Origin of the sequence: Paenibacillus sp. 2RAB27, assembly GCF_052115445.1 — a bacterium.
In the GTDB taxonomy this organism is placed as follows: Bacteria; Bacillota; Bacilli; order Paenibacillales; family NBRC-103111; genus Paenibacillus_E.
Genome location: NZ_JBFRGR010000036.1, coordinates 1 through 56,038, shown reverse-complemented (window position 1 = coordinate 56,038; position 56,038 = coordinate 1). Strand labels below are relative to the sequence as shown.

The window sequence follows — 56,038 nt, the reverse complement described above, 5'->3', positions numbered from 1 at the left end:
TAAACCCGCTCGACTTGCATGTATTAGGCACGCCGCCAGCGTTCGTCCTGAGCCAGGATCAAACTCTCCATAATAGTGGACGATTGCTCGTCCTATTTGAAAAAGCTTAATTGCTCATTTGAAGCTAGCGAGATTTTGCAATCTCTTTTATAGTCGATTACTCGACTGTGCTTACTCACTCGTTGTTCAGTTTTCAAAGATCAATTTCTTTCATTCGCTACCGTGTTACCGAAGCAGCGAGATGTAATATACCACAGATCGTTTCTCAATTGCAAGCACTTTTTTCTTGTCAATTTATGTCGGCGTCTGTCGGAAAGTCATCTTACCATACCTCATTGCTTGAAAGCAAGTCCACTTCGGTTTCGCTTGTCGTGGTTATTTGCTTCAGAACAACGAGGACTAATGTACCATGCCTAGAAATCAATTACAACCCCTTTGGAAAAGTTCCACTATTGCAATTGTTTCGAATTGTTCCTACAAGTGCACGCAAAAAAAAGAATGCATCCTGCACCCTTTTCCCCGGTTTAGTATTCCATTGTAATAATCGGTGTTCCAATCGTTAAGCGCCAGAGGCCCGAAGTCGTATCTTGATGAAGTGCGATTTGGACATTCACCTTTTGACTGCCGCTTCGTATTGAAGCTTCGAATTCAGATGATACCACTGATGCACTGAAGGTAGTGCCATCTTCGTAGCGCTCAACAACCTTTCCTTTATAAGCTTGAACTAACTCAGCTAGGAACTCCTTAGGGTCATTCGATATGCTAATGGCTTCAGCAGCATTCCCTTGTATCATCACGTTCCACATGCCTTGAATGCCCTGTTCGATTAATTGCGCGGTCATTTGCTCCTGCCACTTCAGAAGCTGGGATTGGTCTGCACTACCTGGCGCATCTAATCGTACTACAGCATAACAAGCCGACTGTCCCACTGGACTAGCAACGGTTAATGTCAAGACGGCGCTTCCAGCAACTTGTGACTTTACCGTATAGATACCGCTTTTTAAAGATATGGACTCATTCGCCGTGTGAGATTGCAAGCCAAGCTTGTTGGATAAACGTTCACCCGCATCCATCACTTTGACATCCACACCGTCGCATGTACCGAAATAGCCTGTATATTTGAAGGTAATATGTTCATTCGATTGCATATAGGGCTTTGCCACACTGAGTAATAACTGTGCATCTTGTTCTGCCTGTGCATCCACATGACGTATCCAGCCGAAGAATAAACCTAGTATAGTGATGCCTATTATTATTTGTGTCCAACGCTTTGACATGAAAAAAGCACCTCTTTACTAGAATCTATCACTCTAGTAAAAGGATGCCCGTATCTATTAAATGTTAAACCTATCCACGTGTCGATTGAAAGAATTCAATTCGCTCGCCATCTAGTCCATTAAAGAAGAAATACTTAGAACCGTTCGGAAGTGTTGTAATTTCCGTATCCAATTGCTCAACTTCTAAAGCTTGAATTCTTGTGAATTCAGCATAGATATCATCTACGGTAAAAGCCAAGTGATGCACTTTGCCTTCCTGTGGCAAGTTCGCATTATAGCCTTCGATTAATTCAACTTCTGTTTCATTTGAGGCTTCAAAGCCAAGAAAACCTAGCCGGATAACGCCATTCGTATGGAGTAACGTTCCTTTGTGCTTAAGTCCGATTACAGTAACATAAAATGCTATAGACGCTTCTAAGTTTGCTACCATGACGCCTACGTGCTCTAATTTCATAACGGTCATATGTATCTGCCTCCTTGTTCTAATCCCTTCATTTTAGCTAAAAATAAAGAAAAGGGCTAGACCGCGATCAATACATCGGAATTGTCTCCATCTCTCCATTTAACGAGAAGAGCGTTACTTCTGTATTGGTTGTATGAACTAATCCGAGGTTATCAAATACTTCTCTTATCTGAGCATTATTTAAATGTTTTGTTATCGCTTCAACGGCTCGGTATGAATATTCTTGGTACATGGATTCGAAAAAAATAAGCACTTCTTTTTCCCCAATGATCACTTTCGTGTGCAGCACTCGCAACACCCCCGGTTCAGATAGAACAATTGTATATTTTGGAAGCTAGGAAAGTATGAAGACTTCTTTAGGTTTATGTTAGGTTTGTAGACTTCGCCAAATATGAGGCGTCCGTGTATAATGAAAACGAATGCCAGGGACGGGAGGGGCCATAATGAGGTTGTTAAAGCTGCTGCAAATCTATGAGGTGGATGGGATTACGCCGAAACATCGGTCAGATCGATTCAATTTCGATGAGATTCAAGGGCAAACATTTCGTGAAGTGAACCCCACCGAGGTAGGATGTCCAATGACGTTATCAGGGGTTCGGCAACATACACCATTCAAAACAACACGTGTTCAAGCGATTGATCAAGACGGACTGGATTTCCGTGTATTGACGCGCAACACGATTTATCATTTTGAAGTATCTACTGAACGAGATGTCCATTAACACAAAAGACCTTTGACTACTTCCATCATCGGGAGGTAGTTAAAGGTCTTTCTGTTTTATTTACTAAGCCAAACATGCATAAGCGAAAGAAGTTGGCTCATATGCAGCGGCTTGCTAATATAGTCAGATGCACCGGCCTGCAAGCAGATTTCTCTGTCCTGTTTCATGGCTTTGGCCGTAAGTGCAATGATCGGAACATCAGCATATTGATTATTTTTCCTAATGAGCCGCATCGCCTCATAGCCATCCATCACCGGCATCATAATATCCATGAGAATAAGCTCAATACTAGGATCCTTCCCCAATAGCTCTAAGCATTCTTGTCCATTCTGAGCAACACTCACGATGATTCCTTCTTGTTCAAATGCATTACAAAGGGCAAATACGTTACGCACGTCATCATCAACAACCAGAACTTTTCTACCCTTAAATCGATTGCCATTGCCATCCTCGCGTGCAGAAATGGTTTTACCGTTTTCTCGAATTAAATAGTCACTGATCGTGTTAGCAGTTGCTGCCGCTACTTCCTTATGCGTGGCGTTAGTTACCCCTATTAAAGGTGGCAGCGAAGGCACATATAACGTAAATGTACTTCCTTCGCCTTCCACGCTCTGCATCTGGATACAACCTCCAAGAAGTCTGGCTAATTCCCGACTAATCGATAACCCTAGCCCTGTCCCTCCATACTTCCGATTCGTTGTGCCATCGGCCTGAAGGAAGGGCTCGAAGATGACTTCTTGCTTGTCAGTTGGAATACCTATACCCGTATCTTTAACGGAAACTGCCATAACCTGCCTGTGCATGGCCGAAGGCAGCAGTTCCACAATTTGTTCCACGCTGCACATGCGAAATTCCACTTGAATAGAGCCTTCATGCGTGAATTTAAATGCATTAGAAAGCAAATTTTTGAGAATTTGGCTGAGCCTCTGTTCATCCGTATTGAAGATCTTCGGCACTTGAGCATCCATCTCGATCCGGAATGTAAGTTTGCGTTGTTCTGCGACCTTCTCAAACTGACTTAGCAAGAGCTCGGGGAGCCAGTCCACACGCAACTCACCGATATGAATATCCAATTTACCCGCTTCAACTTTGGATAAATCCAAGATATCATTAATAAGGAGCAGTAGGTCATTTCCCGAAGAATGAATAACCCGGGCATACTCTTGCTCATCATGCGTTAAGGTTTTACTATTGTTTTCCTGAAGCATCTGAGAAAGAATCAATATACTATTAAGCGGCGTTCGCAGCTCGTGAGACATGTTCGCCAAGAATTCCGATTTATACCGCGAGCTCAGTTCCAGCTGAATGGCATGCTCTTCAAAGGAGACTTTCATGTACTCAAGCTCCCTCGACCTTTCATCCGCGTAGCGATTCCTTTCCTCTAGCTGTTCATTGGTCCGATACAATTCTTCTTGTTGACTTTGAAGTTCCTCGGTCATCGCCTGATACTCTCGAAGAAGACGCTCTACCTCAACACGCGTTTGCACGCTGTGTACGATTGTTCCCAACACCTCTAAGATGTCATCCATCAAACTCAGTTGAAGCGACGTAAATTCATCAAAAGAAGCCAGCTCCATAATGGCGATGACTTCTTGATTATGGATAATCGGAACGATGAGAACACTTTGCGCACTCGCTGACCCCAGTCCTGACTTTAAACGGATATACGTTTCGGGGACATGTGTGAGATGTACAATTCGCTTCTCAATCGCACATTGACCAATCAAGCCTTCCCCAATATGAAAAAAAGGTTTACCTGCTTCAGCACTTTCCTCCATCGCCGCATAGGCCGCCAGCCTCATCATGCCATCCTTAGCTTCATGTACGCTTCGAATGTAGAAAACGCCGAAGGAAGCTCCAAATAATTCTGCAGATTTACGAATAAAGCACGTCCCCAGCGTTTCCAAATCGGAAATACCTTGCAGCATATGGACAACCTCTGTCAACTTCCGCTGCTGCCACTCGATTTCTTCTTGGCTCTCTAGCAACGCATTGGTTGCGTCCGCCAGATCCTTCACTTCATCATTCATTGTGACATGAATACGCTTGGAACGATCCCGCTTCATGGAGCTCAGCTTGATGATGCTCTTGGTAACCTGTTTGATCGTCCCGACAATGGATCTCGAAATAACTACCGCTGCTAGGAGCGAAAAGATGAGCACCAATCCCAACATGACGAATAAGGAGTTGGTCAACATTTTATTTTGCGCATCAAGGTGTGCCGCTCGCTCCTTCACGAATCCCATTTCAAGACTGCGAAATCGACTCAATTGCGAACGAATATCTAGAATATTTTGATGAGTAATAAAGAAGGTGAAATTAAAATAACTCTCATTCTCAAGACCATTTCTCATGGTCGGCATGGTCCCGCCTGTTTGTATAAGCCAATTTTCGATAGTTTCCTTGAGCGCGATTAAATTTTTCTCCTGGACTGGTGTATCACTCGTTAGTTCTTTCAGTTGATTAAAGGAATCTCTCCACTTGGTCTGCCCGGTCGTATAAGGTTCTAAATATTTAACTTCCCCTGTGAGTAAGTAGCCTCTTTGCCCATTTTCCATATCCATGACATATTTCTCAAGAAGGTTCGACTCTCTATTGACGGCGAAATCATGCTCAATCACATAATTGCGATCTCGCTGCATGGCAGCTAACTGTTGATTAACAAGCACAAAAGAAAGGGTTAAGCAGAAAATGATGAACGCATATCCAATCATAATTTTGGCACGAATACCGAATCTCATTTTCCTCAATCCACTGCCACCCCTTCTACCAGATCAACGCCTAATAGATGTATCATATACCAAACAACCATTAACTGGTATGCAAACTTTTTTACTTTACTACTTTACCAAGTTAATGTATTATCTAAATAAAGTAAATACAATAATAAGGAGTGTTTTATATGGAAGGTCCTGGTGTTGAAAATATCAATCCACGCAGCATTTTAACACGAATGAAGCCATACACGCCCGGCAAACCCATCTGGGAGGTTCAACGTGAATTCGGGCTAACATCCGTTACCAAATTAGCATCCAATGAAAACCCATTAGGCCCCTCCCCTCTCGCTCTTGAGGCAATACAAGCTTATTTACCTGACATTCATCGCTATCCCGATGCAGAGACCGTAAATCTTAGAGAAGCTATTGCAGAAAAACGCGGGTTCTCGCCTGATCAAGTCCTTGTTACTAACGGTGGTGATGAACTGATTACGCTACTCTCTGAAACTTACTTGGAGCCTGGCGATGAAGTCATCGTGCCCTCACCAACATTTAGCGAGTACGAATTCGGAGCCAACTTGCTTGGAGCCAGCATCATTAGCGTACCGCTTGGGGAGAACTACCGCTATGAAGTAGAAGCTATTCTCGAGGCTGTCACTGAACGCACGAAAATGCTCTATATTTGTTCACCGAACAATCCGACGGGCACTTATATGACCAAAACGGACCTGCACCGACTTGTGAAGAGCTTACCTTCACATGTGCTAGTCATCTTCGATGGTGCGTATAGCCATTTCGTTACAGCTGATGATTACTGCGATGGTCTTGCGCTAGTGCGAGAAGGCTATCCTGTTGTTGTGTTGCAAACATTTTCTAAAATCTACGGCTTAGCGGGCATACGTGTGGGATATGGCATCGCAGATGGGGGTATTCTGCAGCGGATTCGCCAGGTCAAAGAACCTTTCAACGTGAACACGCTCGCACAAGTTGGCGCTGTAGCGGCACTCAAGGATGATCAGCATCTTGAAGCAACACGCACGAATAATGTGAAGGTGCGGGAGGAGCTTTACACTGAATTGCGTACGCTAGCTATCCCTTTCACGCCAAGCATGAGTAATTTCGTACTCGTCGATCTAGGAACACAAGCTAAATCCATCTATGATAATTTGATGAGTCGCGGGGTTATCGTTCGGTATGGCGGAGGTTGGAATCTTCCTAATCATGTTCGAATTTCGATTGGAACTCCCGAAGAGAATGCCGTACTTGTTCAGGTTTTGAAAGAGATTGTCGCAGTGAAGGCCTAGAAATCTGGTAGATGAAGCTCCCCTGCCTATAGATAAAATATCCCCTTAGCTGATGGGGAGCGTATTTGTTTGGTCTCTATTAACTATGTTACAATGCTATCAATCATAGTCTTATGGGGGTACATCATGCTAAAAGAATTCAAGGATTTTGCATTCAAAGGAAACATGCTCGATCTTGCAGTCGGGGTTATTATCGGAGGGGCTTTTGGTAAAGTCATTACGTCCATTGTGAATGATTTGGTCATGCCGCTCGTGGGTTTGCTCATTGGAAAAGTAAATTTCAATGATTTGTATGTTGCTTTGGATGGGAAACATTACGAAACATTTGCTGAGGCTGCCCAGAGCACCGCTGTCTTTCGATACGGACAATTCCTATCAACTTTCTTAGATTTCTTGATTGTGGCATTCGTTATCTTCATGGTTGTTCGTCAAATCGGCAAGTTCCGCAAGAAGGAAGCACCGAAGGAAAAAGCAGTTACAACCAAAGATTGTCCTCATTGCTTATCTGAAATTCCCGCGCAAGCATCACGCTGTAAGTTCTGTACTTCGGAACTTTCGTCTGGTGGCAAGGTTAGCGGCAGCATTCAATAGATCGCCTTGATAGAGAGAGCCCGTGTCGGATTACGACACGGGCTCTTTCGTACGCAAGTCGGCGACCTCGCCTTGTTCGAACGCATTCGCTTGCAGCAGGTGCAACAGCTGCTTCGCGGTATCTTCAGGGGTGCGCAGCTCCCCCTGCTCTTGGAGCTGGACGAACCGCCCCACCTGCGGGAAGTCCTCTTCCGAGGCAGCGCGGATCTCCCGCTGCATATCGGTGTCCACCACACCCGGAGCTACGCTGCAGATCAGCACCGGGTGTGGCTGTTTCAACTGCTCGACGCCGACGCAGCGCGTCAGCATGTCCAACCCGGCCTTGGCGGTGCAGTAGGCACCCCAGCCAGGGTAGGGCTTGCGCCCCGCGCCCGAGGAGATCCCGACGACCCGCTTCACCACCGGCCACGCCTGCGTGAGCCGAATGAAGCTGTTCGTCAGCACCGCGGGTGCGACGAGATTGACCTGCAGGCTGCGCTGCAGGTCTTCCGGGGCTGCTCGGCCGATCGAGACAATCGGCTCGATCATGCCCGCATTATTGATGAGCGTGACGGAAGCCACGCCATCTGGTTTCGCGAGGATTCGCTCCATGAGCGAATCAATGCCTTCGGTTTGCGCCAAGTCGTAAGCGTGGAAGGTCAGCTGACCTTCCATGCGCAGCGCCTCTTGGCGCAAGGTCTCGTTCTCGCTGCGGGAAATGCAGTGAACCGCAGCGCCTTGCTCTAGCAGCTGCCGGATGATAGCAGCGCCGAGGCCTTTGGACCCGCCCGTAATGATGTAAGTATCCATATGGTAAGCCTTCCTTTTATCCAGTCTAGCCCGACTAGGTTCATAGCCTTGCTATTCCATTGTCTTAGAACTTTGCACGGCAGCCAAGAGGAACGAGGATCCGCTATTTTATGAAAATAGTCTATTTTCATTGCCGAAGGGAACGTGGTTCCTCTATTCCTACGATTTCCCGTAATAATCCACGTTCGGGGTAACATAGCGTACTGACGTTCCCTTTCGATCTGAAAAACGGCTGATTTAGCCGAAATAGCTGAACCACGTTCCGTTTGCGGCCATCCATGCTTATGGTCCCCTAATTTTTGAAAATCTTAGGTTCCATTTCCACCTTGTATTCAGCCGTTTTGGTCCTGATGCTACCCTATGGACTTCCATTCTGCCAACATTTCTTCTAACGGTCTTTTTAATTTCCGCTTATTAACTGTAATATTTACTACGTCTAACTTGCCTCTAACAAAAATATCGAATTGATTGACCTTTCCTTCGACCATATAGTAATGCAGGATATCCTCTTTAGGAATGTATTCATCGTGTAGCTTAATGCCTCTATCTCCAATATACGCTCGATCCAGCACGGCAGATAGGAGAATAAGGAGGAATAGCACCCCGTACTTCCCATTATTATCTAACGTGACAATAAAGGGTAAGAAAAACAAATTCAGCAGCGTAATGAATATTTTTTTGTAGTCACTATAGCCAACAAGCGTAACGGTCCCAATCTGTTTCTTAGCTTTACTAGATCTGTAACTCTTAAATACCATGTACAAAACATAGACAAGAACGATCACATACGAAATCATTACGATGTTCGCCTCCTATCTTTTTAATGCAATTTGTAGATAAGCCATTATGCTATCCCTATATACTTGACCCATCGCCTCCGGTAGATCGTGCAATTCAAAGTATTGCAAATCTCGGGTTTCAGCTGTTTCCATGGCTATCTCACCTGTAGCTTCGCTCGCCACATAAGCCGTCGTTACTGCGTAAAATTCATCTCCATTGGAAAGCGTGTAATGATACTGAGCGCCAGAAAACACGCCTACTAATGCTAAGTCCCCCACTGTCAAACCTGTTTCTTCAAAAAATTCGCGGCGCGCTGTATCTTCTAAAGACTCACCCAAGTCCATAAGTCCTCCTGGCAGCCCCCATGTCCCATTCGGTCTTTGTTGCAGAAGAACTTGTCCCAGATCATTAACCAAGATCACGACGGCTCCGGGCAAAATGATCGGATGATGCCCTACGAACTGTCTAAGTTGCTTATAATACTCCATGACAATTACACCTCCGACCGCAAGGATTTGAAAATATCCCTTATTTTAACATAACAAACATCCCCTTGAACAAAAAAAATCTGCTGCATAATCGCAACAGACCCTCTTCCACCTTCATTTAATTATATACACCTAAGCTGGTAAGCTCTGCTTCCATCTCTTGTCTGAATATCCCTTTATCGTGTTCTTCCATAAAAGCAGCCTCTACACCATTCATAATCAACTTCACTAGCTCTGGTGTTGTAAAAGCAAATCGATCAGCGATCGTGCGATACTCTTTCGTAATATCTGTTCCCGATACACTAGGATTATCGGTGTTGATCGTCACGATCAAACCTTGATCCAAGTACTCTCGGATGGGATAAGCCTCCCACGAAGCCACAGCTTTCGTTTGGATATTGGAGATCGGACACATTTCCAATGGGATGCGGCGATCTTTGATCAATGCAAGAATAGCGGCATTCTCCCGAAGTCTTACCCCATGCCCGATTCGAGTGGCACCTAAATGTGTAACTGCCTCGTAGACGTTAACCGCACCCGCCGCCTCGCCGGCATGAATGGTAACAGGAATGCCTAGCTTCTGTGATCTAGCGAACACTTCTCGGAAAAACTCAGGCGGATAATTCGCCTCGTCACCTGCCAAATCAACAGCAACAACGCCCTTCCCTATGAACTTGGCGGCTGCTTCGATGACTTCCAAATTATCTGCACAAGGGTGATTCCGCATACAAATGGCAATAACACCGAATCTCGTTCCAAAATCGCGCCCCGCACGCTTTAATCCTTGCGTGACGTAGTGGAACGTCTCTTCCAGGGTTAATCCCATGTTGCGATGCAGTTGAGGCGCGAAGCGCACTTCCACATAACGACAGTTATGCTCCACGGATTGCTCAACGACTTCATAGGCTACACGCTCTAAGGCTGCACCTGTTTGTAGGAAACGTGTCGTAAAATCAAATTTCCCTAAGTATTCAATCAGACTGCCGCAAGTGTCCGTCACTCGCATATGCGGGATCAGCCCATCCTTGTCGTAAACAGGGAGTGATATACCTTGTTCGAGAGCGAGCTCCAAAATCGTCTCGGGCTTCACACTTCCATCCAAATGTAAATGAAGATCCACTTTCGGTAATCTCGCTAACAAATCATTTGTTCGCATGTGAGCCATCTCCCATCTCTCCCTTTGCCTCTCGTAAGCACCAGCGCACTAGAGAAGAATTTTAATTACTTTAAACGAATGTAATGTATATGTCAATATATATGACAAATATTTATTTTATTAGTATATGCGTTATTCAGTGTAATATTTCCTGTCATATATGTAAAATGAAAAAAATCCACAACAGGCTACTCAGCCTACTGTGGATTTCTATGTTTGTCCTCTTACGAAGCTCTTGTTCGAACTAATAAGTACAGAAAATATGGCGCCCCAATAACAGCGGCTACAATCCCCGTCGGAACCTCCGTTGGCTGAAACATCCCCCGTGCTATCGTATCCGCGACGATAAGTATCAGCCCGCCAGTGAGTGCCGAGGCTGGAATCAAGTATTGATGCTTAGGTCCAACTAACCTTCGTGCCAAATGTGGCCCTATCAACCCTACGAAGCCAATTCCACCACCGACCGCGACACATGCGCCTGCAAGCGCAACAGCTGCGGCCAGTAATCCAAGTCGTTCACGTTCCATTCGTATCCCGAGTCCAATGGACGTCATCTCCCCCAGATTCAGCACATTCAGCACATTCGCTTTGAACATGACGTAAGGAATGAGAACGACGATCCACGGTAATAGGGCCAGAACAAACTTCCAGTTGGTTCCCCAAATACTACCCGCTAACCAGATCTGAACGAACTGAAAATCGGTCGGATCCAAGCGAATGCTCATTACAACCATCAGAGAAGCAATACCCGCGGAAACCGCGATCCCCACAAGAAGCAGGCGGGATGACGAGATTCCCTTGCCTTTGACATACGAAAGTGTATAGATCAGAAAAGCGGCCAAGCCGGCGCCAAGCATAGCGATCATCGGCATGAAGAACAATGGTGCTCCAACATTATTGGGATAAAAGGATACGACCAGAATGATCGCAAGTCCTGCTCCTGCATTAATGCCCAGAATACCTGGGTCAGCTAGCATATTTCGTGAAATCCCCTGCAAGATAGCTCCAGAAACCGCTAACCCCGCACCAACTAGGATCGAAATCACAATTCGTGGAAGTCGAAAATCCCATAGAATGATGCCTTGTTTCGCAGTCCCGCCTCCAAAGAATGTGCGAAGCACTTCAAGAGGACTCAAACGGATTACGCCAGTGTTCATACTTATTATAAAAACGATAATAATAAGGACCATTAAAATCGACATCACCGTGATCGCTTTAGTCAATCTCGGTTTTTTGATGCTTCCAGATTGCATGGATGTCATGACCTAATCCCTCCCCTTTTTACGCGCCAGATAGAGGAAGAATGGCACACCAATCAGAGCAATAATGGAACCTATCGGCGTCTCAAAGGGCGGATTGACCATGCGGGCTCCGATATCTGCCAGCACGACCAACAACCCGCCTAATACCGCTGAGGTTGGAATGATCCAACGATAGTCAACGCCAACAAGATAGCGGACAATATGAGGAATAATGAGACCAATAAACCCAATAGCTCCCACCGTTGCCACAGCTGCACCTGCAAGGACAAGAACCAGCACGAAGGCCGCCAGCTTCACAAGCCCTGTCCGTAAACCGAGGCCTGTTGCCACATCTTCCCCCATGCTTAACAGCGTAATCCAAGGTGAGATGAAAAACGCGCCTAGTAAGGCAACGATAATCCAAGGTGCCATAATATCAACTTGCAACCACTTCGTACCTGCAACCCCACCTGCAAACCAAAAGGCGAGATCCTGACCAATATGGTAGGAAATCGCAATCCCTTCGCTGAGTGCCAGAAGTAAAGCACTGACAGCAGCCCCTGCTAGAACGATTCGAACAGGTGTTACGCCACCCTTCGCCAGTGCACTAATGCCATAGACAAGCCCCGTTCCTATTGCAGCACCGAGGAATGAAAATAGAATGACATAGTGAAAGGGCAGTTGCGGTAAAAAGGCAAAACACAGGGCAAGCATAAAGCCTGCACCTGCGTTGATACCGAGTATACCCGGGTCCGATAACGGATTGCGTGTAACACCTTGCATAATCGCCCCTGCCACAGCAAAAGCAGCCCCAACTAAAGCTCCAGCGATTGCTCGCGGAAGCCTTAATTGTTGGATGATCAAATGCTGAGTCGAATCAGCATTAAATTGAAAGATGGCTTGCCATACCTCGCCGAAGGAGATATCTGCTGCCCCAACCGAAATAGAAGCAATCAGGCTGACCAGCAACAAAGCCAGTCCACCAAAAATAATGGCTGATGCAGCTAATGGACGGGATTTCAATGGAGGTTTGACAGAGGGAACTTGCTTAACTGAACCCGTCATACCCTAGCCCCCCATTATTTAATGACTTTAACGATATCATCCATCACGCGCTCACCAGCAATTACACCGTTGTACAACCAGCTGCTCTTCGTGTCCATCTCGAATACTTTGCCTGATTTAACAGCCGGAACGTTCTTCCATAGTGGATCTTCCAGGTTCCCGGCTTGACCTTTATCGCTGTTAACCAAGAAAATGTAGTCTGCATCCAATTGCGCAAGCTTTTCTAGGGAAATTGGTGTCCAGTTCGCTGTAGCATCTGGCAAGACAGCTAGAATATTAGGCATTTTCAAACCAAGATCACCATAAGCAACCGCGCCACTTGCTACTTTACCGTTAACAACAAAGAAGGATTTGTTCGTTAACCAAAGGATCGCAACCTTTTTATCACCAACAGTTGCTGCAAGTTTCGCTTTTGTATCTGTTACTTTTTGATCATATTTCTTCAACGCGGCATACGCTGCATCTGACTTATTAAGAATTTCGCCCATTTTCAAAAGCGTCTTGCGGAAGTCAGCTGTTACTTCGCTGCCTAATACGAAGATCGGTACGACCTTGGAGTACTGATCGTAAAGGCCTTTTTCAACAGCAGACTCGTTTCCTACGATCATGAAATCTGGAGCAGCTTTCAAAACCGATTCAACTGGCAGATCATAACCAATCGTTGGTACGCCAGCAAGTTGAGTTTGTAGGTAATCTTGAACAGTTGAACCTTTTACAGACCACTGAACAACTGGTTTAACACCAAGTGCTAGAAGCGGATCTTCCAAGTAGGACGCGATAACCGCTTTCGGGTTCGCAGGAACCTTAACATCATGGCCCATGCTATCTTTTAAAACTTTATCAACAGAAGGCGCAGGTGTTGCTGTCGCTGCTGCAGTAGCTGCCGGAGCAGTTGAAGTTGATGGTGTTGTTGTGCCTGCTGCATCCTTGTCACTTCCACAAGCTGTTGCAAGTAGAGCTGCCATGCACACTGAAAGGACAGTAAATGTAACTTTAGTAGTTTTTTGTTTATTGAAATGTATCACGGTGGACCCTCCTGGGTAGCTATTTATGTATGATATTGATTCTCAATATATACTAATGAAAATGATTATCAATGTCAATACATTCGGCTATATCCCAGTATTTTCTTATTTCTTGTGAATTACCTTCAGTGCCTCACGTACACTTAGGGGTGATAAATCATGACTAGCGACGAAGGATTGTACGGCTGTAGCATCCGTCTTGGAATACTCACGCAGCGCCCATCCGATCGCTTTGCGGATGAAAAACTCTTTCGAATGGGCCATCGTCGTAATGCAATGAAATAGCAGCGGGACATCGGTCTTCTTTTTATACTTCAACTGAAATAAGACTGCTGTTCGTTGGAGCCACATATGATTGGAAGCTAACCATTTTTCCACATAAGCAGGAATTAGCTCGGGAAATCGCTGAAGATGAAAACCGATTAAGTGATCCGCAATCGTATCTACCGTGTCCCACCAGGATTGGGTTACGATGAAATACTCCAGTATTTCGATGTGTTCCGCTGGTACGGTCTTTCGAACTTGCAAAAGCATTATAATTGCCGTGTAGGCAAATTCACGCTCGGGCAACTGCCACAGTTCCTGGGCTACGCGAACGGCTTCCTCCCCTTTCGGAAAGCCATGCTCCTTTGTGAATTGTTTGGTCAGCGCAACGCGTTCCGGATTACGAATACCGAGGAATGGAAAATGATTCTTCATATAAGCTTCCATACTAGATGCATTTTCCTTGTTCGCATGCGATCTGAGCCATTTCTCCAAGTCATTCGTGTATGGGGATGTCATCGTAAATGTGCCTCCTTTTAGCTAAATCCTATGCGCTTATTGTAGCAATTCGCTAGCAATTCGGGTATGCTATTAGCAGAATTTTAATAGAGATGATGAATAGGATCGGTGAGAAACATGACGTATAAATTAGTTGCTGCTGACTTGGATGATACGCTGCTGCGTGATGATTTGACGATTTCACAAGAGACGGTTGAGGCCATGCATCAAGCTGTTGCCAAAGGGGTAACGGTCACCATCGCCACAGGAAGAAGCTTCCCTTCTGCTGCCAAAATTGCCAATCGCATCGGACTCAACGTCCCCATCATTACGTATCAAGGGGCTTTGATCAAAAATTTGCTAGACGAAGAAGTCCTCTACGAACGCACTGTCCCTGTCGAGAGTGCCCGCTTCCTGCTTGATTACTGTGAGAAGAACAACTATCATCTTCAGCTTTACCATGGGGATGAGCTTTATGCAGCTGAGGATAACGATAAGATCAAAAAATACGTAAGCTTGTCCAAGACACCTTATATTATTGGTGATTTGCGTCAATGGATCGATATTCCACAGCCGAAAATGCTGATTGTTGATAAACCTGAAGTTTGTGACCAAATCCGTGAGGAACTGCTGCCCCTACTGGGTGACAAGCTGCATATCACGAAATCCAAGCCGCACTATTTGGAATTCATGCATAAGGAAGGTACGAAGGGACATGCGATTACGTTCCTTGCTGAGCACATCGGATGCTCATTAGATGAAGTAATTGCATTAGGCGATGCATGGAATGATCGGGAGATGCTTGAAGTCGCTGGTCTCGGCGTTGCCATGGAGAATGCGCTGCCTGAGCTGAAAGCGTTGGCGAACTTCGTGACGAAGAGCAATAACGAGGATGGCGTGAGGCATGTGTTGGAGAAGTTTGTTTTGGCGGAGTAATTGTGGAAAATGCAAAATAAGAAAAAGAGGTCCTTGGGGACCTCTTTTTTGTGTGGATAGAACGTCTATTTTTGAAAAGTTTAATTTATAATTCCAACGTCATAAATGAACTTAGCGGGTCATCCGTATAATTCGCGAACGGTTTGCAGTAGTGAAACCCAAAATTTTCATATAACTTTCTAGCTGGCTCGAAAGCTTCCATGGAGCCCGTTTCCAAGCTTATTCGCGTATAGCCGCGTTGCTTCGCTTCATTAATAATGTGTTCAAGAATTCGCTTCGCAACGCCTTTCCTATGATGGGCGGAAGATGTTCGCATTGATTTTAACTCACCGTGCTGAGGATCCAGTTCTTTGAGTGCCCCGCAACCGACGATTTCCCCTTGTTCCCATCCACTCCAAAAAGTTACATCTGGCTTTTTTAATCCATCCAGATTTAAGGCATGTGTACTCTCAGGCGGGGATAATGATTGCATATGTAGAAGGTGCTCCATAATGAGCGCTCTTACTTCAGGACCGGATAAATCGTCTACTTTAATCTCCACTCTTGCCACTCCTCTATCTATAATTTTTATTGATTAGAATACAACATTACATCGGTCAATTCAACTGTTATTGGTTTTTTGCACAACTTGAAGTGCAGGGATTGTGTACGGTGACAAAGCATCTATTGGTACTAGACAGTAAGGTTACTGGTATGAGAACATGAGTTATCCGCATTAATGTAAGCGTTATCTATAACCATGAGGTAAAATAACCGACTCCCCCGTCCATCAAGGACTTCTCACAATGTTTATGGAAAAATATAGCCTACTTATTAAGTGAAACATATAAACTCTATATTTCAAAAAGGAGCGTGAATCCTATGTTCGATGGCGCATTACTCCAAGATAAAGTAGTACTTATTACTGGCGGCGGCACAGGGCTTGGCCGCGCGATGGGTGAGAAATTCCTCTCGCTCGGAGCTAAGCTGGCTATCACGAGTAGACGTGAAGAAGTGCTCGCGAAAGCTGCGGCAGAAATGAGCACTAACGGCGGGGATGTGTTCTATCATCCCTGCGATGTGCGTGATCCGCAGCAGGTTGCTGCCATGATCACGGCCGTGGAGCAGCACTTCGGTCGCATCGACGTGCTGATTAATAATGCGGCGGGCAACTTTGCCAGCCCGACCGAGCACTTATCACCGCGAGCAGTCGATGCGGTGCTGAACATTGTGCTCCACGGGACGTTCTACACCACGTTGGAGTTAGGTAAAAGGTGGATCGAGCAAGGCGTAGGCGGTACGATGCTGAACATCGTCACCTCCTACGCCTCCACTGGATCCGCCTTTGTTGTACCTTCCGCCGCCGCCAAGGCCGGCGTGCTTGCCCTTACCCGCTCACTCGCCGTCGAGTGGGCGCGGTACGGGATCCGGCAAGTGGCTATCGCGCCGGGGTTGTTCCCGACCGACGGCGCGTGGAGCCGACTGGCTCCCACACCCGAGCTGTCGCAGAAGCTCTTGCACCGCGTCCCGCTGGGGCGCGTCGGGGAAAAAGATGAGCTGGCGAACCTCGCCGCTTATCTGATTTCGGACTTCGCCGGGTATATTAACGGCGAAGTGATCACGATTGACGGCGGCGAGTGGCTGCAAGGCGCCGGGCAGTTCAACGACCTGCTCGAGGTGACCGACGAGCAGTGGGTTTCACTTGCGGAGATGACCCGCAAGGGGAAATCGTAGGGCAAATTAGCAGTAAGCAGCTCCGTATGGTGATGCGACTCACGCTTTGGTGGATTAACTGGAAAAACTACAGGTAATTCCATTCATTTTGGCTCTGAAAATGAAATAAATGGAAAATGTACATCTAATTTAGTGGATTATGAGCGTTTCATTGAAAATAGTTAAAAATAGATGGAGAAAATCCAGTTATCTTCCTTTTTCGATGGAATTGGGTGGATTTAACTGGACATTTTCCATCTAATACGCGCGATAGGCGCTGTCCCTGGGGTAGCTACTATACTTGCTACCTTCTACCTTACTCTAACCGCACTTACCGCTCTTTAGCACTTTCGCTATTGCTCCACTGCCATTCTAATCTACTCTTCTACCTTCCACAATTCTGCTACTCTTCTCCACTCATGCTACTTGTTCTTTTTTTGCACACTTCTTCAAAAAAAAATAGACATACAGATGCAAACTTGCATCTGTATGTCTATTTCACATCACTACAATGTGATTGGTCAGACTGCCGCCGGGGTGGCCAGAGGTGCTGGAGCATCTCCTACCCCTTCACAGCTCCAGCCGTCATACCCTTCATAATCTGCTCCTGGAACAGCAAGAACACGATAATTGTTGGAAGCACGGCAATCGCAAGCGCCGCCATCGTCAATTCGTAATCCGTCATATATCCCGTGGCGAAGGCGGATAGGCTGAGCGGTACGGTTTTGAGTGCAGGCTTACTAATGAAAACAAGAGCAAAAGCGAAGTCGTTCCAGAACCGTAGAAAGCCAAGTATGGCAACGGTTGATAGCGCAGGTACACTTAGCGGAAGCATCATACGGAAGAAAATGCCCCAGTAGCCCGTACCATCAATGAGTGCGGCTTCTTCGATTTCTTTTGGAATACTGACTAAGTAAGCAGCTACGATGAAGATCGCTAAGGGTAACTCAAATGCGACATAGGGCAAAATAAGTGCGCCGTACGTGTTCAACAGCCCTATTTTTTTCATGATAATAAATAGCGGTACTAATGTGCTGTGAATCGGAATGAGCATGCCTAGCAGGAACAATCCTGTGAAGAATGCCTTCAATTTAAACTCAAACCGCGCAATAACAAATGCCGCCAATGCGCCTAGAATCAGCGTAAGTACTAAGGAAGCCACCGTTACAACTGTGGAGTTCCACAAGGAGAGTCCCATTCCCGAAACTTTCCATGCGCGGACTAGGTTATCCCACTTCCAGACTGTCGGCAGCAGAAACGGCCGGGAATAAAACTCTTCATTTGATTTAACGGCACTAATAAATAACCATATTAATGGATACAACGTGACCAGTGCATATAAGGAAAGAACGGCATTGATGGCGCCGCGCGTCCACACTTTACGTTGCTTAGCTCCAGCGGGAAAACCCGTCTGCATCGCTACAACCTGCTTCATAGATGTCCCTCCTGACGAATTAGAATGATCGGTGTTAGCGATAATCTCGCTTCATTAGATACTGACTGCCCACAATCAAGAGCAGACTAAGAATAATAATCGCAGTGGAAAGTGCACTACCGAATCCGAAGCGATACACATTGAAGGTACTGTTATACATATAGGAAGCCAGCAATTCCGTGGAATGCGCAGGCCCGCCGCCTGTCATGACGTAAATCAGATCGAACGCCTTCAAGGAGCCCGAAATACAAAGCACGATCGCCACTTTCACCGTATCCCAAATCATAGGCAGTGTGACAGTAAATAGCTTACGTACCGGTCCGACGCCATCCAGCTGAGCAGCATCTTCAATTTCGGGAGAAATATTTTGTAACGCAGCAATAAACATAATCATATAAGGACCAATATAATTCCAGATGATCGGCACCATCAGTGCGAACATCGATACTTTCGGATCGGAGAGCCAAGCTTTCTTCCAACTATCAAGGCCAACACCATCAAGCAAGAAGTTCAGAATACCGATTTGTGGGTGATAGATGTATCCCCAAATAATCCCGACAACGACAGATGACAATACCATGGGCATAAAAACGGAAGCACGAATGATTCGTTGAAAAGGCGTGCTGCGCATCAAGAGAAGCGCTAGGATCATCGCGATCGGAACCTGTCCGAAGACGGAAGCAGCAACGATAAGCATGTTATTTTTAAAAGCTTTCCAGAAGATCGGATCTGTAAATACTTCGATATAATTGTCCATTCCAATAAACTTCGCTGCGCCAATGCCTTTCCAGTCAAAAAAGCCATAGTACGCCGACCAAAACAGGGGAACGATAACAAAAAACAAATAGATGATTAAGGCTGGAAGGAGCCCTATGGTGATGAATCCTCTCATTCTTGCGGACACGTTCATGATGCCCCTCCTTGTAAGCTTTTTTTGGAAAAAAGGCTCCAGCCGAGCTGAGGCTGGAGTCCTTTGGCCTAACCTTATTTACCGATAGCTTTCGCTTGCGCATCTTGCACTTTCTTCGCAATATCCTCTGGCTTGCCGCCCATCAGAAGCTCTTGAAGTCCATTGTTTACCACATCTGCGCTGGATGAGCTCAGTCTGCCGTCATAAACAGGCGTCATTTTCACGGTGCCCATCATTTTGTAAACCTCTGCAAATAGAGATGTTACTTTGCTTGTATCCAAAGCTACCTTGTAACTAACAAGCTGATTGCCTTCTAAGATGGCTTTCTGTGCTTCTGGACCAGACAATGCATAGATCAATTCGTAAGCAGCTGCTTTCTGTGCACCAGTTACTTTTTTGCTCATACCTAACCCTGTTCCAACAACACCGGATAGTGTGTTCGGATCTCCCTTACCATTCGGTACGGAAGGTAACACGGTAACAGCCATGTTCGCCAATGCTTCTTTGGAAGCGCTAGCTGCTAGGTTCGGCAATGCCCAGCCACCATCGATCATCATCGCCGCTTTTCCTTGTGCAAACATTTGTTCCATTTGTGTGTTATCAATGCTGTTGAATCCTTCTTGGAAAGCCCCGGCTTTACCAAGCTGTTGTAAGTACGTCAAGGATTGAACAAATTCAGGATCCGTAAACTTCGCACCATTTTGATCAACAGCCTTCAAGAACCATTCTGTTCCTGTCACGCGGTCAGCTAATGAGCTTAGGATACTCGATTGTGCAACCCAAGCTGCTTTGTTACCAAGCGCGATTGGTGTTACGTTATTCTTTTTGAACGTATCTACTAGCTTCATCATGTCGTCCCACGTTTTCGGTGGCTGTACGTTATATTTGTTGAAGATTTCTTTGTTGTAATAAAGAATGGATGTTGGCGATAAGGCCATAGGTGCTGCGTATGTTTTGCCAGAAATGGTGAAATCATCGAAGGAACCTGGCATAAAGTTGCCTTTCCACTCTGCCTTGCTATCCAGAAGCTCATTGATCGGTTGGATCAAATCGCCGCCGACGAACTCCTTCGTCATGACACCTGGCCACATCACGAACAGATCCGGCATTTCATTCGCTGCTGCTACGGTTTTCAGGCGAGGACGATAGCCATCGGGTGGTATCCCCTGAATATCCAACTCCACGTTCGGATGGTCCTTCTTGAATTTTTCCATATATTCACGCATCGTTTTGGCACGTGTATCTTCGCCTGTATAGTTGTGCCAGATCGATAGCTTCACTTTCTCACCAGGCTTCGCTGTCTCTGTTTTAGCTGGTGCCGTGCTTTCCTTCGCCCCATCTGTAGTTCCATTCGACCCACAACCTGCTATCAACGAAAGTGACATCGCAGCCGCCAGTGTAACGATAAATGACTTTTTCATTCGTTCGGACCTCCTAAAAGTTTCGTAGCAACTAGCTCCATTACTTGCGAGCGCTCTTCGTTACTCCTTTAGTATAGGGGACATTTCTCTGCCCTGGTACGGGAGAGACTTCGGCCCGAAGGGGGACATTTTTCAGTCTTTGCCACTTTGTCGAAATTCGGATGGTGTTCTTCCCGTATACTTTTTGAACTGTTGCGTAAAGTATTTGATATCCTCATAACCCACTCGTCTAGCAATATCACTCACTTTCATTTGCGTACTTTGCACAATATCTGTGGCTAATTTCATCCGTTCCCGTGTAACAAACTCGATATAGGTGCAGCCGGTCTCCCGCTTAAACACCTCACTGAAATGATTGGGATTGATATGAACAAAACCTGCAACTTGCTGGAGCGAAATAGGCTGATGCAAATTGTCCCGAATGTACGCAATCGCCTTATGGATGTACGCATACTTATTCTGATCGAGTCCCTGATGGAAGATATTCATGAGCGCTGACAACACCTTGAATACTTCCTCTTCAGGACGGCCTCCCCCCTCTAGCTTAGATAGCGCGCTTAGTGCCGTCAGATCTTGCTCTGCCGTACTAGCTCTCTCTAACCAGCGATGACCAGCTACTACAAGAGACTGTATGTACCCTTGAACAGAAAGCGGTGTAGCCGCGGTATCCTCCAGTTGTGTGCGAACCTTGTGATTGACCCAGTGTCTGAGGTCCGTCGCATTATCATTCATGAGAATAGCTGCAAGCTCCGACTCCTCTTTCTCCGTGCACACCGTGCGGCTCCCGCTTCGATCCCGAATATCTTGGGGCGTGTAAAGGCCAGTTGAGCCCAACAGACCCTGATAGTCGAAAACTTCCTTGGCAGCGCGATAGGACTCACGCAGTCCCTCATCATCGTGCGCAACGGGTCCAAGCGCAGCGAAAACGGCACATTTCAGTGTTTCAGTGACACGTTGGAGCGCCTTACGCAGCCCCGCGGCATCCGTTAAACCAACTTCATATCGGACGACAAGTACGAAATGATCCTTATTCATCAGCGTCACACAAGGGAGAAGCTCGTACAACATATTCTCTGCGGCTCCTTGCAGCAGATCAGCAAACGTTACCCAACCCGAACAGGAAACGAGAAGCACTTGCCTTGCAATCCCCGCGCCATCATCCACTGCGGTATCGACACTATTTTTGAGAAACCACTGGTGAAGCTGAGCTCGCGCCTCATCATCATCGTGCAAGCCACGATTCAGAGCTCTTTCTAGCAATTGTGAGCGCAGCGCGGCCTGTCTACGATTGTCCTGCTTCATCGACTCCCATTTATCCATGATGTTCTGCTTCGCTTTCAGCGCCGCTTTGATGATTTCCTCCGGCCGGCTGGTTTTCAGCAAATAATCCGTTACCCCGCCACGCAAAGCCTGCTGCGCATAGTTGAAATCATCATATCCCGTGAGAATAACAATCTCCGTATCCGGTAGAATTAGCTTTATTTCCCGGGCAAGTTCAATACCGTCCATCCCTGACATCCGAATATCCGTCAAAACAATATGCGGCTTCTCCTGCGGAATGCGCTCCAGAGCCTCTTCCGCTGACGAAGCCGCAGGCAGCAGCTCCAACCCAAGCTCTTTCCAATCAATCACGGTACATAAACCGGTCCGAATAATAACTTCGTCATCCACGATCAAAATTCTCATACCGACGACTCCCCTCTCTCGCGCGGAATTAGGAATGTAATTCGAGTACCTGATCCCGGTGTACTTTCCAGAACAAGGCCTGCCCCTGCCCCATAATGCAACAGCAACCTGCGATGCACATTAATGAGCCCATAACTGGTCACAACCTTTTTCCTCTCTTCATCCGCTTCACTGCGAATCCCGAGCTTCTGATTGGCCAAAGCCAGTTGACCATGAATATCTCTCAGCTTCGCTTCATCCATCCCAATTCCCGTATCCTCCACCACAAATTTCATATCATGCTCACGCAGCTCGCCGTGCACATAAATGTGTCCTTTGGTTTTTTTCTTCTGAATGCCGTGAATCAGGCTATTTTCAATCAAGGGTTGCAGCAGCAGCTTCAACATCACTTTTTGCGTCATAGCGGGGTCGATAAAAAACTCAATCTCGAATTGCTCCGGGAACCGAATCGCCTGAATATAGGCGTAGTTCTGTGCATGAGAAACCTCTTGCTGAACAACACAGAATTCCTCCCCTTTATTTAAGCTAAAACGCAAGAAATCACTGAGCGCACCGACCATCTCAGCAATTTGTCGATCCTTGTTCATCAAGGCAATCCAGTGAATAGACGACAAGGTGTTATATAAAAAATGCGGATTAATCTGTGCTTGCAGCGCCATAATATCCGCCTCCTTCTTCATCGCTTCGTTGAGCTGAACTTGAATCTTCAGACGGCTAATTCGGTCGCTGAGCTTATTGTAGCTATGAACGAGCAACCCAACCTCATCTACGCTTTTCACTTCAAACGTAGGAATCGTCTCATCTGGATTCAGATCCTTTAAATATTTGGTCAACTTCATCAGCGGATTCGTTACCCAGCGCAAGAAATAAATAACTAGCGCCATCGCCAGTAAGAGCGCAATGATAATGGTTACGGCTGTTACCGTCAGAACGAAGCCATTTTGCTTTTGATAAATATTGGTCGGAATGAACCCTACTAATTTCCAACCCACGCGTGGAAGTCCATTATAGAGAACCGTATAAGGATGCATCCCTTGCAGCACATTCGACACGCCGCTTGTTTCTGTAAGTCCATGCAGATTGGGGAATACGTCGGACATATCCCTCATCAACCACTTCGGATCATTGCCAGCAATAATACGATTATTCGCATCTACCAGCACAACAAATCCACTTGATTCCCAGCCCGCTTCCGTCAAATAATGTTCAATCTCTGATTGATCTAAGGAAAAGGATAAAGTCCCCAATGTTTTGAACAGACTGAAATCCCGAATCGGTCTGACCAGTGAAATAACCTTGCGTAAACCGTCGGAGGTTTGAATGTCATAGAGCGGTGACCACCATTTGGGAGCCGATTTATTCGTTGTTTCGTACTGTTGCAAAAGTGGTGCCAAGCCTGAATTCGTTATCGTCGTCGTAAATAACGCAGGATTGCTGTTTTTCGGAATAATCGTAATGTTGGCAATATACTTTTTGGAATAGGATAAGTTCCATAAGGTCCCGACAAGCTGCGAATAAAGATTGATATCGCTTTCTTCCTTGCCTAAATAGGATTGGACATCCCGCTGACCGATCAGAAAGATCGACATGTTCTCGACGTCCTGAATAACAAAATCAAGCTTATCGGTCATCTGCTTCAGGGTATTCATCCCTGCTTGCTTCGCTTTATCCTCCGTCACCGAGGTTGCAATCCGATAGGAGACCGTTCCCATCGTAAGTAAAGGCAGTACAACAGCAAATAAAATAAGCAATGAGAGCTTGCGATTGAGTGATTTAGCAAACCACCGCTTCATAGGAGACCTCCATTCATCTAGCGATCCATCTTCTGGCAACACTTAGCATTCCACATACCTTGATCTTTTTACCATAGTATCACGAGCAACACTGGAAAATCATACTTTTTTTTAGTCTAACAAACTTTTTGTTTGACATTCGAAAAGTTTGTGTTACCATTTTGCTCAGAATAACCTACAAGCTGTTAGGGGGATAACCGGTATGGAATCCATTCAGGATGAATTCGTTTTTTTGACCGATTTGGTGACAGGCCTTGCCGCTCAATTCGGTGAGAATTGCGAGGTTGTGCTGCATGATTTGACGGGGTCATACGAAAGCTCCATCGTTGCCATTGCAAACGGTCACATCACAGGACGCAAAGTCGGGGATCCCGGCACGAATCTTGGTCTTGAGCTGTTGCGAGGCAATCATGTAAACGGCAACAAATTTAACTATTTGACCCAAACGAAGGACGGCCGCATTCTGCGCTCGAGCTCGATGTATATGAAGAATAAAGGGGGCAAAATCATCGGTTCCCTCTGCATTAACATGGACATCACGGATCTCATGGTCGCTGAGAAAACACTGAAAAACCTCATAAACCCCGCTGGTGAGCAATCCGAGGTGAGGGAATCGTTCGTCACGAGTGTTAGTGATCTGCTGGATGCACTCATTCAAGAAGCGCAGGAAGTCATCGACAAGCCTGTTGCCGTTATGACCAAAGAAGATAAGATGCGAATGATTCAACTTCTCGATGCCAAAGGTGCTTTCCTGATTAAAAAAGGCGGCGAGAAAATTTGCACCTATCTCAACATCTCCAAATACACCCTATACAGCCATCTGGAAGAGGGCAAAAGTAATGCCAAAGAGAGTGAGAGTGCATCCCTATGACGATCTCCTTAGAAACGCCTTGCTTGATCATTGATACGGACATCTTGGCACGAAATATTGCGATCATGGCTGACCAAGTCGAGCAACATCGCAGTGTGAAATTACGACCGCATGCCAAGACGCACAAGCTCCCATCGGTCGCTCAGCTTCAAATTGATGCTGGCGCCGTAGGCATTACCGTCGCCAAAGTCTCTGAAGCCGAAGTGATGGCGGCGCATGGGATTCGCAATATTTTCATCGCCTATCCCCTCGTGACGGTGAGCAAGATTGAACGAGCTATTCGCATCAGCGAGCAGATCGAGCTTATTGTTGGGGTCGACAGCTTGGCTGGTGCCCAGCTGATGGAGCAGACCGCGGCCAAACTGGGACATACGCTGCAGGTTCGGTTAGAGATTGACACCGGGCTGCGCAGAACCGGTGTGCCTTACGAGGCAGCCGCCGCGCTAGCAGCGGAGATTGCGGGCATGCCGCATTTGCGGTTGACCGGCATCTACACTTTCCGCGGCGCCTTGCTGGGCGGCAAGCCCACGCTCGATGTGGCGGCCGCCGGCCTAGAAGAAGGCCAGCTGATGGTACAGCTGGCTGAACGCCTTAGAGCCGCGGGCATCGCCATCGCGGATGTCAGCGTGGGCTCGACGCCGACGGCTTTGTATGCCGCGGCTGTCGAAGGGGTGACGGAGGTCCGTCCCGGCACCTACGTCTATCAAGACCGGATGCAGGCGCAGCTTGGCGTCTGCGAGCTTGAAGACTGCGCCGGCAGCGTGCTGGTCACCGTCGTGAGCCGGCCTTCGGCTGATCTGGCGATCGTCGACGGCGGCAGCAAAACCTTCGCAACCGATGTGCAGCCAGGCACGCATCCCTTGCAGCTGCGCGGTTTCGGCCATATTCATGGCTTGGAAGATGCGCTTCTCGTTCGGATGACCGAAGAGCATGGCATGGTCGAGCTTGGCCCTCTGGCACAAGCCGCTGACCTGAAAGTCGGCGACCAGCTGCGCATTATTCCGAATCATATTTGCAGTACGGTTAACCTGCACAATCATGTTGTGATGCAACGCGGTGACACATTTGAACGCGTGCCTGTGCTTGCACGAGGCATGCTGGAATAGCTGAAATTGCTGGAATACATTTGGGAGGTGCCCCATCATGTTGGATCTTATTTTGAAAAACGGACGCATTGTCGACGGAACTGGTAATCCTTGGTTTGCTGGCGATGTTGGCATCCAAGGCAACAAAATCGTCGCTGTTGGTCAGCTTCATGAGGATGCTTTGAAGGTCATCGATGTCAATAAGCAAGTCATCTCACCTGGCTTTATTGATGGCCATTGCCACTCCGATCTGATGATCTTCGATTATCCACATAGTGAAATCAAAATGCGTCAAGGCGTTACGGCCGAAGTCGTCGGCAACTGCGGGCTCGCTCCCGCTCCCTTCGTCCCTTCCCAAGCTGAGCTTCTCCAAAGCTATGTGCAGCCGGTGTTAGGTCAAACCAAATGGCAATGGCCATGGGAAACGGTTGCCGAATATATGGACGCCGTCGCGAACTCGCGTCCATCTGAGCATATGGCTACCTATGTGGCGCATGGCGCACTGCGTATCGCGGTGATGGGCTTCGCCAATCGGCCAGCAACCCAGCCAGAAATCGCACAGATGAAGGCTATGCTCGAAGATGGCCTGCGGGCCGGCGCAATTGGCTTCTCCATCGGGCTGCTCTATGCGCCAGGCAGCTACACGAGTAAAGAAGAAATTGCCGAGTTATGCTCCGTATTACCGAAGTATAACGGTCTTTTTTCCACACATATTCGTGGTGAAGGCAACAATTTGTTGCCTTCTGTGAAGGAAGTCATCTGGATTGCCGAGAAAGCTGGCGTTTCCCTGCACATCTCTCACCTCAAAGCAGCCGGCAAACGCAATTGGGGGCAAATTACCGATGCGCTGGAGCTCATTGAAGATGCACGCTCTCGTGGCATGGACGTCACTTGTGATGTGTATCCGTATAATGCTGGCTCGACTTCATTAACGACGATTCTTCCCCCTTGGGTTCTCGAAGGCGGCATCGAAAGTGCGCTTGAAGTGCTGCGTGATCCTTCGCTTCGTGCTCATATTCGCGAAGAATTGAGTCACGAACAGACGACGTGGGACAACTTGGTTTGTTCCACAGGCTGGCAAAGTGTGTTCCTTTCCGCCATGCACACGGAACGCAATCGCCACCTCGAAGGCAAGCACCTTGCCGAGATCAGCGAAATCCGCGGGCAGGAGCCAGCGGATTGTATGATGGATCTTCTTTTGGAAGAAGAAGGCCGAATCTCTATCGTCTACTTCCATATGTCTGACGAAGATGTGAAGCAAGTTGTTGCTTACGATAAATCGCTCATCGCATCCGATAGTCTCACTTGTGATACCGGGAAGCCGCATCCACGCTTATATGGGACGTTCCCTCGGGTATTTGCGAAGTATGTCCGCGAGAATCGTATTTTGACCCTGGAGCAGGCGGTGCGCAAAGTGACATCGTTCCCTGTTCAGCGCTTCAAGCTGGGCAAGCGGGGGCTGATTGTTCCTGGCTACATCGCCGATGTAGCGGTGTTCAATCCGGATACCATTCAGGATCATGCGACGTTCGAGAATCCGAGGCAGTATCCGGATGGTATCACGCATGTTGTCGTGAATGGCGCATTATCGTTGACCGGCGGTCAACACACGCATGCGCGAGAAGGCAGCTTCATTCGCGCACAGCATTGCTGCAAGCACTAATTTTCTTATATAACCTAAACCTAACTTTGACTTGGAGGTCATTCACATGTCCGTTATTGAACAACGTTTGCAAGAGCTTGGTATCACGCTTCCCCCTTCCCCAGAACCGCGTTTCACATATATTCCATGCAATCAAACAGGTAACTTAATCTACTTGTCCGGCCAAGATTGTCGGATTAACGGTGAGCTCATGTATGAAGGAAAACTCGGCCGTGAAGTCACGATTGAGCAAGGCCAAGAGGCAGCTCGTCAGACGATTATCAACTGCTTAGCGGTTATGAAAGGCTATTTAGGCGATTTGGATCGTGTCGTCAAAATCGTCAAAATGCTCGGCTTCGTCAACAGCGAGTCCGGCTTTGGCGACCAGCCGTATGTGATCAACGGTGCATCCAACCTGCTTGTTGAGATCTTTGGTGAAAACGGCAAACATGCCCGTTCCGCGATCGGCACGAGCGATCTTCCTTTCCACACGCCTGTGGAAATTGAGTTGATTGTGGAGATTCGCGACTAGGAATCGAGCGGTTGACGAATAATCCCAATTAACTGGAAAACGTACAGCTATTCTGGAGGCAACTCCCCAAAATCTCAGTTTAAATGGAAAATAGGTAGTTAATTTATCCCTGTTTGCCCGAATTCGATAAATTCCTTATATTTAGCTGCAGGAAATCCAGTTATTTAGTATTTAAAGTCGATTATTAAAGATTTAACTACATGAAATCCAGTTATCCATTACCAGCACCCAAAATAAACGGCTACGCCGTCCTTCAAGGACGGAAGCGTTTATGGAGAAATATAGCCAAATTATGATGTGAAACTTATAAATTCTATATTTGAACGACAAAAAAGGAACCTCAGACTAACAAGTCCAAGGTTCCTTTCCCTTATAACCCCACAGCCGCGCCTCTTTCCAGCCGCAGAATCTGCTTCTCTCCCGTTTCAGCCAGCTCACGGAATTGGGTAATTGTTTCACGCATTTTCGGAAGCGCTTCTTGCTTATAGGTACTGATCGCCTGCAGGGCTTCAAAGCTGTCAGCGAATGCTTTTTTGAGCGAATCTGCTGAAATACTTGCCTCAATGGCGCCTTTTTGAATATCCACACCTTGCTGCTTCAACATTTGCCCCGTATGTTCAATGAACGTATTCGTTGTATTGTACAAAGCATTAAGTTGTTTCAGTACCACTCGCTGATTGGCTAGCGCACTTGCCGCCGTAACCGCGACGCGCAAAGCCGCTACCGTGACCGTACTTGCACGATCTACCCCACGGATAAGCTCCTTATTATTCCGAATAACAACCTCGAAGGTAATAAATCCTTGTTGATTGACCGCCATCATCGCTTGCATATCGAGCGTTCTCTGACGAAGTGGAAAAAGCACCTCTTCGGTTATGAACTGAATCTTCTCTGGTTCATCATTTCGGGCTTTAGCTAGCGCGATTTGAGCTTCAATCGTTTCATCCATATAGGAAACTAGCTGGATCTCTTTACGAAGTTTTTTGGTAAGATCACGCAGTGCATGCTGTTCGAGAAGAAGTGTCGTATTGTCATCCTTCAACCCTAATTTCCCTTTATTCAGCGTTTCGATAATTTCGGCAATGACCATGTCCGCTTTATCAAACTGATGGAAGTAGGAGCGCAGTGGGTTAAAAAACTTCCCCAGAAACCCGCGTTTGACGAAGTCGATCCCACTAGGATCGAGGTCCTTCATTTGGAGTTGCAGCTCCCCTAATCCTTTGGCAACGATTCCTCCCTCGTCACCGGCCCTCGAAAGCTGCCCTATCGTTACTTGGAGTAAAGCATTTTTCTGTGAGGATGCTCGCATCGTCTCAATACCGAAGTTTTCTACCGCTGCCAAAATATTTTTTCTCTTCTCCAATGAATCGAGATCGATCTCCATGATCGTCTGCACATTCTGTTCTGCTTGTGCTTTCAGCTTCACAACTTCCTCAGGAACAGGCTTCACTTGTTCCTCTACAACGGCTTTAAGCACCTCGTCGCCAGCAATTTCCATCGAAAATGACATCGTAGCTCCCCCTTTGAACGGTAAGTTAACCCTACATCTGGACGTTAAGCAAATTACTTATTTTATAAACAACATCATCCGTGTCCGCATTAATGCTCGCCGCTTCATTGATACTCGAGATACTCTGAAGCGCCTGAATATCCGCGTTATAACCAATCGTATAGATGGGAATCTGCAACGTCTCGATCAATCCTCGAATGTCCTTCAAGGAATGTCCTGCATTGGTTTCCCCATCACTCAATACGAAGATGATCGGTTTCACATTCGGATCCCCTGCCATATAGTCTTGCAGCATTTTCATGGCAACGGCAATGGCATCAAACGTCGCTGTTCCTCCCCCTGCTTGGAGCGTACCTACGGTACCGACAAACAGCGATTGCTGATTTGTATCGTACTTGGCAATGGGGAGATTGATCGTCACCCCGTTCGAATAGGACACAAGACCAATTCTATTTTCTTTACCCAGGTATTTTTGGCCTTTGAGCAGAGACTCTTTCAATCGACTAATGGGTTTACCGTCCATGCTGCCAGACACATCCGTCACAAAAACAGCTGCTAGAGGCTTGCTGCCATTCTTCTTTTCTTTCCAAACCTTTTGTGCAGTAGAAAGTGTATTTCCATCTATCGCAGGGAGCTCACTCTTGTAATTTTCTAGCCCATTAAACCCTTTCTCCTTGGCTGTTTGTTGATATTTCGCCTGTGTAACAAATTCAGCAAATCGCTTAAGCACATCAAGCTTCACGATCGGCAGATCACCAAGCGCATAGAGTGGGCTATCGTGTCTATATCCAAAAGGTGTAAACACATAGTCATTCGTAAGCTCCGGCGCATTCTGGAATGTCTGGTATTCCAGAACGAAGCCATCCAGCATCCCTGACTTCGCAGCATCTCGCATTTGAATCGTTGTCGATGCGATAAAGGGCACGTTCGTTTGGAATTTCTCAAATTCTTGAACGGCCTTCTCACTGATTGGGTTTTTATTATCCCAAGTACTTAAAGCTGTTACGAGAAAATTGAGGCCGGTTGAACTCGCGAAAGGATCCGTGTAACCCATAGCAAATTCATTATTAGAGATCGCTTGTGTTACTGTATTTACATTGATGGAGCCGTATTTGGCAACGAGGGCATCATATTTTTTCTTCGAAATCACAATGCCAGGGACATTGCCTACCAGACTTTTGGTGACTAGTTGTATTTTCGGACCGCCGGATTTGATCATCTCCCCCCATAACTCATTCGAAGGTGTGAAAGCATCTGGCACATACTTCCCTGACTTGATATAGTCCGTCGCCGTACCAGAAGCAATATTGCGAATTTTCACAGAGGCCGTCTTCCCGTTCACCACAATCTGTGCTTTATTAAATTCATTCGCTACATCCGTTAACCAACCATCCACACCACTGCCGGATTTCTCAGTCGAGGAGAATATTTCTACGAAATAATCGGTCGTATTATTCACCGTAATTGGAAATTTCGAGATCTCAGGCAAAGAGGAAGCGACATCGGCCGGATTAATATCAATCTGTCCTTTCACTGGCGTTCCGTTCACCACTGAAATCTTCTCGTACATCTTATTCAATTGCTTTGTGGCATTCTCCGCTGTCACTTGATTTGTGGATTTGCCTAAATTTTCCGTGAAGGAAACGCCCGCATAGACACCGATAAATACAATCATCACAATAAGAAGCGATATAAAAAAGAACTTCGTTTTATTCATGTTTTGAGCACCACCTCTACTGTTTGTAGAATTGTGTTTGCTTGATCAAAGCATCAATCTCTTGCATACCCGGCATTTGCCCGATATCACCAATCTCCAGGCTATCTAGTCGAGAAATTTCTAACAGCAACCTATCCAATTTGAGCAAAATTTCTTCATTTATATGTAAAGAGGATTTAACAAACGACATATGTGCTTTATACACGGTTCTTTTTTCTTGCAAAAGCTCGGGAGATAACTGGCTGGTATTCTGTTTAGAGATACTTTGAAACTCCTCTTCATCGAACACATGGAGACGGTTTATCATACTCCGTATATTGTGAAAAAATAACTTCTCCACCTCTTGCGTCGTAGAAGCAAATTTCTGGAAGCTAAGTCCGCTCGGTTCAAACCTTTGGATGAGGACACTTCGTATGGTCTCTTGTTTTTTACGCATTCGCTCCAATTGGTGCAAGCCAAGCGCAATTTCTTGTGCAAGGGATTTGGCACCTTTACATTGTTTCAAAGCTCCCTCTAAATCTTCTGGGCTCTTCATCTGTTTGACGGGAAGTCGAACGTTCGGCTTCATGACTACGTTGTAGATGCCAAATAGCAATACTAGGGTGCTTGCGAGCAGAATGGATACGGCGAATGCCGTTTGCAACGCGCTGTGTCCGATTCCAATGCCTAGAAATCCTGGTGATAGCATGACAATATCAAACAAGGCGACCCCACTCGTTATCACAAATAACTTCATTATTTTGCTTGCGGCTTCCATCAAAGGGAATAACTCCTCTCTTCGCAATCTCAACTCCCCGAATTCACAAGAAAACATATGTAAGTTTGTTATCGTACGAAAAATGCTGATATTGGATTATATGCAGGACATTTAGGACATATCTGCTTTCTGTTGTTCAATCACTGTATTTCCTCTCCATACCAAAGTTGCGGAACGTAAATCGCTTTTGTAGCACTATAGTGCTCGTTAGAGCGCTCCCCTTACTACTTGCCAAAAATAAACGATGTTCTCCCATAAGTCCTCCACGAAGAGGGAACGAGGATGCTCTATTGGCGGAAAAGTAGGTGAAATCATCATCCAAAGGGAACTACAGTTTCTTATTTCTTTGAAAAACACTATATCTCACGAAATTTGACACAATAGTGACTTTACGTTCCCCTTGGGTCTTGTTTTATCAGATATCAGCCAAATAAGGTATCTACGTTCCCTTTCAAATCCTTGTAAAGGCTAGTGAATGCAAAAACCCCAGAATGGCAGGCGTATGAACTACGCTTGTCATTCTGGGGTGATCTTCATTGCCATTAAACTACTCCTATAACACCACAAATGTAAAAATATAGATAAACTTTCACCTCAAACCCGAAACCGCCCAATCAACCCCTGCAGCTCCGCAGCCATGCTGCTCAGCACCGTCGCGGAGGAGACAATCTCCTCCATGCTCGCGTACTGCCCCTCGATGTTCGCGGAGACGTTCTTCGCGCCCGCGGCGGTCTGCCCCGCCACCTCGTCGATGGCGCGAATAACGCGGGCAGCGACGAGCGTCTTCTCGGAGATAGCCTCCGAGCAGCCTGCTACTTCCTCGATCTGACGAGCGACCTCGTCCATCGCCGAACGAATGCGCCCAAACGTCGCTCCCGCTTCGCCGACGACCTCAAGCCCCGTCTCCACCTCACGGCTGCCCGCCTCGGTGGAGCGCATTACGTCCCTCGTCTCCTCCTGAATACTCGTGACGAGAGCAGCCACTTCCTCCGCCGCTGCGCCGGTCTGCATGGACAGCTTGCGGACTTCCTCCGCAACCACAGCAAACCCCTTGCCCGCGGCGCCTGCCCGTGCCGCTTCAATCGAAGCATTGAGCGCCAGCATATTCGTCTGCCGCGCAATACCCGCGATCATCGCGTTCGCATTGACGATTTTCTCGGAACGGGCGCTTAAACGATCCACCGAAACGGCCAACTCACCCATCTTCAGATGGATAGCCTTCATTTGCAGCATCGCAGTCTCAATCGCCGCAGTACCTTCCCCCGCCTCCTGCTGCGCAAACACAGATTGCTTATTCGCTGTTTGCGTCACACTAGCAATCTGCGTAACCGCCGCTGACATTTCCTCCATGATCGCAACACCTTGATGCACACTGCCTACCTGTGCATTCGTGCCCTGCGAAATGAGTTGTATCGTTCCCGTGATCCGCTCCGATAACTCACTAACCTGATTGGAATTCGCACTAAGCTCTTCCGAAGCCGCAGCAACCTGTTCGCTACTACTGCCCACTTGGCGAATCAAGCCCTGTAGATTGCCTTTCATCTGATTGAAAGCTGTCGCCAAATCCTGCAGCTCGTCGCGGCTTTTCACCCCAATATCGCCCACAGATAAATCGCAATTCGCGATTCGCTCTGCCGCTCTCACCATGGAGCGCACTGGTACCACAATTGAACGCGAGACCAAGAAACCTATAACTAGTGCGAATACTAAAGCCGCTCCACTCACCCAAATCAATGTCTTGATCGTCGCAGAGACGGTCTGATGATTTTGAATAGAAGCATCTGCCTGAATAACGGCTTCCAGTTCTTCGATTTTAGCCGCTGCTTGCGTCAATGTTTCCGTTGTTGGAATCGCCCACTGCATAGCTTCCGCTTTTGCCAAGGAGGCGTCACCCTTTTCACCGTACGCAACCACCTTTTGAACCAACCTAGCGAAAGTTTGATTCGCCTCCAGCATGGACCCAACTGCGGATTGTTCCTCCTCGTTCCCGTCCGTATCTTGCATTTTCGTAATGATCGAGGAAAGCTTCCCATTCATATCTGTTAAAAGCTTTTCCCTGTCCTTCGTGGGATCCAGCACATAACCAAACAATAAACTCGTTTGCATCTGTGTTTTTTCTTTTATTTCTGCAACGTCCTGGAGTAATCTCACATTCGTATCGAGCAGCTCCGTATAGGAGTTGTCCACTTTTTTGATATACATGTAAGATAATCCGCTCGTGATCCMTACCAGCAAGGAAACGAGAACAAAAGCCCCCACTAGTTTCGTTTGTAATGAAATAAATAAAAGGCGTTTTTTCCAATCCTGCCTGTTGTGATTATTACTCATTTTTTATCCCTCCGACAATTCGTAAACGCTTACATATAACTGGATTATAAAAGACTGCCGAGAATATCGACAGCCTCCATTACTTACTTCGAATTCATATATTTGCGCATATCAAACGCTACTGCAGCAACGATGATCACACCTTTGATAATTAACTGCCAGTATGGGCTAATACCGATAAACGTCAAACCGTAGTTGATAACGCTGAAAATCAATACCCCTGCAAGCACGCCTGGTACCGTACCGATACCACCTGAAGTTGATACACCGCCGACAACGCAAGCCGCGATCGCATCAAGCTCGTACATGTTGCCATAGTTATTCGTTGCGCCACCCGTCCTTGCTGCTTCCAATACCCCTGCAAGTCCGTATAGCGCACCCGCAATCGCATAAATATAGATCAAGTAGCGATTTACGTTAATCCCAGAAACGACAGCGGCGTGAATGTTGCCACCAATTGCGTACATGTATTTTCCAAGCTTTGTTTTATTAAATACGATCCAAACAATGACCGAGACGATAATCGCGAAAATAACGATATAAGGAATCGAGTAAGTTGAGCTTGATCCAATGGCTCCCGTTCCGAGGCTGCTGAAGTCCCCTCTCAAACCACCGATTGGTTGTGATTGGTTTGGCTTCATATCGAAATACAAGGAGTTCGCACCATAAACAGCTACCATCGTTCCTAATGTTGCAATGAATGGGGGGACTCGGAACTTCGCAACGACTATCCCATTAATTAAACCCACGATTAAACCAGCTACAACAGCAATTAAAATCGGAATAATCATTGGCAATTGCGGTAAGTCTGGGAAAAATCTTCTACCATACTCCTCTGTTTGGAGCATTGAAGCGGAGATAACCGCTGATAAACCAACGATTCGCCCTGCGGATAAATCCGTTCCGCCTGTAATAAGAATGAACGCTGCACCCAATGCGATAATGACGCGAGTGGAAGATTGCAATAAGATATCACGTAGAATACTTACGGACAAAAAGCGTGGATCATAAATCGCGATCCCAATAACTAGAACAACTAGTACGATGTAGATAGCGTATTTGGTAATGAACCCGCTAAGGTCTCTGGATTTCAATGTTTCTGTTTTGGTAGTCATGGTTCTAGGCCCCCTCCATTATGCCATATGCTGTGCAGCAAGGCGCATAATCTCTTCTTCTGTTGCTTTATTTCCTTCTACAATACCCGTAAGACGTCCCTCACACATAACCATAATTCGGTCTGACATCCCAAGAAGCTCGGGCATTTCAGAAGAGATCATGATAATACTTTTCCCCTGCTTCGCAAGGTCAGCAATGATGGAGTAAATCTCGAATTTCGCTCCTACGTCAATTCCCCGAGTTGGTTCATCGAGAAGAAGTACTTCAGGTTCTGTTAACAGCCATCTGGCCAGCAAAACCTTTTGTTGATTACCACCGGACAAGTTCTTAATCAGCGCATGCATATTCGGCGTTTTTACACGTAGCATTTCGATACTTTGTTTCACTTCTTCTTTACGTTTCGCTTCCTGAATGAAGCCAAATGGATTCATGTATCGTCCCAAATTGGCAATGACCGTGTTTTCCAAAACTGATAACACAGGGAAAATACCTGTTACGCGGCGCTCTTCCGTCAGCAAAGCAATCTTCTGCTTGATCGCATCCATCGGCGATTTCAGCTTCACAGGCTTCCCATGAATAGAGATTCTTCCTGAAGCGATACCTCTCATCCCGAACAGGGATTCAATCAACTCCGTCCGTTGTGCCCCTACAAGGCCGCCGACACCGAGAATCTCACCCTTTTTCAGCTCAAAAGACACATTCTTGAACGATTTAGGAACCACCGAAGTCAGGTCCTCTACCTTCATCAATACGCCTTCTGGCACATTACTGCGCTCAGGGAAACGCTCTTTCAAATCACGTCCAACCATCTTGGAGATGATCATATCTGTAGTAAGTTCGGAAGATGCCCATGTACCAATTTTGGTACCATCACGCATAATCGTTACTTCGTCCGAAATTTCCAGAATCTCTTCCATTTTATGTGAAATATAGATGATCGAAACACCGCGGCTCTTCAGATCGCGAATGATCCGAAACAACTGCTCAACTTCGTTACCCGTAAGGGAGGAAGTCGGCTCATCCATAACAATGACTTTCGAATTAAAAGAAACAGCCTTGGCAATTTCAATGGATTGCACCTTGGATACCGATAAGGTACCTACCAGTGTATCCGGCTTAATGTCCATTTGGAGTTGTTTAAACAAACTCTCTGTATCTGTACGCATTTTTTTGTGGTCCACTAATTTCAAAGGTCCGATACCTTTTAGCGGGAATCTTCCTAACCAAATGTTCTCCATCACATTGCGATGTGGAACGGGGTGTAGCTCTTGATGAATCATGGAAATACCATTCGCTAATGCATCTTTGGAGTTCGTAATTGAAGCGACTTCTCCATTCAGCTTAATTTCTCCACCATCGGGCTTATAAATGCCGAATAAGCATTTCATGAGCGTCGATTTACCCGCACCGTTCTCTCCCATTAGCGCATGTACGCTTCCTGGACGAACTTTGAGGGTGACATTATCCAGCGCTTTGACGCCGGGGAACTCTTTGGAGATTTGATTCATTTCCAATAAATAGTCATGTACAGTCATGGTAACTCCCCCTACAGCTCACGATAATCCCCACAAAGTGAAGCCTTTATTCGAAGCTTATTTCTCTTTATCTTTGCACGGGTTTTGAAAAAAGGAAGGCAAAAGCGCGACTATTGCTCAGTGATCGCCTCTCTTGCCCACTCTCACAATTACTTCGCTTCGTTCATGTTCGCTTTTGTGATTTTTTTGTAGGAAATCCAAACATATTTACCGTCAGTGATATCATAGCCAGTTGTTTCTTTGCTTGGCACTAAACCATTAGCAAGAGCTGTTGCTACGCTTGTTGTTGCAGCACCTTGGTTTTTCGCATCGTTTAGAACTGTACCTAGAAGCGTTCCATCGCTAAGCGCTTGTAGAGCTGGAGCTGTTGCATCTACACCAACTACTGGAAGGAATTTGTTGTCTTTGAAATAGCCTTTTGCTTTCAAAGCTTCGATTGCACCAAGCGCCATATCATCGTTGTTCGCAAGAACAGCTTCGATTTTGCTTTCGCTGGAAGCTAGGAATGCTGCCATTTTCTCTTGACCTTTAACGCGATCCCACATCGCTGTATCTTCTGCAACTTTTTCTACACCCATGCCGGAATCCGTGATCGCTTGGATAGAGAATTTCGTACGAAGCTCAGCATCTTGGTGTCCTGGTTCKCCTTTAAGCATGACGTATTGGATTTTACCGTCTTTGTTCTTGTCAGCTTCTGGGTGAGCTTTGAAGTAGTCAACCAATAGTTGGCCTTCCATTGTTCCGGATTGCTCAGCTTTAGCGCCTACGTAGTAAACTTTATCCCATTTCTTCATGTCCGTATCCAGTGGCTCACGGTTCAAGAAGACAACTGGAATGTTCGCTGTTTTTGCTTTATCGATGATAACGCCAGCTGCTGTACGGTCAACTGCGTTGATCGCAAGTGCATTTACTTTTTTCGTGATGAAAAGGTCAACTTTATCGTTTTGTGTTGGTTGGGAGTTTTGGCTGTCTACGATATCAACAGTTGCTTTATCTTTCGCCGAGTCGGAGATCGCTGCACGAACACCAGACATGAACGTATCGTCAAATTTATAGATCGCTACACCGATTGTTGGTTTTTTACCAGCTGCTGGAGCTGTCGTTGCTGCTGCACCTGTGGAAGCTGCTGGGGCTGTGCTTGCTGCTGGTGTTTCTGTTTTATTTCCACAACCTGCAACGGTTGCAACCAAAGCGCCTGCTACGGCAAGTGTAAGTAATTTTTTCAAGATAAGACCCTCCCTAAAAGGTATATTGTTTGTTTACATTCCTTACTATACTGGTTCAAAGAGCATAAACAAATGCAATATCCTCATGTCTTCTATCGAAATTCTCATCACTTTTCTCATCACTTAATAAAGGGGAATAGCAATTTTTGATTGTCTGACCAGAACATATTACTCAAATCAATTGCCTTAATCCCCGTTTCCACACGCTTTGGCACCGTTTTTCCTTCAACGGCATCTACCGCACTTTTTACGCCTAAGTAACCGATGCTAAACGGATTTTGAATAATCGTTGCTTGAATGACCCCCTCCTGGAGCAGCTCTAGCTCCTCAGAGGTACTATCAAACGTAATGATTTTCACCTTTTCATTCAAATTCCGACTTTGCACCGCACTGGCAACACCAATGGAGGAGATTTCATTCAGCGCAACAATCCCATCCAGCTCTGGATGTTTGTCGATGACTTCATGCGTGAGTTTGGCGGAAAGCTCCCGATCCGTTAAACTATACACCTTGTCGATCACCTGAACTTCGGGAAACTTCGATATTTCGTCTAAAAGCCCTTTCTCCCTTAGCTCCGTGTTCCGCTCCCCTTTTCTAAAGCTCATAATAGCAATTTGCCCACTCGTTCCGATCAGCTTAATCAGTTGTCGCCCTGCTAATTGACCTGCCGCATAATTATCCGCGCCAATAAAACTGCGTACATTTTTCGTTTCTACCTCAGAATCAATCGTAATGACAGGAATATGCGCTTTACCCGCTTCATCCACGATAGGAGAAAGCTCCTTATAGTCATTAGCTGCTAAGACAATCGCATCCGGAAGGCTTGCAATAGACTGCTCCATCAAAGCAATCTGCCCCTTTACATCAGCCTCATCACCTGGTGCTCGAAAGTCCAACGTCACATCAAACTCCTTCGCCGCGACCTCTGCGCCCAATTTTACCGTTTTCCAATAGTCGCCTTCTTGACTGCGGAGAATGACCTCCAGGTGCTTCTTCTGCTCAGTAGGCAAGGGTTCCACACTTTCGGTGCAGGAGGAAATCGAGAGAAGTGCGACGAGAACTGCGATCAGCAGTGGTTTCCATCTCATCCTTCGCTCCCCCCTTCTTCATCTAGTATGGCTGGAATCGTAATTCGAACGATCGTTCCTTCCTCCAGTTCACTACTTACGTGGACCCCATAGTCCATGCCAAAATAAAGCTGAATCCGCTCATGCACATTTCGCAGTCCGACACCTGAGCCCTTTTCACTTTTCACCTGACCGGTCATAATACTCTTCAGTGTTTCCTCTGACATTCCGACACCATTATCTCGAATCTCGAAGAGAATCTTCCCTTTATCCATCGTGACAATGAGCTCAATCAACCMTTCATCCACCATATACTCGATCCCGTGATAAAGCGCATTTTCCACAAAAGGTTGCAGAATCAACTTGAGCGTTTTGTAGGGAAGCACCTCTTCCGAGACGTGGATCTCATACTCAAACTTATCCTTATAACGCATCTTCTGGATAATCAAATAGTTGCGAATATGCTCGATCTCTTCCCCGATCGTAATAATATTTTTGCCTTTGCTGAGCGATATCCGGAAAAACTTCGACAGCGATGTGATCGTCGTCACAACCTCTTCCGTCCTCCCATTGCCAACCATTCGAACGACCGAATTGAGTGTATTGTATAAAAAATGCGGATTAATCTGCGATTGGAGAACCTCTAACTCGTTCTTCCGCTTAATCTCCTGCTCCTCGATACTCTGATTCATCAGCTCGCGAACCCTCGAAACCATCAAATTGAAGCGTCGGGAAAGCTGCTCAACCTCATCAGCTCCACGCACATGAATATACGTGTCGAAATGCCCCTTCTCCACCATTTCCATCGACTTCTTCAGTCGTTTAATTGGCTGGGAAATACGTGCAGACATGAACGAGGAAATCAACAAAATGAAGAACAGTACGATCACTAACAGCCAAATCATGAACGTCGAAATTTCCTTGCGGGTCGTCACAATTTCATCGAGATAGGAGACCCCGATAATTTTCCATCCGATGTTATTGACCGTCCGCACAACATTTAACCGCGACTCCCCTTCGCTCTCATCCATGTATCGGCCATATGAAAATTTGAGTGCTTGCTCCACATTCTCATATTTGAGACCAATATAAATAAGCTGCTGTTGTGGATGATACACAATGCTGCCTGCCGAATCGTCAATGATATAGACATAGCCCTTCTTACCGAGAGAAACCGTACGAAACACATCGTCCAATGTCTTGAAATTAATGTCCACCAAAATAACCGCATCCACCATCTTCCCATTCTGCTCGATCGAGACCCCTTTGCTCATGGAAACCACCCACTTGTAGGGATCTTTGAATAGGTTCTGGATATGCGGTAAAGAGAACGTGAGATGGTTTGGGTTATCGAGGGCAGACTTAAACCACGACTGCTCGAGCAGCCGTGTATTTTTGCGCATCTCGGTCTTTGGCACACCCGTGACCAACCCGCCATCCGCGGTAAATAGATGAATAGACACAATATCCTCACGCGTACTCGCGATCGTGTCTAGCTGTTCGAGCAGCTTGTCCGATGGGATGCCGCGGCTTTTGGCAATTTTGGCATCTACAACTTCGAACGTATCTGACATCCCTTTGATGTACTGCTCTAGGTTGAACTGTACTTGCTCAATCACCTGGGCCGTACTCAGAAATGCGCTCTCCTCTGCTGTTTTAGCAAATTTATTATAGAGCACCAACGAGACAACGAGCATGACGGTTACGGTAATAAGAATGAATGACATCGTTATGGTAAACTGAATACTTTTTACCCGCATCGTATCGAGCATTACGTTATATAAAGCCTTCAGTTGCGTACTCACTCTGCGTTTCAAAGCAGCTCTCCCCCTTCTAGTCCCTACAGCCCCTTGGCGCTGTTATTGCGATACTCCTTTGGGGAAACGCCCACATTTTTACGAAAGGAAAAGCTGAAATAATTAGCATCCGAATAGCCCACCTTCTCAGCGATTGTAAGTAGCTTCATATCCGTAGAACGTAACAGCTCTTTCGCTGCTTCCATCCGAATGTGGTTCAAATAGTTAACGAAGGTCATTTTAGTTTCTTTTTTGAAAATGGAGCTGAAATAACCGGCACTGATATGCAGATGTCCGCACACCTTATTGATCGTGATATCGCCCTCATGATAATGACTCTTCGTATAATCTTTCGCTAGATCCACGAGGTTTTTATACGTATATTGACGATCTGTTGCAATATGACTCATCATGCTCGCACACAGCTCGGCCAACCAATGCTTCGCTTCCTCCAAGGAAGTGAACTTATTAATCTCGGTAAAAGGAATGAAACTCTCGCCAAATACCTCGTCAACATTCAGGTTCGAGTCCTTGGCTGCTTTGAGAATACAAGTAAGAATTTCAAGTAAATAGATCTGATAATCCTTCACCGACACACCGGCCTCGATGCCCTGAAACAGCTCATCAATCGTCTCCCGGATCTCTTGCATCGTGCCTACCTTAATACAGCGGGTCAATGCATGTTCCTTCACATCGTCAAATCGAACCTTATCTACGCTTCGCTTCTCTACGTCATCAATATAAATCATGCGATTGCTGCCCAGAATAAGCCTGTAGTCGAGGGAAAGAACAGCATCTTCATAAGAATAGCTAAGTTTGGTAACATCGCTTATCACACTGCCCACCCCAACAGTAAGGGTGAACTTCAAATATTTTTCCACACTCTGCCGAATTTCTTCCAGCACTCTCATCGTTTCCTGCAGCGCCGCTTCCTTGTCCTTATTCTCTCTCGCCGCTAACAAGACAACCTGATCATCATGCATGAAAACGAGTCCGAGGCCACGCTTGTTAGCGATTTCTTCGGTAATATTTAAGAGGGCGAAATATTTTAACGCCTGATCCTCCGAGTATTTCAACGATATCGACTTCGACAGTTCCTCCCGATTCTCCACATCTTCTTCCGAAATAAAGACCCCATCGATGCTCAAAACAGCCACCACATAGCTATTGCCACTAAGCTCAATTCCATAGTTCGCTGCCTTCTCAAATACCTCGTCCCGCGGAAGCTTCCGATTCATTAATGTCGCTAAGAAATTCTCCTTCAGCACCGGCATACTCTTGCGGTAATGCTCCTTAAGCAGCTGCACATCCTCACGATGCGCAACCTCTTCTTGGATGTGTCCTTTTACCTTCAAAAGGGCATTCACCAGCTCCTGTGCGGAAAATGGTTTCAGCACATATTCATCAATATGCAGCTTAATCGCCCGTTGGGCATACTCAAATTCATCATGCCCTGTCAGGATGATGAGCTTAATCGTGGGAAAGCGCTCTCTAATTGCTTCAGCAAGCTGCAAGCCATTCATAAAAGGCATCTGAATATCCGTCACAACCACATCCGGCTGTAGACGCTCAACCATTTCCAGCGCTTCTTTCCCGTTCTCCGCCTTGTCGACAACTTCAAAGCCAATGGCTTCCCAATTTATTTCACGGACGACACCTTCGCGTACATCCTCTTCGTCATCCACTAACAGCAGCTTGTACATGCCTGACCTCCCAGGACTCCCCAATTTGGCAACAACGCTCATTGTATTTCTAATATCACCACCATTGTACTCACTGCCCATCGAATATACAAATAGAATCGATGCTTGTCTAAGGAAACATTGGTAAAAATCCCCTGCGAGGTGTTAAAATAAGCGTGGAGCATATGTAAATCTTGACACCCTATAAACAGGTATTCAGACACCGTAAGGGAACTGGCATGCAATCCCAACCACTCCGACAACGAAAGGGAACCTGCATGCCACACCACCACTCCGACACCGTAAGGGAACCTGCATACCACATCCCACCACTCCGACAATGAAAGGGAACCTGCATGCCACATCCCACCACTCGGACACCGTAAGGGAACCTCAGTGCGCTATTTTCATAAAATAGCTCATTTTTGCACCTGAAGGGAACGAGGTTCCGCTATTTTGTCGAAAATGGAGGTTTTCCACCGCTTTTCCGTGAAATAGCGGATCTACGTTCCCCTTCGGGTCTAAAGAACAGCGCAATTAGTGAAATAGCGGAACGTCGTTCCTCATTAACTAACTTTGTCGACACTACCTTATCTTATTAACACCTTAACTCTTCTGCTTTCTCATTTCATTCGTATCATTCATTATTTAGGAGGTTAATCATTTGAATATCGCACCTGTTGAGYGCATCGCTTCCCGCATCAAAGAAAACGTTGGTCACGTTATTATAGGCAAAAACGATACCATCGAGCTTCTCGTCATCGCACTGATCGCATCCGGTCACGTGCTGCTCGAAGATGTCCCCGGCACAGGTAAAACCCAGCTTGCGAAGGCACTGGCTCGCTCCCTTGACGGCTCCATGAAGCGCATCCAGTTCACGCCCGACTTGCTGCCGTCCGATGTAAGCGGCATCAATTTCTTCAACCAGAAGCTGGGCGAATTCGAATTCCGCCCAGGCCCGCTCTTCGCGCACATCGTGCTCGCCGATGAGATTAACCGCGCGACGCCGCGCACACAGTCCAGCTTGCTGGAGAGCATGGAGGAGCGCCAGGTCAGCATCGACGGGGAAACGCGCAAGCTCGAAGCGCCGTTCCTCGTCATTGCCACGCAGAACCCTGTCGAGAATCAGGGGACCTTTCCCTTGCCGGAAGCGCAGCTCGACCGCTTCCTGATGAAGCTGTCCCTCGGCTATCCGACGGCAGCCGAGCAGGTCTTGATCTTGCAGCGCTACCAGCAGCAAGATCCGCTGGATCAGCTGCTGCCGGTCGTGAGCCGCGCGGAGCTGCTCGAAGCGCAGCTGCTGTTCACGCAGGTGCGCGTCAGCGACGAGCTGCTGCACTACATCGTGCAGCTCGCGGAAGCGACGCGCACGCATGCGGACTCCGCGCTCGGCGTCAGCCCGCGCGGCGTGCGCGCCTTGATGAAGGCGGCGCAGGTGTACGCGGCGCTGCGCGGCCGCGATTACGTGCTGCCGGACGACGTCAAGACGCTGGTCGCGCCCGTCTGGGCGCATCGCGTACTGCTGCGCACGCGCTCGCGCCAACAGGATCAGCAGGTGCATGCGCTGCTGACGAACATACTTGCCGCTACCCCCGTTCCTACGGAAGTGAAGATGGGGTAACGGACGGATGAGCATAAGCTGGATTGTCATTATCGCTGCCGCTCTCTTCTTTCTCCAGTTTCAGTTCTTCGCCCGCTGGGGGTTTCGCGGGCTTCGCATTGAACGAACCTTTAATACGACACATTGCCATGTCGGCGATGATATTCTCATGATTGAAACCATCGTGAATCGTAAGCTTGCGCCGATTCCCTGGCTGCGCTTGGAGTCAACGATTCATGCGGGACTTCACTTCACGCAAATGAACAATCTGGAAGTGAGCAGCGGCTCCCTTTTTCAAAATCATCGCAGCTTATTCAGCCTCATGCCCTATACCCGCATCGTGCGGCGCCATGGTGTGCATGCAGCGAAACGCGGCTGGTACAAGCTGGAAACCATCGCTGCAACGATGGGTGATTTCGTCGGCTTGCAGGCTGCTTCTACCACGCACCGTATACACGTAGAGCTTCTGGTATATCCGCGTCTGGTGAATCGCGATGACATTCCACTCTTGTCTAGTCGGTGGCAAGGCGATGTGACGGTCCAACGCTGGATTATGCCTGATCCTTTTCTCGTTTCCGGTGCAAGGGAGTACCGCTATGGCGATACGATGAATAGCATTCATTGGAAAGCAACGGCGCGCAGCCAGCGGCTTCAGGTGTACAACCGAGAATTCACGGCTGATCCCCGATTACTTATCGTCGTTAACAGTCAAGTCACCGAAACGATGTGGGATGCGGTAACCGACCCTGAACTGGTCGAAAAAGCCCTCTCCTACGCAGCAACATTAGCCGAACATGCCATTAGCCGAGGTGTTCCTGTCGGTTTTGGCTATAATGGTTGGCTGTTAAATGAACCAGGTGCTCCCGTGTACTGTGCGCCTGAAGGCGGCTGGGGGCAGTTGGAACATCTTTTTCAAACGATGGCGAAGCTTGCGATCTCTTGTGCCCGCTCCTGTGAAGATTTTCTCGATTATGGCATCGAGGTGGAAGGTGAAGCGCTGGATATCATCCTGCTGACCGCCTTCGTTTCTGAGGGGATGGCACGCAGCATCGAACGACTTGAAGCATCCGGACATTCCGTCTTCCTTGTCCCCTTGCAACATAATCTTCTTGACCTCAGTGATAAGGAGGCGGCTCCATCCGATGCTCAAGCCCTTGCTTAATCCAACGAATTCTCCACCTTCTCGTTTATCCTACTTTCTACGGGGATGCGGTCTTGCACTTTTATTCGGCTTCGTCGAACTGGTAATCTTTGCTCCACTAGTTACGTTATCTCAAGTTTATGTGTTCGATAGTGTACTTGCGCTAACTTGCATCCAGCTCCTGCTTTGCTTCGTGATCGGTGCTTATGTTGGGCAATTGAATTGGCTCTCTCGCAAAGGCTACGAGTTACTTGTCTGTGTGGCTGCAGGTTACGGATTATCTTATGTTTTCCAAATGGAACCCTTGCACGTTGCTTTATCTGCAGCAATTGGTGCACTCATCGTCTATCGGGGGATTCGGTATACCAAAGATGGGGGGCTCTCCCTTTATCCACCTGGTGTCTTCGTAATCTCTGGTGTGATGTACTTCATTGGTGTACCGATTATGACTCGAGTGGCGCTTATGCATCCATACAAAATAGCCTTAAACGGGCTCGGATTCGCTACGCTGATCCTCTTCTTCTTTATTACGAATCGCTCGCAGCTTCTTGTCGCTACCTTAGCAGGGAATGATCGCGCTGCCGCCTCGTCGTTGTCTCAAACCGTGAAACGTTCCAGCCGCATTTGGTTAATCGGCTTTATTGCGGTTATCGCTGCCGTCGGTTACTTTCAGCAAGTCAAGCAAGCCCTTATGCGCCTTCTACATGGCACCCTAGCTTGGCTGCTGGGATTGATGTCATCCGAAGAACTACCTGCTGTTCCCGAAGCCAGCCCTTCAGCGCCGCCTCCGATGGAACTTCCGCCAGCTGCACCGCATGAACCAGGTTGGTTTGGAATTCTCATGCAATATCTAGCGCAAATTGTAGGCTATGTGTTAGTCATTGCACTTATCCTCGTCTGCCTCTATCTGATCTTGATGAAGGTTGCACCAGCGCTTCTCGCCTTCATTCGGCGCTTTTGGAAGCGATCGCTGCGGCGTGAGCAAGGTGATACAACTGACGGTTATACCGATGAGAAAGAAGCCCTTCTCGATTGGAGAAAGCTTCCTAACCTATGGTGGCGTAAAGCAAGTTCGAAACTGTGGTCAACATCCAATCGCGAGCCGTCTTGGTCACAGCTACCGAACAATCAGGAGCGTATCCGCTATCTGTACCGCGTGTTGATTGGGCAGGCGAGCAGGAGCGGTTATACCTTCAAGCGCGCGTTAACCCCCAACGAAACAGGCTGGGAGCTCACGCATCAAACACAGCTTGCAGAAGCTTCGGTTCATGCGCTTACCACAGCTTATAATCGTGTGCGATACGGACGAGAAACAGTCACAGACGAGGAGCTAGCTCGGGTACTCCAAACGCTGGATCCGAGCGTTCGGAGTCAGTTGAAATGAGACAAGCCCACCCTATTTTATACCCTTTTATTTCCAATTGGTGCAAAGAACAATCTACTTTCTAAGCATGCGAACGAGCATTTTGAAAATAACCGTCACATATTTTCAAAACTTCGCATATACATAATTGTTTGAATACATTCGATTGAGGTGGTTTTGAGATGTTAGCATTAAAAACCGGATCAGAAAAAGAAGAAGTGCTTCACACGCTTTATGAAATGGGCTTGGATCAAATCGCCAGATGGATCCTCGTGTTACCCGAAGACAGGTGGGAAAGCATGTTTCTCTCGACATGGCCAACACTTGCCAAAAAATGCGGCTTTCACAGATAGCTGCTTTTACATACAGAGAGGTGGATATGAGTTAAGGAGTCAATTGAAAACGCTCTGTACCATCACGGTACAGAGCGTTTATTTGTGTTTTATTCTCTCTCTATAACTCGCTCAACCTTCTTCTGACAGGTTTTACATATGCCATCTAGTACGATACCTATTTTCTCCAGATTCACTGAATAGTCGATGATCGTCGTTTCTCCCATACATTTTGCACAATAAACATTCGATAATAGACGCGTGCGAAATGTTTCCGGAATCGCAAGCCATTCTTTCATAGCCGCAAATGATTGAATATTATTCTTCTTACTCACGGGACGACCACCTTTTCAGTTTAGGGATATTTCTCGTAAATAGCCCCGTTAGAAATCTCGGAAAGCCAAACTCCACTAATTTCCCTTTAACCAGATTTCTCATCTCTTCAACCGTTAGATCAGGCATCGTAAACGCCCCATCCTGATAGCAATGACTGCAGTACATCTTGCTCTTACTACCCGATTTCTCCGTACCGCCGCCTTGCTCATCACGAGCGAGAGGCATTCCACAGCTCTGGCAGTTTTTATAAGCAACATCCATTTCATTAATCCCCTTTAAGCTTTTTCTTTCATCATACCAATATACCTTCCAAAAGTAACGAAAAGCTTCGGATTGGCAAGAAGTGCTTATGTATCCCATGTTCAAGCGCTTTCAATAAAGGATTGTTACTAGGTGAAAGAGAATTTAGTAAAGACAGATAGGTATACTCCGTAGATCTTATCTTTACTTCTAGATTTACTTAACTACCGCACAACTTGAAGGAGGATCCCGTTTGAAGTCCGTCACTGTGAAAGATTTAGTTGAACGCTTTTCGCTCGAAATTCTCGCTGGCCATTCGGAGCTCCACCGTCCTATAACCAAAACCAAGGCACACCGCCCTGGTCTAGAATTTGTCGGCTATTTTGAATATTTCCCACAAGCGCATGTGCAGCTATTAGGTCGTAAAGAAATCACCTACCTGCATAAACTTAGCGAAAATGAAAGAAATTTGCACATCGGTAATATCGTCAAATATCACCCGCCTTGTTTCGTCGTAACGAGAAACCAAGAAGGCTTGAAATACTTAAAGAAATACTGCGAAGAAGAAAGAATCCCCCTTCTCCGCACGAGCGCTCCTACGAGCAAATTCCAGGACTTGGTTGATTTATTTTTGAGCAAATCATTGGCTCAGGAGATCGCCGTCCACGGGGTCTGCGTCAATGTTTCAGGAATCGGCATCCTGCTGCGCGGCAAATCCGGTGTTGGCAAGAGCGAAACAGCCCACACGCTGATCCGCAGAGGGCATCGCCTAGTCGCCGATGATATCGTCGTGCTCAAGAAGATTAGCCCGGAAACGCTGCTGGGCACGCACAATGGCAAAACAAAGGAATTCCTCGCACTGCGCAGCGTTGGACTCATCAATGTCTCACGGCTTTATGGCCGCAAAGCTTTTCAAGATGAAACACGCATCGTACTCGATATCGAGCTGACCAAGTGGCAGGAACACGCTCTAAATAATGATTTAGAGTTAGAGCCTACCTTCACCGATTATATGGACATTTCGATTCCCCATATTGAGATCCAACTCCAGCCTGGACGTGATGTAGCCGGTCTTATCGAAGCTGCCGCCAATAGCTGGTATCTGCGTCAACAAGGCTACAGTGCAGCAGAAGAATTCATGCAACGCCTGCAATCTGACACCGATTAGCTCCATGTCTTTCACTTTGTAGTTTTACGTATACCGTCCTAAAACCTCCCTTCGGCTCGAAAGCTTTAGCGGAGGTGTTTAAGATGCACAAAAGAATGAAAATAACGATTATTGCTATTGGAATGGCTACCCTGATGCTCTGTGGTTGGACGGCGTATGCGGCAACTTCATCCAGCGTGGCGACATCTACAGCCATCCAAGGTAAGCTATCCGCCCTGACGGCAGATTCAATTACTTTACATACGGATACTGGTGATCAAACTGTCCCGTTGGCTTCATCCGTCTGGGTGTACCTGAATGACGAGAAGGCTCAGCTAAGCGATTTGAAGACTGGGAGTGCGATTGAAGTCATTCTGAATAACAAGAAACAGGCCGCCTATGTAAAAGGATCTTCTGAAAGCTCGATCGCTACTGAATCCGCACAGCCTGTATCTCCCGTTCCGAGTGAATCCCCTGTACCTGATTTGGCAGCTCCCAGCCCAACCGTGKGACCAACCGCCTCTCCTACGAAGGTGGAAAACAAGCCAGAAGCTTCCTCATCAGGTAGCCGTTCTGACCTTAAGGATGTAGATATTAGTGTAGATGGGCAGCATTTCAACTTTCATTTGAAGCAAACCAAAGGAGCGCAAGGTTCTCAGTATGATCTGAGCATCCAGTCTCCGCATGCCGGCAGAATTCATCTCACAGGATCGCAAGCCCAAGCTTGGATCTCCAAACTACTTGGTTCTGTTGACTTATCCGCGCCAGGTGCGCAGGAGACCGTGAGCCAGCAGCTTGCCAAACAATACAATCTAGAAGCCGGCAAATTGAATGTTCATTTGAACGTACATTCAGATGATAAAGAGAACGACAAAGAGAACAACAAGAAACCTCAAAAAGAAAAAAGTAATGATAAAAAGTCCGGTAGCAACAATAAGCATGACTAATCTTCAATGATTGTCAACCATGATAAAAAACCAGTTAACAGCCGATTTTACGGATGTTAACTGGTTTTTTTGCAGGTGCATTCAATCGCCTTAGGAGTAGTTTTGACTCAACGAATCGCTCAAACGTTCGTGCAAGGTGAGTACTCGTTATGGACGCACGGGACGCGGACACGGGAACGCTTCAGGCTAGCGTTATTGTTGGAGTTTGTAGGTTTTGAGACAATTACTCGGTACATTTGTAATAACTGGAAAAGGTACAGCTATTTACGTGAAATTTCCTCGAAATCTCGATTTAACTGGAAAACATGTAGGTAAAAATGCCTCTTTTGCGCAGATCGGGTCATATGGTTAAAATTAACTGTAGGTTCTCCATCTATTCTGCGTTTAATCGAAAAATTTCGGAATTTAAATGTAGAAAATCCATCTATTCACCTCGAGCACAGCAGCTTTACGAAACTTCCACCCAACCAACTACCATTCTGACTCAGTAATACATTCTTTCTACTTTACTCTTACTCTTACTCTTACTCTTACTCTTACTCTTACTCTTACTCTTACTCTTACTCTTACTCTTACTCTTACTCTACTCCTCCCCCTCCCCCCTCTATACTAGCAACCAAGCAAGTCATACATCATCATGGCCTGCAAAATTTACTTCCGCTTCTCTTTCCCATGTCCATGCCCTTGCTCGGCTTGCTTTTGCTGCTCTTTGTCCTTCTTCGCTGATGATTCATTCGAGGAGGAGATTTCCTTCTCAGGTCGCTCGACAATCATCGGAATGTCAAAAGGTACAACAGGTGTTTGAGCTAAGGCACGACTGAGCATCTCACGAAATAATACGGCAGGTACGGCCCCACCCGAGGTTGTTAAATAATGCGTCGCATCCGTTCGGTCATAACCAACCCATACCGCTGCCGTCAACTCCGGCGTATAGCCAACGAACCAGGCATCTTTGGCACTTCCGCTGCCGATCCCGTCAAATTCCTTCGTATCCGGCAGTTGTGTCGTACCTGATTTCCCTGCAACGGGACGATTCATAGCCGCATTCTTCCCCGTCCCCTGCGCTACGGCCGTCTGCAGCATCGCCGTCATCGTGTTGGCTGTTTCAGCTCGCATCACCGACTGTCCCTTAGCTTTCGCTTGAACAAGCAGGTGTCCGTCATTTGTCTCGATTTTGGCGATCAAGTGTGCAGGGTTCAGGACTCCCTTCGCTGCAAAAGCACTAAACGCCTGTGCCATCTGCAGCGGAGATACCCCCTCGGAGAGCCCGCCAAGCGCGATGCCCAACTGCCGGTCTTGTGTCGGTAGACTTATCCCCAAAGACTTCGCAAACTTCAAGCCATTGTCGATGCCTATCTCATGTAAAAGCCACACTGCAGGTACATTCCAGGATGAAGTAATGGCCTCTTGCATCGATACTTGCCCCCTCGACTGGTGATCCCAATCTTGCGGCTGATAACCTTCAATATTCAGCGGTCCATCAAACAGCATGGTTGACGGCTTGTAGCCTAACTCCAGAGCAGGGCCATAGACAACGACTGGCTTAAAAGCCGATCCTGGCTGTCTTCTCAACTGGGTGGCACGGCTGAAGCCTCGGAATACGCCTTCCCCGCGTCCACCAGCTAGCGCTCTAACACCACCTGTTTTCTGGTCGACTATAGCAGCACCACTCTGAATGAGTTGATCTGGCTTGCTTTCAGGGAACAGACTGTTATTGTTAACCACATCAATTACTGCTTTCTGTACCGTAGGATCTAGCTCTGTCGTAATACGCAAACCGCCTGTTAGTAATTGTTCCTCCGTAAAACCATAGAGGGTTACAGCCTCATCAATCACAGCATCCACATACGCCCGATTTCTCCCTTTCGCCTCATCCATATTGACCGTTTTCACAGCTCCAAGTGCTGAAGCAGCGGCTTTATCGTAATCCTGCCCAGATATTTTACCTTCCTTCAGCATTAACTTGAGAACCGTATTCCTTCTTTCCAACGCTTGCTCTTCATTTTGAAAAGGGGAATAATGACTAGGTGCCTTCGGCAATGCCGCTAACACCGCAGCTTCTGGCAAGGTGAGGTCTGTCACACTTTTATTAAAATATGTTTTCGCAGCCCCCTGTACCCCCCAACTGCCCTCACCAAAATAAATCTTGTTCAGATACATTTCCAGAATGTCATTCTTACTGTAGCTCGTCTCTATTTTGATCGCATAAGCCGCTTCCCGCAATTTACGACCTACCGTTTTATCCGCTGTTAAGAAAAGATTCCGAGCTAATTGCTGCGTAATGGTACTGGCACCTTCCGAATAGCTTCCTTTGAGCACATCCCGGCCAACTGCGCGGAAGATCGACTTCATGTCTACCCCCTTATGCTCGAAGAAACGTCGATCCTCCACMGCGACAATGGCATCGACCAACACCTGCGGGATGTCCTTAAAAGGCACTGCATCGATCTTTGACGCCGACAACTGAGAAGCGATTTGACCATTCTTATCAAGCACAACAGATGCCTCTGGAAGCGGCTGATTCAACAGCGACACATCAAGTCCTTTTACGTACAAAGTGCTCATTAACGCCACACCCACACCCATGACTAGGACTACGCCAACACTAACTTGCCAGAAGCGCCGAGGTATTTTTTTGATTTTTAACATATATCATTCCCCCTAACGTACCTCATAGCTATTCGTATGATGGCTCCATTAAGTGTCGTATGCGTGCAGGAAGACACAAAAAAACCTTCAACCCATCAATGATAGGTGAAGGTTTATCACATTAAGCAATCGACGTCGGTGCTCCAAAAACACTCGTGTATCCGCTAATCCCACTCAAAATCCGCTCCATGTCATCCTTGCTCATCGTACCATAGCGCTCTACAGCATCCACGATTTTGGGAAATAAATGCACATCCCCCGCACTTGCAAAACCGGATACGCTTGGGAACGACAACACGAAGTGCACACAAGCATCGATAATCTCTTGCTGATCAAAAGGCTCATACCACGTCGCATACGGACGCTCCGCCCCCTCAATCCAAGGCGCCTTAGCAATCGCTTTAATCACCCGAATCGCTGTCTGCTGCTTGTTCGCTTCTTCCATCAGAGCATCTACAGCCTCACGATAGTCAGGTAAGCCATACATGTAGTAATTCAGTGGGAACAGTATGGTGGCAAAAGGGAACCTACGCAGCGCTTCCAAATGAACCGCCGGCGCCTCATGCCCGTGACCGGTGATCCCGATGTCCTTCACAATACCCTCGCTTTGCGCTTCTAATGCCGCTTCCAGCGACCCGCCCTTGGCCATGCAGCGATCCAATTCCTCCATCGATCCCACCGCATGCAGTTGTAATAGGTCGACGGCATCTACCTTCATTCTCTCCAAGGAGCGATAGATTTCTTCCTTTGCTTCCTTTTTCGTTCTTTGCCCTGTTTTGGTAGCTAAAAAGATATCATTCCGCACCCGGCTTATCGTCGGGCCCATCCGCATTTCTGCGTCTCCATAGCTCGCCGCCGTATCAAAATGATCAACGCCATGTGCCAACGCGAAAGCGATTGAGGCATCTGCCTCCTGCTGTGTAACCTGGCCAAGACTAGCTGCACCAAACATCAACACAGAAGTTTCCTTATTTAATCGGCCTACTGTTCTCTTCAACATCTTTAGATTTGCTCCTTTTGTAATCGAGTATGTATCTCTTTATTTACAAATCTAATTGCATTAAAACCTCAGTCCGCAGATATTTGTTTCATTTGCTTCCTCAGATTGAGCTGTAACACACCGGCTGCTAGCAGTAGCGCACATCCTGTTAATAAAAATACAGAATGTATCCCTACTAGACCGCCTAGGAATCCGCCAATCAAAGGGCCGATCATCATCCCTAATTGATTCGATGTTTGATTAAGACTCATCGCTCTCCCTCGGAAGTCAGCATCGGAAGCTTTCACAATAAGCGCACTCAGTGCCGGATAGACCGCAGCGAAAAATAACCCATAACTGAAACGAAGCACACCAAAAGCGATCAAATTATGCGCTGCCAACTGCAGCAGGTTCCCAACACCGCCGCCAATTAAGCCAATGAGCAGTGTTTTGTCATAGCCGATTCGCTGCCCGATAATGCCCCATCTTGATCCCATGATGACGGTCGCTACGCCGGCAGCCGAGAAAATAATACCCGAGCTGAGTGATGCCCCCTTCGCGCTTCCACCAATTTGTACCACATATATCGTTAAAAGCGGTTCCAAAATCATCACCGAAGTTGCCACTAATACGGTTAATCCAAAAATGGATAATAACTGCTTATTGGCAGTCGCTTGCTTAATATCCTGAAGCACACTTGGACGTGCGCCTTCCTTCTTGTGATGCACTTCCTTCACACCAACTACGGCGATCACAGCAGAAATCAGTACGACAAACCCAGATGCCAAGAAACATTCTCTTGTCCCAACCCAGTGGCTGAGCATGCCCCCGAACAATGGGCCTAGGATGCTCCCAGCAGCCGTCGCCGTTGACATGACACTTAAGGCATAACCAACATGCTTCTCTGGTGTGTTCGTACTAACTAACGCCATCGATGCGGGGATATAGCCCGCCATAAGTCCCTGCAGAACACGAACAACAATAAACGTATACGGATCATTCACGAAATAGTTTAGAAAATAGACGGCGCTTAAGCTTAGCCCTGAACGGAGCAGCATCGGTTTCCTGCCATATTTGTCAGCCAGTGAGCCCCAAAAAGGTGCGATCACGGCACTTGCGAGAAAGCTCACCGAGAACGTGATCCCTGACCATGCCTCCAAGCCGCTATGTATACCCAAGTCTTCTTGTAAAAATATAGGGATAAACGGGATCGAGAGTGTGTACGCCATCGCGCAAAAGAATGCCCCAATCCATAAAATAAATAGATTCCGTCTCCAGCGTAGTTCCATCTTGTAGCCCTCCTCCCTGTCTACTATACACCAACACCAACCTGAATCCCAGTTATTAGTAGACGCGGATGCACAAAAAAAGCATAGACATCATCAGCATGAAGCTGACAGTCTATGCTTTCTTTCTTGATCGGGACGACACGATTTGAACATGCGACCCCCTGCTCCCAAAGCAGGTGCTCTACCAAGCTGAGCTACGTCCCGATACGATTGTGATAAAAAATGGCGCGCCCTGAGAGATTCGAACTCCCGACCTTTTGATTCGTAGTCAAATACTCTATCCAGCTGAGCTAAGGGCGCTTATGAAAATGGAGCGGAAGACGGGGATCGAACCCGCGACCCTCGCCTTGGCAAGGCGATGCTCTACCGCTGAGCCACTTCCGCATAGGGATCCCCAAGCCGTAAGATACGACTTGGGGATGTTTGATGCGCGTAGAGGGACTTGAACCCCCACGGTCGCCCGCTAGATCCTAAGTCTAGTGCGTCTGCCAATTCCGCCATACGCGCATGCTGGTAAATCTGAGAGACTTTAGTCTTCGCCTAAAGATCCCTATATAATGAAATGGTGAGTCATGTAGGATTCGAACCTACGACACCCTGATTAAAAGTCAGGTGCTCTACCAACTGAGCTAATGACTCAAAAAATTGGTTGCGGGGGCAGGATTTGAACCTGCGGCCTTCGGGTTATGAGCCCGACGAGCTACCGGGCTGCTCCACCCCGCGTCATTCATATAAGCTCCCATTAGGGAAACTGCTTGGCAACGTTCTACTCTCCCAGAACCCTGCGGTTCAAGTACCATCGACGCTGGAAGGCTTAACGGTCGTGTTCGAGATGGGAACGCGTGGATCCCTTCCGCCATCATCACCAAACAGTCAAAGCGTTTGTTTGCGCCTTGAA

At 47.0% G+C, this 56,038-nt stretch carries 48 protein-coding genes, 6 tRNA genes and 2 rRNA genes; 15 read left to right on the top strand and 41 right to left on the bottom strand.

Annotation, left to right across the window (positions count from 1 at the left end):
* The 4 genes from AB4114_RS30180 to AB4114_RS30165 form a co-directional block, all read right to left on the bottom strand.
* A 16S ribosomal RNA gene (locus AB4114_RS30180) occupies window positions 1-74 on the bottom strand; the annotation flags it as partial.
* A 450-nt stretch (window positions 75-524) separates the two neighbouring features.
* A complete protein-coding gene (locus AB4114_RS30175) occupies window positions 525-1,277 on the bottom strand; it encodes a YwmB family TATA-box binding protein (protein WP_441991713.1) in 753 nt (250 codons plus the stop codon).
* A 70-nt stretch (window positions 1,278-1,347) separates the two neighbouring features.
* The gene (locus AB4114_RS30170; RefSeq protein ID WP_441991712.1) at window positions 1,348-1,740 is read right to left on the bottom strand and encodes a VOC family protein; all 393 of its coding nucleotides are present in this window, start codon (window positions 1,738-1,740) and stop codon (window positions 1,348-1,350) included.
* A gap of 67 nt (window positions 1,741-1,807) precedes the next feature.
* Window positions 1,808-2,029, bottom strand: coding sequence for a hypothetical protein (locus AB4114_RS30165; RefSeq protein WP_171634368.1), 222 nt, complete (start codon window positions 2,027-2,029; stop codon window positions 1,808-1,810).
* Window positions 2,030-2,183: 154 nt separating this feature from the next.
* On the opposite strand from AB4114_RS30165, the gene AB4114_RS30160 reads away from it, so the two are divergent.
* Entirely contained in the window at window positions 2,184-2,462 is a 279-nt protein-coding gene (locus AB4114_RS30160) for a hypothetical protein (protein WP_441991711.1), read from the top strand.
* Between the two features lie 56 nt (window positions 2,463-2,518).
* Here the strand turns inward: AB4114_RS30160 and AB4114_RS30155 are convergent, their stop codons facing one another.
* Window positions 2,519-5,203, bottom strand: a complete 2,685-nt coding sequence (locus tag AB4114_RS30155; RefSeq protein ID WP_441991717.1) for a response regulator — start codon at window positions 5,201-5,203, stop codon at window positions 2,519-2,521.
* 161 nt (window positions 5,204-5,364) lie between these two features.
* Between AB4114_RS30155 and hisC the strand changes: the two genes are divergently transcribed.
* Both hisC and mscL read left to right on the top strand, forming a co-directional pair.
* Window positions 5,365-6,483: a histidinol-phosphate transaminase gene (gene hisC, locus AB4114_RS30150; RefSeq protein WP_441991710.1), complete on the top strand. Its 1,119-nt coding sequence runs from the start codon at window positions 5,365-5,367 to the stop codon at window positions 6,481-6,483.
* A gap of 126 nt (window positions 6,484-6,609) precedes the next feature.
* Complete coding sequence (gene mscL / locus AB4114_RS30145) at window positions 6,610-7,074, top strand: large conductance mechanosensitive channel protein MscL (protein WP_441991709.1); 465 nt, start codon at window positions 6,610-6,612, stop codon at window positions 7,072-7,074.
* Window positions 7,075-7,104: 30 nt separating this feature from the next.
* Here mscL and AB4114_RS30140 read toward each other — a convergent pair whose 3' ends face one another.
* The 8 genes from AB4114_RS30140 to AB4114_RS30105 form a co-directional block, all read right to left on the bottom strand.
* A complete protein-coding gene (locus tag AB4114_RS30140; protein WP_441991708.1) occupies window positions 7,105-7,863 on the bottom strand; it encodes a (S)-benzoin forming benzil reductase in 759 nt (252 codons plus the stop codon).
* Between the two features lie 353 nt (window positions 7,864-8,216).
* Window positions 8,217-8,660 (bottom strand): hypothetical protein, encoded by a 444-nt coding sequence (locus AB4114_RS30135; RefSeq protein WP_441991707.1) that lies wholly within the window; start codon window positions 8,658-8,660, stop codon window positions 8,217-8,219.
* Window positions 8,661-8,675: 15 nt separating this feature from the next.
* Window positions 8,676-9,131 carry an NUDIX hydrolase gene (locus AB4114_RS30130; RefSeq protein ID WP_441991706.1) on the bottom strand — a complete coding sequence of 152 codons (456 nt, stop codon included), beginning with the start codon at window positions 9,129-9,131 and terminating at the stop codon, window positions 8,676-8,678.
* Window positions 9,132-9,249: 118 nt separating this feature from the next.
* Window positions 9,250-10,287, bottom strand: coding sequence for an adenosine deaminase (add, locus tag AB4114_RS30125; RefSeq protein WP_441991705.1), 1,038 nt, complete (start codon window positions 10,285-10,287; stop codon window positions 9,250-9,252).
* Between the two features lie 224 nt (window positions 10,288-10,511).
* Complete coding sequence (locus AB4114_RS30120) at window positions 10,512-11,540, bottom strand: FecCD family ABC transporter permease (protein ID WP_441991716.1); 1,029 nt, start codon at window positions 11,538-11,540, stop codon at window positions 10,512-10,514.
* A 12-nt stretch (window positions 11,541-11,552) separates the two neighbouring features.
* Complete coding sequence (locus AB4114_RS30115) at window positions 11,553-12,593, bottom strand: FecCD family ABC transporter permease (RefSeq protein ID WP_441991704.1); 1,041 nt, start codon at window positions 12,591-12,593, stop codon at window positions 11,553-11,555.
* Between the two features lie 14 nt (window positions 12,594-12,607).
* Complete coding sequence (locus AB4114_RS30110) at window positions 12,608-13,618, bottom strand: ABC transporter substrate-binding protein (protein ID WP_441991703.1); 1,011 nt, start codon at window positions 13,616-13,618, stop codon at window positions 12,608-12,610.
* 105 nt (window positions 13,619-13,723) lie between these two features.
* Window positions 13,724-14,401, bottom strand: a complete 678-nt coding sequence (locus AB4114_RS30105; protein ID WP_441991702.1) for a DNA alkylation repair protein — start codon at window positions 14,399-14,401, stop codon at window positions 13,724-13,726.
* Window positions 14,402-14,518: 117 nt separating this feature from the next.
* Here AB4114_RS30105 and AB4114_RS30100 point away from each other — a divergent pair, with 117 nt between their 5' ends.
* Window positions 14,519-15,316: a Cof-type HAD-IIB family hydrolase gene (locus AB4114_RS30100; protein WP_441991701.1), complete on the top strand. Its 798-nt coding sequence runs from the start codon at window positions 14,519-14,521 to the stop codon at window positions 15,314-15,316.
* Window positions 15,317-15,401: 85 nt separating this feature from the next.
* Here the strand turns inward: AB4114_RS30100 and AB4114_RS30095 are convergent, their stop codons facing one another.
* Window positions 15,402-15,857 (bottom strand): GNAT family N-acetyltransferase, encoded by a 456-nt coding sequence (locus AB4114_RS30095; RefSeq protein ID WP_441991700.1) that lies wholly within the window; start codon window positions 15,855-15,857, stop codon window positions 15,402-15,404.
* A gap of 320 nt (window positions 15,858-16,177) precedes the next feature.
* On the opposite strand from AB4114_RS30095, the gene AB4114_RS30090 reads away from it, so the two are divergent.
* The gene (locus AB4114_RS30090) at window positions 16,178-17,029 is read left to right on the top strand and encodes an SDR family oxidoreductase (RefSeq protein WP_441991699.1); all 852 of its coding nucleotides are present in this window, start codon (window positions 16,178-16,180) and stop codon (window positions 17,027-17,029) included.
* A 541-nt stretch (window positions 17,030-17,570) separates the two neighbouring features.
* On the opposite strand, the gene AB4114_RS30085 is transcribed toward AB4114_RS30090, so the two are convergent.
* The 5 genes from AB4114_RS30085 to AB4114_RS30065 form a co-directional block, all read right to left on the bottom strand.
* Window positions 17,571-18,425, bottom strand: coding sequence for a carbohydrate ABC transporter permease (locus AB4114_RS30085; RefSeq protein ID WP_420794150.1), 855 nt, complete (start codon window positions 18,423-18,425; stop codon window positions 17,571-17,573).
* A 52-nt stretch (window positions 18,426-18,477) separates the two neighbouring features.
* Window positions 18,478-19,353 (bottom strand): carbohydrate ABC transporter permease, encoded by an 876-nt coding sequence (locus AB4114_RS30080; RefSeq protein ID WP_441991698.1) that lies wholly within the window; start codon window positions 19,351-19,353, stop codon window positions 18,478-18,480.
* A gap of 74 nt (window positions 19,354-19,427) precedes the next feature.
* The gene (locus AB4114_RS30075) at window positions 19,428-20,774 is read right to left on the bottom strand and encodes an extracellular solute-binding protein (RefSeq protein ID WP_441991697.1); all 1,347 of its coding nucleotides are present in this window, start codon (window positions 20,772-20,774) and stop codon (window positions 19,428-19,430) included.
* Window positions 20,775-20,906: 132 nt separating this feature from the next.
* Window positions 20,907-22,460, bottom strand: a complete 1,554-nt coding sequence (locus AB4114_RS30070; RefSeq protein WP_441991696.1) for a response regulator transcription factor — start codon at window positions 22,458-22,460, stop codon at window positions 20,907-20,909.
* Window positions 22,457-24,253, bottom strand: a complete 1,797-nt coding sequence (locus AB4114_RS30065; RefSeq protein WP_441991695.1) for a cache domain-containing sensor histidine kinase — start codon at window positions 24,251-24,253, stop codon at window positions 22,457-22,459. Before AB4114_RS30065 ends, AB4114_RS30070 begins: the two co-directional genes overlap by 4 nt.
* Window positions 24,254-24,455: 202 nt before the next feature.
* Between AB4114_RS30065 and AB4114_RS30060 the strand changes: the two genes are divergently transcribed.
* From AB4114_RS30060 to AB4114_RS30045, 4 genes are read left to right on the top strand one after another with little or no spacing between them, the layout of a single operon-like run.
* On the top strand, window positions 24,456-25,124 hold the full coding sequence (locus AB4114_RS30060; RefSeq protein ID WP_441991694.1) for a helix-turn-helix transcriptional regulator: 669 nt from the start codon (window positions 24,456-24,458) through the stop codon (window positions 25,122-25,124).
* Window positions 25,121-26,230: an alanine racemase gene (locus tag AB4114_RS30055; RefSeq protein ID WP_441991693.1), complete on the top strand. Its 1,110-nt coding sequence runs from the start codon at window positions 25,121-25,123 to the stop codon at window positions 26,228-26,230. Before AB4114_RS30060 ends, AB4114_RS30055 begins: the two co-directional genes overlap by 4 nt.
* Window positions 26,231-26,267: 37 nt before the next feature.
* Complete coding sequence (locus tag AB4114_RS30050; protein WP_441991692.1) at window positions 26,268-27,872, top strand: N-acyl-D-amino-acid deacylase family protein; 1,605 nt, start codon at window positions 26,268-26,270, stop codon at window positions 27,870-27,872.
* 46 nt (window positions 27,873-27,918) lie between these two features.
* Window positions 27,919-28,383, top strand: coding sequence for a RidA family protein (locus AB4114_RS30045; RefSeq protein ID WP_028557558.1), 465 nt, complete (start codon window positions 27,919-27,921; stop codon window positions 28,381-28,383).
* A gap of 370 nt (window positions 28,384-28,753) precedes the next feature.
* Here the strand turns inward: AB4114_RS30045 and AB4114_RS30040 are convergent, their stop codons facing one another.
* The 10 genes from AB4114_RS30040 to AB4114_RS29995 all read right to left on the bottom strand — a co-directional run bounded on the left by AB4114_RS30040 (window position 28,754) and on the right by AB4114_RS29995 (window position 43,138).
* Window positions 28,754-29,893, bottom strand: a complete 1,140-nt coding sequence (locus AB4114_RS30040) for a toxic anion resistance protein (protein ID WP_441991691.1) — start codon at window positions 29,891-29,893, stop codon at window positions 28,754-28,756.
* A gap of 31 nt (window positions 29,894-29,924) precedes the next feature.
* Complete coding sequence (locus tag AB4114_RS30035; RefSeq protein WP_441991690.1) at window positions 29,925-31,610, bottom strand: VWA domain-containing protein; 1,686 nt, start codon at window positions 31,608-31,610, stop codon at window positions 29,925-29,927.
* 16 nt (window positions 31,611-31,626) lie between these two features.
* Window positions 31,627-32,367 (bottom strand): hypothetical protein, encoded by a 741-nt coding sequence (locus AB4114_RS30030; protein ID WP_441991715.1) that lies wholly within the window; start codon window positions 32,365-32,367, stop codon window positions 31,627-31,629.
* 594 nt (window positions 32,368-32,961) lie between these two features.
* The gene (locus AB4114_RS30025; protein WP_441991689.1) at window positions 32,962-34,695 is read right to left on the bottom strand and encodes a methyl-accepting chemotaxis protein; all 1,734 of its coding nucleotides are present in this window, start codon (window positions 34,693-34,695) and stop codon (window positions 32,962-32,964) included.
* An 83-nt stretch (window positions 34,696-34,778) separates the two neighbouring features.
* Window positions 34,779-35,810, bottom strand: a complete 1,032-nt coding sequence (gene mglC / locus AB4114_RS30020; RefSeq protein WP_441991688.1) for a galactose/methyl galactoside ABC transporter permease MglC — start codon at window positions 35,808-35,810, stop codon at window positions 34,779-34,781.
* An 18-nt stretch (window positions 35,811-35,828) separates the two neighbouring features.
* A complete protein-coding gene (locus AB4114_RS30015; protein WP_441991687.1) occupies window positions 35,829-37,346 on the bottom strand; it encodes a sugar ABC transporter ATP-binding protein in 1,518 nt (505 codons plus the stop codon).
* A 149-nt stretch (window positions 37,347-37,495) separates the two neighbouring features.
* A complete protein-coding gene (locus tag AB4114_RS30010) occupies window positions 37,496-38,572 on the bottom strand; it encodes a galactose ABC transporter substrate-binding protein (protein ID WP_216626270.1) in 1,077 nt (358 codons plus the stop codon).
* Window positions 38,573-38,691: 119 nt separating this feature from the next.
* The gene (locus AB4114_RS30005) at window positions 38,692-39,660 is read right to left on the bottom strand and encodes a substrate-binding domain-containing protein (protein WP_441991686.1); all 969 of its coding nucleotides are present in this window, start codon (window positions 39,658-39,660) and stop codon (window positions 38,692-38,694) included.
* The gene (locus tag AB4114_RS30000) at window positions 39,657-41,411 is read right to left on the bottom strand and encodes a histidine kinase (RefSeq protein WP_441991714.1); all 1,755 of its coding nucleotides are present in this window, start codon (window positions 41,409-41,411) and stop codon (window positions 39,657-39,659) included. Before AB4114_RS30000 ends, AB4114_RS30005 begins: the two co-directional genes overlap by 4 nt.
* Window positions 41,412-41,479: 68 nt before the next feature.
* The gene (locus tag AB4114_RS29995; protein WP_441991685.1) at window positions 41,480-43,138 is read right to left on the bottom strand and encodes a response regulator; all 1,659 of its coding nucleotides are present in this window, start codon (window positions 43,136-43,138) and stop codon (window positions 41,480-41,482) included.
* Window positions 43,139-43,781: 643 nt separating this feature from the next.
* Here AB4114_RS29995 and AB4114_RS29990 point away from each other — a divergent pair.
* The 4 genes from AB4114_RS29990 (at window position 43,782) to AB4114_RS29975 (ending at window position 47,574) form a co-directional block, all read left to right on the top strand.
* Window positions 43,782-44,738, top strand: coding sequence for an AAA family ATPase (locus AB4114_RS29990; RefSeq protein ID WP_441991684.1), 957 nt, complete (start codon window positions 43,782-43,784; stop codon window positions 44,736-44,738).
* A gap of 7 nt (window positions 44,739-44,745) precedes the next feature.
* The gene (locus AB4114_RS29985; protein ID WP_441991683.1) at window positions 44,746-45,879 is read left to right on the top strand and encodes a DUF58 domain-containing protein; all 1,134 of its coding nucleotides are present in this window, start codon (window positions 44,746-44,748) and stop codon (window positions 45,877-45,879) included.
* A complete protein-coding gene (locus AB4114_RS29980; protein ID WP_441991682.1) occupies window positions 45,860-47,242 on the top strand; it encodes a DUF4129 domain-containing protein in 1,383 nt (460 codons plus the stop codon). The genes AB4114_RS29985 and AB4114_RS29980 overlap by 20 nt, the downstream gene beginning before the upstream one ends.
* A gap of 161 nt (window positions 47,243-47,403) precedes the next feature.
* Window positions 47,404-47,574 (top strand): hypothetical protein, encoded by a 171-nt coding sequence (locus AB4114_RS29975; RefSeq protein WP_155993910.1) that lies wholly within the window; start codon window positions 47,404-47,406, stop codon window positions 47,572-47,574.
* An 89-nt stretch (window positions 47,575-47,663) separates the two neighbouring features.
* On the opposite strand, the gene AB4114_RS29970 is transcribed toward AB4114_RS29975, so the two are convergent.
* The gene (locus AB4114_RS29970) at window positions 47,664-47,888 is read right to left on the bottom strand and encodes a hypothetical protein (RefSeq protein ID WP_441991681.1); all 225 of its coding nucleotides are present in this window, start codon (window positions 47,886-47,888) and stop codon (window positions 47,664-47,666) included.
* Window positions 47,881-48,150 carry a zinc ribbon domain-containing protein gene (locus AB4114_RS29965; RefSeq protein ID WP_441991680.1) on the bottom strand — a complete coding sequence of 90 codons (270 nt, stop codon included), beginning with the start codon at window positions 48,148-48,150 and terminating at the stop codon, window positions 47,881-47,883. The genes AB4114_RS29970 and AB4114_RS29965 overlap by 8 nt, the downstream gene beginning before the upstream one ends.
* Before the next feature lie 232 nt (window positions 48,151-48,382).
* On the opposite strand from AB4114_RS29965, the gene hprK reads away from it, so the two are divergent.
* Both hprK and AB4114_RS29955 read left to right on the top strand, forming a co-directional pair.
* Entirely contained in the window at window positions 48,383-49,297 is a 915-nt protein-coding gene (hprK, locus tag AB4114_RS29960) for an HPr(Ser) kinase/phosphatase (RefSeq protein WP_171634416.1), read from the top strand.
* 83 nt (window positions 49,298-49,380) lie between these two features.
* A complete protein-coding gene (locus AB4114_RS29955) occupies window positions 49,381-50,223 on the top strand; it encodes a hypothetical protein (RefSeq protein ID WP_441991679.1) in 843 nt (280 codons plus the stop codon).
* Window positions 50,224-50,874: 651 nt separating this feature from the next.
* On the opposite strand, the gene AB4114_RS29950 is transcribed toward AB4114_RS29955, so the two are convergent.
* The 10 genes from AB4114_RS29950 to rrf form a co-directional block, all read right to left on the bottom strand.
* Entirely contained in the window at window positions 50,875-52,872 is a 1,998-nt protein-coding gene (locus AB4114_RS29950) for a transglycosylase domain-containing protein (RefSeq protein WP_441991678.1), read from the bottom strand.
* A gap of 121 nt (window positions 52,873-52,993) precedes the next feature.
* Entirely contained in the window at window positions 52,994-53,872 is an 879-nt protein-coding gene (locus AB4114_RS29945) for an aldo/keto reductase (protein ID WP_441991677.1), read from the bottom strand.
* Window positions 53,873-53,940: 68 nt separating this feature from the next.
* The gene (locus AB4114_RS29940) at window positions 53,941-55,140 is read right to left on the bottom strand and encodes an MFS transporter (protein WP_441991676.1); all 1,200 of its coding nucleotides are present in this window, start codon (window positions 55,138-55,140) and stop codon (window positions 53,941-53,943) included.
* Window positions 55,141-55,270: 130 nt separating this feature from the next.
* Window positions 55,271-55,344 (bottom strand) — tRNA-Pro (locus tag AB4114_RS29935).
* A 19-nt stretch (window positions 55,345-55,363) separates the two neighbouring features.
* Window positions 55,364-55,440 (bottom strand) — tRNA-Arg (locus AB4114_RS29930).
* Window positions 55,441-55,449: 9 nt separating this feature from the next.
* Window positions 55,450-55,524: transfer RNA gene (locus AB4114_RS29925), tRNA-Gly, on the bottom strand.
* Window positions 55,525-55,567: 43 nt separating this feature from the next.
* Window positions 55,568-55,647, bottom strand: a tRNA-Leu gene (locus AB4114_RS29920).
* Window positions 55,648-55,703: 56 nt separating this feature from the next.
* Window positions 55,704-55,779 (bottom strand) — tRNA-Lys (locus AB4114_RS29915).
* A 7-nt stretch (window positions 55,780-55,786) separates the two neighbouring features.
* Window positions 55,787-55,863: transfer RNA gene (locus AB4114_RS29910), tRNA-Met, on the bottom strand.
* A 30-nt stretch (window positions 55,864-55,893) separates the two neighbouring features.
* Window positions 55,894-56,010 (bottom strand): 5S ribosomal RNA (rrf, locus tag AB4114_RS29905).
* Window positions 56,011-56,038: the final 28 nt, after the last annotated feature.

Excerpts from the sequence above, each read along its gene's own strand:
- AB4114_RS30175 (WP_441991713.1), bottom strand. The coding sequence starts at position 1,277 with ATGTCAAAGCGTTGGACACAAATAATAATAGGCATCACTATACTAGGT.
- AB4114_RS30170 (WP_441991712.1), bottom strand. The coding sequence starts at position 1,740 with ATGACCGTTATGAAATTAGAGCACGTAGGCGTCATGGTAGCAAACTTA.
- AB4114_RS30160 (WP_441991711.1), top strand. The coding sequence starts at position 2,184 with ATGAGGTTGTTAAAGCTGCTGCAAATCTATGAGGTGGATGGGATTACG.
- AB4114_RS30155 (WP_441991717.1), bottom strand. The coding sequence starts at position 5,203 with ATGAGATTCGGTATTCGTGCCAAAATTATGATTGGATATGCGTTCATC.
- hisC (WP_441991710.1), top strand. The coding sequence starts at position 5,365 with ATGGAAGGTCCTGGTGTTGAAAATATCAATCCACGCAGCATTTTAACA.
- mscL (WP_441991709.1), top strand. The coding sequence starts at position 6,610 with ATGCTAAAAGAATTCAAGGATTTTGCATTCAAAGGAAACATGCTCGAT.
- AB4114_RS30140 (WP_441991708.1), bottom strand. The coding sequence starts at position 7,863 with ATGGATACTTACATCATTACGGGCGGGTCCAAAGGCCTCGGCGCTGCT.
- AB4114_RS30135 (WP_441991707.1), bottom strand. The coding sequence starts at position 8,660 with ATGATTTCGTATGTGATCGTTCTTGTCTATGTTTTGTACATGGTATTT.
- AB4114_RS30130 (WP_441991706.1), bottom strand. The coding sequence starts at position 9,131 with ATGGAGTATTATAAGCAACTTAGACAGTTCGTAGGGCATCATCCGATC.
- add (WP_441991705.1), bottom strand. The coding sequence starts at position 10,287 with ATGCGAACAAATGATTTGTTAGCGAGATTACCGAAAGTGGATCTTCAT.
- AB4114_RS30120 (WP_441991716.1), bottom strand. The coding sequence starts at position 11,540 with ATGCAATCTGGAAGCATCAAAAAACCGAGATTGACTAAAGCGATCACG.
- AB4114_RS30115 (WP_441991704.1), bottom strand. The coding sequence starts at position 12,593 with ATGACGGGTTCAGTTAAGCAAGTTCCCTCTGTCAAACCTCCATTGAAA.
- AB4114_RS30105 (WP_441991702.1), bottom strand. The coding sequence starts at position 14,401 with ATGACATCCCCATACACGAATGACTTGGAGAAATGGCTCAGATCGCAT.
- AB4114_RS30100 (WP_441991701.1), top strand. The coding sequence starts at position 14,519 with ATGACGTATAAATTAGTTGCTGCTGACTTGGATGATACGCTGCTGCGT.
- AB4114_RS30090 (WP_441991699.1), top strand. The coding sequence starts at position 16,178 with ATGTTCGATGGCGCATTACTCCAAGATAAAGTAGTACTTATTACTGGC.
- AB4114_RS30085 (WP_420794150.1), bottom strand. The coding sequence starts at position 18,425 with ATGCAGACGGGTTTTCCCGCTGGAGCTAAGCAACGTAAAGTGTGGACG.
- AB4114_RS30080 (WP_441991698.1), bottom strand. The coding sequence starts at position 19,353 with ATGAACGTGTCCGCAAGAATGAGAGGATTCATCACCATAGGGCTCCTT.
- AB4114_RS30075 (WP_441991697.1), bottom strand. The coding sequence starts at position 20,774 with ATGAAAAAGTCATTTATCGTTACACTGGCGGCTGCGATGTCACTTTCG.
- AB4114_RS30070 (WP_441991696.1), bottom strand. The coding sequence starts at position 22,460 with ATGAGAATTTTGATCGTGGATGACGAAGTTATTATTCGGACCGGTTTA.
- AB4114_RS30065 (WP_441991695.1), bottom strand. The coding sequence starts at position 24,253 with ATGAAGCGGTGGTTTGCTAAATCACTCAATCGCAAGCTCTCATTGCTT.
- AB4114_RS30060 (WP_441991694.1), top strand. The coding sequence starts at position 24,456 with ATGGAATCCATTCAGGATGAATTCGTTTTTTTGACCGATTTGGTGACA.
- AB4114_RS30055 (WP_441991693.1), top strand. The coding sequence starts at position 25,121 with ATGACGATCTCCTTAGAAACGCCTTGCTTGATCATTGATACGGACATC.
- AB4114_RS30050 (WP_441991692.1), top strand. The coding sequence starts at position 26,268 with ATGTTGGATCTTATTTTGAAAAACGGACGCATTGTCGACGGAACTGGT.
- AB4114_RS30045 (WP_028557558.1), top strand. The coding sequence starts at position 27,919 with ATGTCCGTTATTGAACAACGTTTGCAAGAGCTTGGTATCACGCTTCCC.
- AB4114_RS30040 (WP_441991691.1), bottom strand. The coding sequence starts at position 29,893 with ATGTCATTTTCGATGGAAATTGCTGGCGACGAGGTGCTTAAAGCCGTT.
- AB4114_RS30035 (WP_441991690.1), bottom strand. The coding sequence starts at position 31,610 with ATGAATAAAACGAAGTTCTTTTTTATATCGCTTCTTATTGTGATGATT.
- AB4114_RS30030 (WP_441991715.1), bottom strand. The coding sequence starts at position 32,367 with ATGGAAGCCGCAAGCAAAATAATGAAGTTATTTGTGATAACGAGTGGG.
- mglC (WP_441991688.1), bottom strand. The coding sequence starts at position 35,810 with ATGACTACCAAAACAGAAACATTGAAATCCAGAGACCTTAGCGGGTTC.
- AB4114_RS30015 (WP_441991687.1), bottom strand. The coding sequence starts at position 37,346 with ATGACTGTACATGACTATTTATTGGAAATGAATCAAATCTCCAAAGAG.
- AB4114_RS30005 (WP_441991686.1), bottom strand. The coding sequence starts at position 39,660 with ATGAGATGGAAACCACTGCTGATCGCAGTTCTCGTCGCACTTCTCTCG.
- AB4114_RS29995 (WP_441991685.1), bottom strand. The coding sequence starts at position 43,138 with ATGTACAAGCTGCTGTTAGTGGATGACGAAGAGGATGTACGCGAAGGT.
- AB4114_RS29985 (WP_441991683.1), top strand. The coding sequence starts at position 44,746 with ATGAGCATAAGCTGGATTGTCATTATCGCTGCCGCTCTCTTCTTTCTC.
- AB4114_RS29980 (WP_441991682.1), top strand. The coding sequence starts at position 45,860 with ATGCTCAAGCCCTTGCTTAATCCAACGAATTCTCCACCTTCTCGTTTA.
- AB4114_RS29975 (WP_155993910.1), top strand. The coding sequence starts at position 47,404 with ATGTTAGCATTAAAAACCGGATCAGAAAAAGAAGAAGTGCTTCACACG.
- AB4114_RS29965 (WP_441991680.1), bottom strand. The coding sequence starts at position 48,150 with ATGGATGTTGCTTATAAAAACTGCCAGAGCTGTGGAATGCCTCTCGCT.
- AB4114_RS29945 (WP_441991677.1), bottom strand. The coding sequence starts at position 53,872 with ATGTTGAAGAGAACAGTAGGCCGATTAAATAAGGAAACTTCTGTGTTG.
- AB4114_RS29940 (WP_441991676.1), bottom strand. The coding sequence starts at position 55,140 with ATGGAACTACGCTGGAGACGGAATCTATTTATTTTATGGATTGGGGCA.